This window comes from Nostoc sp. (assembly GCF_036917935.1).
In the GTDB taxonomy this organism is placed as follows: domain Bacteria; phylum Cyanobacteriota; class Cyanobacteriia; order Cyanobacteriales; family Nostocaceae; genus Nostoc.
In genome coordinates this window covers 115,343-173,013 of the sequence record NZ_JBALEL010000051.1, presented here as the reverse complement: position 1 = coordinate 173,013, position 57,671 = coordinate 115,343, and the positions used below count along the sequence as shown (strand labels likewise).

The 57,671-nt window shown below is 40.3% G+C and carries 43 protein-coding genes and 1 tRNA gene (2 of these 44 running past the window's edge); 38 read left to right on the top strand and 6 right to left on the bottom strand.

The window, feature by feature from the left end:
* The 26 genes from V7K62_RS21480 to V7K62_RS21355 form a co-directional block, all read left to right on the top strand.
* Window positions 1-548 carry the 3' portion of a hypothetical protein gene (locus V7K62_RS21480; protein WP_334867601.1) on the top strand. 148 nt of this gene lie to the left of the window's left edge, so 548 of the gene's 696 nt are visible here — the last part of the coding sequence; the start codon falls outside the window, past its left edge; its stop codon occupies window positions 546-548.
* Between the two features lie 180 nt (window positions 549-728).
* Window positions 729-1,310, top strand: coding sequence for an adenylyl-sulfate kinase (gene cysC, locus V7K62_RS21475; RefSeq protein ID WP_334867599.1), 582 nt, complete (start codon window positions 729-731; stop codon window positions 1,308-1,310).
* A gap of 18 nt (window positions 1,311-1,328) precedes the next feature.
* Window positions 1,329-3,491, top strand: coding sequence for a Rieske 2Fe-2S domain-containing protein (locus tag V7K62_RS21470; RefSeq protein ID WP_334867597.1), 2,163 nt, complete (start codon window positions 1,329-1,331; stop codon window positions 3,489-3,491).
* Window positions 3,492-3,757: 266 nt separating this feature from the next.
* A complete protein-coding gene (gene fni / locus V7K62_RS21465) occupies window positions 3,758-4,813 on the top strand; it encodes a type 2 isopentenyl-diphosphate Delta-isomerase (protein WP_334867595.1) in 1,056 nt (351 codons plus the stop codon).
* Window positions 4,814-5,737 carry a DMT family transporter gene (locus tag V7K62_RS21460; RefSeq protein ID WP_334867593.1) on the top strand — a complete coding sequence of 308 codons (924 nt, stop codon included), beginning with the start codon at window positions 4,814-4,816 and terminating at the stop codon, window positions 5,735-5,737.
* Window positions 5,738-5,788: 51 nt separating this feature from the next.
* The gene (locus tag V7K62_RS21455) at window positions 5,789-6,397 is read left to right on the top strand and encodes a LysR family transcriptional regulator (protein ID WP_334867591.1); all 609 of its coding nucleotides are present in this window, start codon (window positions 5,789-5,791) and stop codon (window positions 6,395-6,397) included.
* A complete protein-coding gene (locus tag V7K62_RS21450) occupies window positions 6,390-7,097 on the top strand; it encodes a cupin domain-containing protein (RefSeq protein WP_334867589.1) in 708 nt (235 codons plus the stop codon). The genes V7K62_RS21455 and V7K62_RS21450 overlap by 8 nt, the downstream gene beginning before the upstream one ends.
* 13 nt (window positions 7,098-7,110) lie before the next feature.
* Window positions 7,111-7,905, top strand: a complete 795-nt coding sequence (locus V7K62_RS21445; protein WP_334867587.1) for an SDR family oxidoreductase — start codon at window positions 7,111-7,113, stop codon at window positions 7,903-7,905.
* Between the two features lie 57 nt (window positions 7,906-7,962).
* Window positions 7,963-12,864: an amino acid adenylation domain-containing protein gene (locus V7K62_RS21440; RefSeq protein ID WP_334867585.1), complete on the top strand. Its 4,902-nt coding sequence runs from the start codon at window positions 7,963-7,965 to the stop codon at window positions 12,862-12,864.
* 96 nt (window positions 12,865-12,960) lie between these two features.
* The gene (locus tag V7K62_RS21435; protein WP_334867583.1) at window positions 12,961-13,737 is read left to right on the top strand and encodes an SDR family NAD(P)-dependent oxidoreductase; all 777 of its coding nucleotides are present in this window, start codon (window positions 12,961-12,963) and stop codon (window positions 13,735-13,737) included.
* Between the two features lie 32 nt (window positions 13,738-13,769).
* Window positions 13,770-15,557, top strand: coding sequence for an ABC transporter substrate-binding protein (locus V7K62_RS21430; RefSeq protein WP_334867581.1), 1,788 nt, complete (start codon window positions 13,770-13,772; stop codon window positions 15,555-15,557).
* Between the two features lie 159 nt (window positions 15,558-15,716).
* Window positions 15,717-16,679, top strand: coding sequence for an isopenicillin N synthase family dioxygenase (locus V7K62_RS21425; RefSeq protein WP_334867579.1), 963 nt, complete (start codon window positions 15,717-15,719; stop codon window positions 16,677-16,679).
* 39 nt (window positions 16,680-16,718) lie between these two features.
* Window positions 16,719-17,708: an isopenicillin N synthase family dioxygenase gene (locus V7K62_RS21420; protein ID WP_334867577.1), complete on the top strand. Its 990-nt coding sequence runs from the start codon at window positions 16,719-16,721 to the stop codon at window positions 17,706-17,708.
* 65 nt (window positions 17,709-17,773) lie between these two features.
* Window positions 17,774-18,889 (top strand): hypothetical protein, encoded by a 1,116-nt coding sequence (locus tag V7K62_RS21415; protein WP_334867575.1) that lies wholly within the window; start codon window positions 17,774-17,776, stop codon window positions 18,887-18,889.
* Window positions 18,890-18,978: 89 nt separating this feature from the next.
* On the top strand, window positions 18,979-20,586 hold the full coding sequence (locus tag V7K62_RS21410) for an MBOAT family O-acyltransferase (protein WP_334867573.1): 1,608 nt from the start codon (window positions 18,979-18,981) through the stop codon (window positions 20,584-20,586).
* A gap of 30 nt (window positions 20,587-20,616) precedes the next feature.
* Window positions 20,617-21,333: a class I SAM-dependent methyltransferase gene (locus V7K62_RS21405; protein WP_334867571.1), complete on the top strand. Its 717-nt coding sequence runs from the start codon at window positions 20,617-20,619 to the stop codon at window positions 21,331-21,333.
* A gap of 62 nt (window positions 21,334-21,395) precedes the next feature.
* Entirely contained in the window at window positions 21,396-23,234 is a 1,839-nt protein-coding gene (locus V7K62_RS21400; protein WP_334867569.1) for a carbamoyltransferase family protein, read from the top strand.
* 5 nt (window positions 23,235-23,239) lie between these two features.
* The gene (locus V7K62_RS21395; RefSeq protein ID WP_334867567.1) at window positions 23,240-23,647 is read left to right on the top strand and encodes an SxtJ family membrane protein; all 408 of its coding nucleotides are present in this window, start codon (window positions 23,240-23,242) and stop codon (window positions 23,645-23,647) included.
* On the top strand, window positions 23,647-23,811 hold the full coding sequence (locus tag V7K62_RS21390; RefSeq protein WP_096564133.1) for a DUF5989 family protein: 165 nt from the start codon (window positions 23,647-23,649) through the stop codon (window positions 23,809-23,811). Before V7K62_RS21395 ends, V7K62_RS21390 begins: the two co-directional genes overlap by 1 nt.
* A 10-nt stretch (window positions 23,812-23,821) precedes the next feature.
* Window positions 23,822-25,108 carry an SGNH/GDSL hydrolase family protein gene (locus V7K62_RS21385; protein ID WP_334867565.1) on the top strand — a complete coding sequence of 429 codons (1,287 nt, stop codon included), beginning with the start codon at window positions 23,822-23,824 and terminating at the stop codon, window positions 25,106-25,108.
* Window positions 25,109-25,117: 9 nt separating this feature from the next.
* Entirely contained in the window at window positions 25,118-26,206 is a 1,089-nt protein-coding gene (locus V7K62_RS21380) for an SGNH/GDSL hydrolase family protein (protein WP_334867563.1), read from the top strand.
* Window positions 26,207-26,223: 17 nt separating this feature from the next.
* A complete protein-coding gene (locus tag V7K62_RS21375; RefSeq protein WP_334867561.1) occupies window positions 26,224-27,189 on the top strand; it encodes a hypothetical protein in 966 nt (321 codons plus the stop codon).
* A 98-nt stretch (window positions 27,190-27,287) separates the two neighbouring features.
* Complete coding sequence (locus tag V7K62_RS21370) at window positions 27,288-28,196, top strand: hypothetical protein (RefSeq protein ID WP_334867560.1); 909 nt, start codon at window positions 27,288-27,290, stop codon at window positions 28,194-28,196.
* Between the two features lie 103 nt (window positions 28,197-28,299).
* Window positions 28,300-28,983, top strand: coding sequence for a radical SAM protein (locus V7K62_RS21365; protein ID WP_334867558.1), 684 nt, complete (start codon window positions 28,300-28,302; stop codon window positions 28,981-28,983).
* Window positions 28,984-29,064: 81 nt separating this feature from the next.
* Complete coding sequence (locus tag V7K62_RS21360) at window positions 29,065-30,072, top strand: isopenicillin N synthase family dioxygenase (RefSeq protein WP_334867556.1); 1,008 nt, start codon at window positions 29,065-29,067, stop codon at window positions 30,070-30,072.
* 70 nt (window positions 30,073-30,142) lie between these two features.
* Window positions 30,143-31,096, top strand: coding sequence for an isopenicillin N synthase family dioxygenase (locus V7K62_RS21355; RefSeq protein WP_334867554.1), 954 nt, complete (start codon window positions 30,143-30,145; stop codon window positions 31,094-31,096).
* A 64-nt stretch (window positions 31,097-31,160) separates the two neighbouring features.
* Here V7K62_RS21355 and V7K62_RS21350 read toward each other — a convergent pair whose 3' ends face one another.
* Entirely contained in the window at window positions 31,161-31,994 is an 834-nt protein-coding gene (locus V7K62_RS21350; protein ID WP_334867552.1) for an aldo/keto reductase, read from the bottom strand.
* A 432-nt stretch (window positions 31,995-32,426) separates the two neighbouring features.
* Here V7K62_RS21350 and V7K62_RS21345 point away from each other — a divergent pair, with 432 nt between their 5' ends.
* The 11 genes from V7K62_RS21345 to V7K62_RS21295 all read left to right on the top strand — a co-directional run bounded on the left by V7K62_RS21345 (window position 32,427) and on the right by V7K62_RS21295 (window position 46,532).
* Window positions 32,427-33,701, top strand: coding sequence for a glycosyltransferase family 4 protein (locus V7K62_RS21345; protein WP_334867550.1), 1,275 nt, complete (start codon window positions 32,427-32,429; stop codon window positions 33,699-33,701).
* Window positions 33,702-33,703: 2 nt separating this feature from the next.
* Window positions 33,704-35,095: an MFS transporter gene (locus V7K62_RS21340; protein ID WP_334867548.1), complete on the top strand. Its 1,392-nt coding sequence runs from the start codon at window positions 33,704-33,706 to the stop codon at window positions 35,093-35,095.
* Between the two features lie 360 nt (window positions 35,096-35,455).
* Window positions 35,456-37,474, top strand: coding sequence for an ABC transporter ATP-binding protein/permease (locus V7K62_RS21335; protein WP_334867546.1), 2,019 nt, complete (start codon window positions 35,456-35,458; stop codon window positions 37,472-37,474).
* A 91-nt stretch (window positions 37,475-37,565) separates the two neighbouring features.
* Complete coding sequence (locus V7K62_RS21330) at window positions 37,566-38,021, top strand: hypothetical protein (RefSeq protein WP_334867544.1); 456 nt, start codon at window positions 37,566-37,568, stop codon at window positions 38,019-38,021.
* A 245-nt stretch (window positions 38,022-38,266) separates the two neighbouring features.
* Complete coding sequence (locus V7K62_RS21325; protein WP_334867542.1) at window positions 38,267-38,626, top strand: M48 metallopeptidase family protein; 360 nt, start codon at window positions 38,267-38,269, stop codon at window positions 38,624-38,626.
* Between the two features lie 618 nt (window positions 38,627-39,244).
* Window positions 39,245-39,886 carry a hypothetical protein gene (locus V7K62_RS21320; RefSeq protein ID WP_334867540.1) on the top strand — a complete coding sequence of 214 codons (642 nt, stop codon included), beginning with the start codon at window positions 39,245-39,247 and terminating at the stop codon, window positions 39,884-39,886.
* A 10-nt stretch (window positions 39,887-39,896) separates the two neighbouring features.
* The gene (locus tag V7K62_RS21315) at window positions 39,897-40,703 is read left to right on the top strand and encodes a pentapeptide repeat-containing protein (RefSeq protein WP_334867538.1); all 807 of its coding nucleotides are present in this window, start codon (window positions 39,897-39,899) and stop codon (window positions 40,701-40,703) included.
* A 1,113-nt stretch (window positions 40,704-41,816) separates the two neighbouring features.
* Window positions 41,817-43,160: a DVUA0089 family protein gene (locus V7K62_RS21310; RefSeq protein WP_334867536.1), complete on the top strand. Its 1,344-nt coding sequence runs from the start codon at window positions 41,817-41,819 to the stop codon at window positions 43,158-43,160.
* 103 nt (window positions 43,161-43,263) lie between these two features.
* The gene (locus V7K62_RS21305; protein ID WP_334867535.1) at window positions 43,264-44,709 is read left to right on the top strand and encodes a PQQ-dependent sugar dehydrogenase; all 1,446 of its coding nucleotides are present in this window, start codon (window positions 43,264-43,266) and stop codon (window positions 44,707-44,709) included.
* 347 nt (window positions 44,710-45,056) lie between these two features.
* A tRNA-Ser gene (locus V7K62_RS21300) sits at window positions 45,057-45,141 on the top strand.
* Window positions 45,142-45,350: 209 nt separating this feature from the next.
* Window positions 45,351-46,532: a CapA family protein gene (locus V7K62_RS21295; protein ID WP_334867533.1), complete on the top strand. Its 1,182-nt coding sequence runs from the start codon at window positions 45,351-45,353 to the stop codon at window positions 46,530-46,532.
* Window positions 46,533-46,824: 292 nt separating this feature from the next.
* Here the strand turns inward: V7K62_RS21295 and V7K62_RS21290 are convergent, their stop codons facing one another.
* Both V7K62_RS21290 and rpiA read right to left on the bottom strand, forming a co-directional pair.
* Window positions 46,825-48,447, bottom strand: a complete 1,623-nt coding sequence (locus V7K62_RS21290; protein WP_334867531.1) for a serine/threonine protein kinase — start codon at window positions 48,445-48,447, stop codon at window positions 46,825-46,827.
* 321 nt (window positions 48,448-48,768) lie between these two features.
* Entirely contained in the window at window positions 48,769-49,479 is a 711-nt protein-coding gene (gene rpiA, locus V7K62_RS21285) for a ribose-5-phosphate isomerase RpiA (protein WP_334867529.1), read from the bottom strand.
* 339 nt (window positions 49,480-49,818) lie between these two features.
* Here rpiA and V7K62_RS21280 point away from each other — a divergent pair, with 339 nt between their 5' ends.
* Complete coding sequence (locus V7K62_RS21280; RefSeq protein ID WP_334867527.1) at window positions 49,819-50,493, top strand: S-layer homology domain-containing protein; 675 nt, start codon at window positions 49,819-49,821, stop codon at window positions 50,491-50,493.
* Window positions 50,494-50,523: 30 nt separating this feature from the next.
* Here V7K62_RS21280 and V7K62_RS21275 read toward each other — a convergent pair whose 3' ends face one another.
* From V7K62_RS21275 to V7K62_RS21265, 3 genes are all read right to left on the bottom strand, one after another.
* On the bottom strand, window positions 50,524-51,741 hold the full coding sequence (locus tag V7K62_RS21275) for a hypothetical protein (RefSeq protein WP_334867525.1): 1,218 nt from the start codon (window positions 51,739-51,741) through the stop codon (window positions 50,524-50,526).
* Between the two features lie 473 nt (window positions 51,742-52,214).
* Window positions 52,215-54,524: a hypothetical protein gene (locus V7K62_RS21270; protein ID WP_334867523.1), complete on the bottom strand. Its 2,310-nt coding sequence runs from the start codon at window positions 54,522-54,524 to the stop codon at window positions 52,215-52,217.
* 1 nt (window position 54,525) lies between these two features.
* A protein-coding gene (locus V7K62_RS21265; protein ID WP_334867521.1) for a hypothetical protein crosses the window boundary here: on the bottom strand, window positions 54,526-57,671 show its 3' portion. The gene runs 802 nt beyond the window's last position; the window shows 3,146 of its 3,948 coding nt (coding positions 803-3,948); its start codon lies beyond the right edge, outside the window; it ends in the stop codon at window positions 54,526-54,528.

The following is a 57,671-nucleotide window of genomic DNA, read 5'->3' as shown; positions in this document are numbered from 1 at the left end:
CTCCTTGGCAATCCAAACAAGAAATTATCTTGGCTGTTTTAGAAGAGTACGATATCAAGCATTCTAAAGTTGAATTTTATATGGAGAAACTGGGAGAGTACTTTGAATTAGAAACCCAGATTTTAGCCAGTTCTCATGTTACTCACGAAATGATTAAAAAAGCGGCTGAATTACGCTCTTCTGACTATCGAGTATTGCATTGTACTTTGCTCAAAATGTTAGGTCTAAATTACCAACAAGAAGAGTTAAATGAAGAATTGAAATTGATGTGGCCTCTCGAAGTTGTCAATGACATTGAAGACGATTTGATGTTTTACTCAGACGATGTAGCCGCTAAACATTATAATACATACAGAATGTTTGTAAAAGTTTACGGAGAGAAAGCTCCTTATTATATAAAAAAAGAGTTAGAATTTTATGAAAGTCTGTTTTATAAACAGTTAAGAAGATTTTCAGAAATTAAACGAGAATCTTTCAGCAAACCTTGGAATGCTTATCGTCTAGACCATCCAGTACCAGTCATTCCCGAACCGATTTTAGAAGATTAATATTTTAAGTATTGCTAATAACCAATTGTTAGTTATTAATTGACATCTGCCATTGGTTATTAGCAGCTTATTAACTAAGCGAAACTAAATACATAAAAGGAATCAAGTTATGTATTCAAATAGCAATTCGCAAATCCTGGCAACCTACAGTACATTGTTTAGTAAAAGCGTAAGGGTAGGATGGTGGATAAACAGCGTGGTGTAACAATATGGTTAACTGGTTTGAGTGGTGCTGGCAAAACCACCATCTGCCAATTTTTGGAAACAGAACTGCGATCGCAAGGTTATAAAATTGAGGTACTAGACGGTGATGTAGTTCGCCAAAACTTAAGTCAGGGGTTAACTTTCAGCAAAAAGGATCGAGACGAAAATATTCGGCGAATTGGTTTTGTAGCTCACCTGCTAACTAGAAATAATGTTATTGTACTGGTTTCAGTCATATCGCCATATCGGGCAATCCGACAAGAAGTTAAAGAGCGCATTGGAGATTTTATTGAAGTATACGTCAATGCACCATTAGAAGTTTGTGAACAGCGAGATGTCAAAGGTTTATATAAAAAAGCTAGAGCTGGTGAAATCAAGAATTTCACTGGAATTGATGATTTATATGAAGTACCTCTGAAACCTGATGTTGAATGCAAAACTAATGAAGAAACTATTGCCCAAAGCGCAAATAAAATTTTAAATAAGCTAAAAAAGTTAGGATACACCAATTATCTATCGATGCCACAATTTCAAAATAATTACTCGCAGATATCATGAAAAGTAGGAAAAATTGAAATGACTTTAATAAAAGAAAAGGAACTATGTAAACTTTTTGTTGAAGTAGGACGACAGCAATACTTCCTTGCTGCTACAGGTACTAACTTTGCTAAAAAGGATGAAGTAGCATGGAATAATTTTGTCAGTATTTTATTGTCAGCAAAGGGCGACCATGCTGTTGAAACAGCTTATAAATATCTTGTAAATGCAGTTTTGGAATATAATAAACGTAATAATACAGAAGTCAATATCAAAACTGTTTATAATTATTTTGCCGCTAAAATTATTCGTTCAATCTTTGTTGAACCATCGGAACTAGAGAAGAACTGGTATTTCATTTGTCGCGCGGCAGAAATTCCCCAGGCTGGAGATTTTGTTACTGTTCAAATTTTTCAGGAACCTTTGGTAGCTGTGCGCCAAGCAGACGGAACGGTTCGCGTTTTTCTCAATGTCTGCACTCATCGCCAAGCACCAGTGTTTCAAGGTCACGGTTGTGTAGGCGTAGATAAACCGACTCTTTGCCCTTATCATGGATGGGCTTATAGCATAGGTGGTGATTGCAAGAATGCACCAGGGGCAAATAGAGGCGAGTTTGGTGCTGATTTTAACCTGGAAAATTACAGTTTGCAGCAGTTTGAGGTCAAGATTGATGAGAATCAAGGGGTTTTTGCCAAGCTCTCAGAAAATAATCAACATCAGCTAGAATCACAACTTGAAAACCAGCAAAATATCGGGGTAGAAATTACCAATCTACTTAATTCTGTGAGTCCAGGCTATGCAGAGGGGGAAACCGCCACACTTCCAGAACAAATCCGCCTTTGGTTGAGAATTGGTTATTTAGAAGAAAATATAAAACAACTCATTGTAGAGATTACCTCAGAAGGAAGAAGCGATAGTTGCCAATTAATATTGCAATCATTGATTGCGGAACTCAAACACGTTATCCTGACTGTTGATAGTGATGGGTCAACCCCACAACTGGATGAAGTGCTGCAACGAGTCTACAGCAGTGACGAGCAAGGGCAGTTGATTGAAAAGTCTATTGAGTATCCTAAAATTGATACTGATGGCATAGAATATTCCGAATCATCTGAAAGAAGACAAGCACTGCCAATCTGGATTTATGGCGATGCAGCATTGTTTGCTCTCGAAGTTGAGCATTTAATTAAACCAACCTGGCAATTTGTTTGCCATATCAATGAAGTTCCGCAACCGGGTAACTTCACTTGGCTGGATATTGTCGGTGAACGAGCCTACGTCATTCGCACTGCTAGCGGTGAATTGTTCGCTGGCAAACTTCAGGATGTTACACAACGAGGGAATTATCCGAAATTTGGTTTACCAAACTACGGTTTAGAACCGATTGATATTGACAGTTTTTATGGATTTATTTTCATTCGCTTTACTTGGGAAGGTTCAAGATTAGCTGATACTTGGTATTTACCTGGATTATTGGAACCATACCAACTTGAAGATATGCAACCCATTGGTGGAGTCGGTCGGTATGACATTAGTGTGGAGGTAGATTACAAACTGCTGTGGGAAAATTTCTTAGAAGATTACCACTTTCCCATGATGCACAAAGGTTTAACCCGTCGGTTTGGAGTTTCGAGTGATTGTGAAGGCATCAACGGCATGATTATTCCCATGCGCGATCCGGCTTCACCCAGCTTAACCCCAATCGAGCGACAATATTATGATTGCGCCAAAGCGATCGCTCGACATTCTTGGGAGCGTGAACAAGAATTACAAGATTTTGCTGCTGAAAACGATTCTTTGCCCGAAACGCTGTGTTACTCAGCTTTCTGCTCAATGTCAGCGCAAGAAGAAATCCCAATGCCTTTTTCTTTGAGCGTATTTCCCGAACACGTCCAAACTTTTTCGTTAGTTCCCGCAGGGCCAAGAGAGTGCCGTTTTCATGTTCGCAGTTACGGACATACCCTCAACCCAGATGACACCAACAGTAAAACCATTGAAGAAGCGCGAAGAGTGAATATCCAACTTCTTTTGGAATCGTTACACGAAGATATTCGCGTTAACTACATCTGTCAAGATAGCGTTTCATCGCGGCTGTTCGACAAAATCGGAGTCTTTAGTATTGCCGAGTTTGATGTTGCTAAATTTCAGGAGGCTATTTACACAAAACTACCAATAACCCGTCGTCAACGAAAACCATTATGACCAAAAACTAAAAGGATACAAGCCCGAATGGCACTAAGATAAGCCCAAAGCCTTGTGTTGCCTCGTTCCCAGCCTCCAGGCTGGAATGTATTCCAAGAGGCTCTGCCTCTCGTCAAGAAAGAGGAGGCGGCAGCCCTCCCAGGATGGGTTCCCAGCCTTCAGGCTAGGAACCAGTCAGGGCAAGGGTTATATCTTAACTTAGTGCCATTCGATATAAGCCCCATTATTTATGGGAATCATTAATTTTGAATTCGGAGCAAAGCGACGTGACTACCACTGTCCCATCAGTCAATACTGTAACTGAAATTGAGACTCGTAAAGCTGACCATCTACGTGTTTGTTTAGAAGAAGATGTCCAGTTTCAGGACGTAACTACTGGATTTGAGCGCTATCGCTTTACTCATGATTGTCTACCTGAAATCAACCGCAGTGATATCAATCTGCAAACAACCTTTTTAGGCAAAAATCTCGGCGCTCCCCTGCTGATTTCTTCTATGACAGGGGGAACTAAATTAGCGCAGCTAGTCAATACTCGTTTAGCAACTGTTGCTCAACGCTACCGATTAGCAATGGGAGTAGGTTCGCAACGCATTATCATTGAACAACCTCGTTTAGCTCCTACCTTTGCTGTCCGCTCTTTTGCTCCTGACATTCTGTTGTTAGCGAACTTAGGAGCTGTGCAACTAAATTATGGATGTGGGCTTGATGATTGCTTGCGTCTTGTAAATTCCCTGGAAGCGGATGCACTAATTTTGCATCTTAACCCCCTGCAAGAATGCGTGCAATCAAAAGGAGATACAAATTTTCGGGGGCTGTTAAGTAAAATTGCCCAACTTTGTCAGCAACTACCCGTTCCGGTTGTTGTCAAAGAAGTAGGAAATGGAATTTCTGGAGCGATCGCCCAAAAGTTAATCGATGCGGGAGTTGCAGCCATTGATGTCGCTGGAGCAGGTGGAACTTCCTGGGCAAAAGTAGAAAGCCAACGCGCCGCACACAACAAGCAGCGCCGTTTGGGACAAACTTTTGCTGATTGGGGTTTACCAACCGCAGAGTGTCTTAACTCCATTCGAGTCATCGCGCCGACAATTCCCTTGATTGCTTCTGGTGGGTTACTTAACGGATTGGATGTCGCCAAAGCGATCGCTTTAGGAGCCGATATAGGAGGTTTAGCCCGACCTTTTTTAGAAGCAGCCGTCAAATCAGAAGCTGCCGTTGATGAGTTAGTCGAAGTTCTGATTGCTGAACTCGAAACAGCTTTATTTTGTACTGGAAATGCCACCTTAGCAGAACTAAGAAGTTCTGGGGCATTGCAACGGATCTAAATGAGTAGCAAACATAACATGAAACTAGATGACTGCAATCAACCCACGCCAAACGCCCTCCACATTCGGGGCATAATTGCGATCGCGATCGTCAGTCTAATATGGGCGACAACCTTCCCACTGACTAAAGATGCAGTCACTAGCTTTTCGCCATCTGTACTTACCGCCAGCCGTTTCACCGTTGCAGCCGCGATATTTACCCCATATTTGCGCTCATTAAACGCTCAGATATTACGCGATGGCACAGTTTTAGGACTTCTCCTCTTTGCTTGTTTTGCCTTCCAAGCGATCGGGCTAGAAACTGCCAATGCCAACCGGGGAGGCTTCATTTTCAGCCTTAATGCGATCATCATACCTCTCTTGGCAGCGTTATTCGGTCAGCCCTTGTTTCTTAAAACTATACTCGCTGCTGGAGTTGCTCTTACAGGCATCGGTATTATGTGCTGGGAAAATGGCTCTTTAGGCATAGGTGATTTGTTGTTGTTTGCTGAAACCTTCATTTACGGAGTTTATATGTTGGTACTTCAGGAAACTGCACAACGCCACTCAACCCTATCCCTGACTGCCATCCAACTATGGATTGTAGCAGTATTAAGTGCAGTCTGGGCAGCGCCAGAGATGGTTGGGCAATTTGAGACTTTAAGGAATAACTATGTTATTATCCTCTACCTCGGTCTGGTAGGGACTGCTGGTACTATCTGGTTAGAAACAATAGGCCAGCAATGGATTTCAGCAACTGAAGCTGCGCTATTGTGTACCATCGATCCGGTACTCACATCCGTTTTTTCTTTTTGGCTACTCGGTGAAAAGTTTGGAGTCCGCGGTTTTATTGGCACAGTTCTGGTACTAATTGCATTGATTTTGAGTCAAATTAAGTCTGAGTATATAGATAAAAAATTAATATTTGGCACAGAAGATATTTAAAAATTAGTAATTTTAACTTTCTTTTTTATCCTATCCGACTTTGTTAAAACTATGCTAAAGTTTTCGATTGAATTTAGACCTCCTATTCCTGCTGCAAAAAATTTGATTATAGGCACATTAGGGCCTAGTGGTACTAGTAGTGACTATGCTTCTAGCTATATAGTCAAACAATTAGAGTCAGAAGAAGTGACTGGAAAAATTCAGTTATTTGATGGCTTTCCAGATGTCAAAGAAGCTTTGCTGCAAGACAAGATTGATCTAGCTCTAGTTCCTCATGCTTACCAAATGATTAATGAGTTTTATATGGAGCCAAGTTTTGATTTAGGTTTCATTTTTATCTATCCAACTCCAGTTTATGGATTGGCTAAGAAAAAAAATACAGAGGTAGTTTTTAAAGGAGCGAGACTTGTTACTCATCCCGCACCCTTACCTTTGTTGTCGAGACTCTTACCAGACTCCCAAGACCTATCAGAAATTCAGGTTGATTTGTCTCCTTCTACTAGCGATGCAGCAATTCAAGTTCAACAGGGTTTAGCTACTCTGGCTATTACTAATAAAAATGCTGTTGACGCTTATGATTTGGAGTTTATTTCTACTTATGGGAAAATTCCTATGAGCTGGTCAATTTTTTATAAAAAATTAGCAGAAAGTCATGTCTAGATTTTTTCCAAATCCCAAAACTACAAAAATTAATTCAGATGTAGAATTAATAGCTTATGAATGTCAAGATACGCTCGTTCAATTAGTATATCTTGCTCCTGGAGCTACTTTTGCACTACACGAACATCTAGAAAGTCAGATGGGGATGATAATTTCTGGTCGTTTAGAAATGAACGTCAACGGAACCAAAGAAATTATTGAACCAATGCAACAAGCTTACATTGCCAATGCTTATGTTCCTCACGGTTCTGTAAATATTTTTCCAGAAACAGCAATAGTATTCGATGTAAAACGAATCATAACTTCCTTACCATCAGAAAAAACTGACGAAGTGTTTCTCAAGGTATCGCCTAAAAAAGATGAAATTACTGGTTTCTCATGCCAATCTATTGTTGCTTCTTGGTTTGAGATTGTGATTATCGAAATTCCGCCAAGAGGAATTATCCCAATGCAACAATCTGCTAGCGAACAAATGGGAATAATCCTGAATGGTCAGTTGATGATGTCTGTGGAAGATGAACAGCAGGAACTAGAATATGGTAGTATTTATTATGCTCCATCTGATGTCTTTTATGGAGGATATAATTCCTCTGATGAAGCAGTTTCTTTGGTTGAAATTTTGATTCCACCTCGCTCTCATTTATCTTACCAAAAAGCTTCTTTTAATGAAATAACTGCGCGATCGCTCACTGCTTCCTAAAGGAATATTCATCATGGATTTAGGATTAACACAGAAAGTAGCTTTAGTGACAGGAGCAAGTGCTGGCATTGGTTATAGCGTTGCCCAAAAGCTGGCAGCAGAAGGTTGTCAGTTAATAATTTGTGGGAGAAATTCTGAGCGTTTAGAACAAGCTTATCAAAGTTTGGTTAGTTCCCAAGCAAAAGTTATCCCCATTCTTGCTGATGTTCAAAACCCAAGTGATTCTCAAAAATTAGTACAAGAAGCTCTCACCCAATTTGGCAAAATTGATATCTTGGTCAATAATTCTCAGGGGGCTACATTTTCTAATGAAGCAGTAGAAAATCTATCTGATGAAGATTGGTTAACTGTCTTTGAAGGCAAGTTAATGGGCTATATTCGCATGACGAATCTGGTACTACCGACAATGAAAAATCAGCAATGGGGGCGCATTATCAATATTGTTGGGACATCAGGAAAAGAACCTTCTAGTCGTCTTGTTAAATCGGGAGTAGGCAATGCTGCATTAATCAACTTTACTAAAACTGTTGCCACAGAAGTTGCTAAGTGGAATGTTTTAGTTAACTGCGTCAATCCTGGTCTGATTGATACTCCAAGGCATAGAGAATATTTAGAAGTATTCGCCCAAAAGGAAGACCGAAATATTGAGGCGATTATAGAAGGAATAGATAACACCATTCCTATCGGTCGTCGCGGTCTTTCTAGTGAAGTTGCCAATTTAGTAGCTTTTTTAAGTTCAGAATGCGCTAGTTATATAACAGGTGTAACTATTCCAGTAGATGGCGGTTTGTCTACGGCAGCTTTTTAAGTAATTTAGCGAAATTGCATTTTTCTGTCTGTGGTTAATTTTAAAAAAAATATAACAATGATAGCTATACAAAATCAAAATAAAGCTAAAGATATTGAAGCCATCTACCCCCTTTCGCCAATGCAGCAGGGGATGTTATTTCATACCCTCTATCAGCCAGAATCAAGAATATACTTTGAGCAGTTTCGCTTTACTCTTTATGGCGATTTAAACAAGAGTGCGTTTGAACAAGCTTGGCAACAAGTGGTACAGAGACACTCAGCTTTACGGACACTTTTTGTTTGGAAGAACCGCAAACAGCCAGTTCAAGTAGTACGTAAACAAGTTAATTTACCTTGGATTAACAAAGACTTGCGTTTGCTCTCAACTGAGGAACAGCAAACACAAATTATTTCTTTCTTAGACACAGATAAAGAGCAAAGTTTTGAACTTGACAAAGCTCCCTTGATGCGGTTTATTTTATTTCGGTTAGCAGACGAGACTTATCATTTTATTTGGAGCTTTCATCATATATTGCTTGATGGGTGGAGCTGGCCGATTCTCTTTAAAGAAATCTTTGCTTTTTACGATTCTATAAATAACAATCAACAATTATATTTAACTCCAACTCGCTCTTACCGAGACTACATTAATTGGTTGCAGCAGCAAGACTTATCTAGTGCTGAGGAATTTTGGCGGCGAACTCTTGAGGGTTTTACTGCTTCTACGCCTTTGGTTGTGGAACAAGCAGTAGGGCAGATTGCTCACCAGCAAACCAGTTATATTCGACACCAACATCTATCAGCCGAAGCAACTGCTACCTTAAAATCTTTTGCTCAACAACATCACCTCACCGTTTCTACCTTAGTTCAGGCAGCTTGGGCGTTGTTACTTAGTCGCTACAGTGGTGAGTCTGATGTGGTGTTTGGGGCTACAGTGTCCGGTCGTCCTCATAACTTATCTGGTGTAGAGTCGATAGTGGGGTTGTTTATTAATACCCTCCCTGTACGGATAAAAATCCCTGAAACAGTTGATTTATTGCCTTGGCTAGTGCAATTGCAACAAGAGCATATACAACGAGAGCAGTATTCATACACCTCACTGGTAGATATTCAAGGTGTGAGTGAGATTCCGAGGAATCAACCTTTGTTTGAAAGCATTGTGGTGTTTGAAAATTACCCTGTCAACGCAACACTGCAAGCGCTTCCAGGAAATTTGAGAATAGGCGATCGCCAAGCCCTGGGAGAAACGAATTATCCTTTAACGCTGGTGGCTATTCCCGGTGATGAACTGGTAATCAAAATCAACTACGATCGCGATGCCTTTGATGCAGATACCATTGACCGAATGATTGGTCATTTGCTCATGCTGTTACAGGGTATTACTACTAATTCTCATCGCAGTGTAGGCGAACTTCCGCTACTTACACAAGCAGAACAAGATTTACAGTTAGTCGAATGGAATGCTACTCAAGCCGCTAATCCCATCCATGATTGCATCCATCAATTATTTCAGCAACACGTTGAAAAAACACCCGAATCTGTGGCGGTGGTGTATGAGAATCAACAATTGACCTACCGACAGTTAAATCAACGTGCCAATAAATTAGCTCATCATCTGCAAAGCTTGGGTATCAAACCAGATGCACCTGTGGGGATTTGTCTGGAACGTTCTTTAGAAGCAGCAGTTGCTATATTAGCAACCCTGAAAGCTGGCGGTGCTTGCGTTCCCCTTGACCCCACCTATCCCCCGGAGCGTTTAGCATTTATGCTAGCGGATACTGGTGCAAGCATTGTCTTAACTCAAGCTAGTTTAAAGCTATTACTGGAGAAGGATTTCCACCACCATCTAATTTTGGTGGATGAGAGATGGGATGCGATCGCCAAAGAATCTGATATCAATCTTCAGACAGATACAGAAGCAGATAATTTAGCGTATGTAATTTATACTTCTGGGTCTACAGGAACTCCTAAAGGTACGCTTGTCCCTCATAGATCGCTCACCAATTTAATCGAACATCATCAAGCGAAGATGACAACAGGCGTGGGTGTTCTTCAGTTTGCTTCCCTCAGCTTTGATGTCAGCTATCACGAAATTTTTGCTGCATGGGGTTTGGGTGGCACCTTGTATATGATTCCCGAAGGCGATCGCAAAGATTTAGATAAATTAATTCAGTTACTTGCATTTGAACCAATTGCTAAAGTATTTCTTCCTGTTACCATCTGGCAACAATTAGCAGAAATATACGGAGACGAAGAACATCTATTTCAGAACATTAGAGAAGCGATCGCCTGTGGCGAACAACTCCAGATTACTCAACCAATGATTAAGCTGTTTCAACGTTTGGAGAATTGTAGACTCTATAATTTCTATGGGCCCACAGAAGCCGATTTAGTTACAGCTTATACCTTTAGTAACCAGCCAGAAGAATGGCCAATTTATCCACCAATTGGGAAGTCTGCCGTCAACGTCCAAGTTTATCTATTAGACCGCAATCTCCAGCCCGTGCCAATTGGTGTTCCTGGGGAACTCTACGTTAGTGGTGATGGTTTGGCTCGTGGCTACCTCAACCGCCCAGATTTGACAAACCAAAAATTTGTCCCAAATCCGTTTTACAATTCAAAATTCAAAATTCAAAATTCAAAATTATATAAGACTGGAGATTTGGCACGTTACCTCAGCGATGGCAACATTGAATTTTTAGGACGCATCGACGATTTAGTAAAAGTTCGGGGCTTTCGGGTTGAACTTGGTGAAGTTGAAGCAGTCTTGAGCAAACATCCCCTAATTAACCAAGCAGTGGCTAAGGTGTTTGGGCAAAGTGCTAGGGAAAAATATTTAGTCGCTTACTTTGTACCAATTCAAGGACAGACTCTCACCCTCGAACAGTTGCGTAATTTTATTCAAGACCAGTTGCCAGACTACATGATTCCATCGGCTTTTGTACAGATGGAATCGTTTCCCCTGACTTTCAACGGTAAAGTCAACCGTCGCATTTTACCAGAACCGACGACCAGCAGACCAGAATTAGCTCAAACTTTTGTTGCACCGCGCACACCAACCGAAGAAATTTTGGCAGGTATCTGGAGGGATGTTTTAGGGTTAGAACAAGTTGGAATTTACGACAACTTCTTTAATTTGGGAGGACATTCTTTACTTGCTACTCAGGTTATCTCTTTGATACGCAAAGCATTTAAGGTAGAATTGCCTCTGCGAAGTTTATTTGAATCTCCAGCGATCGCAACATTAGCTAGAACAGTTGAGACAGCAACTAAGCAAGAACTTGCGCCAGATATTATACCATTTAAAGTCGGGCGATCGTGTGACGGAGTACTGCCAATCTCCTTAACTCAGCTAGAGTTTTGGTTTTTCGAGCAATTCTATCCCGGCAATCCTGTTTACAACCTGCCGCTAGTTTATCGCGTGACAGGTTCGCTGGATGTGAAAGCGTTAGAGCAGAGTTTAAGAGAAATTGTACGACGACATGAAACCTTCCGAAGTACCTTTAAGGTGGAAAACGGACAAGTAGTTTATACAATTTCCCCTGAACCTGTATTTGACTTCGCAGTAGTAGACTCACAAAACATCCCTGAAACAGAAGCGAAACGACAAGCTGAGAAGGAGATTAAACAGCCTTTTGATTTGGCGCGGGGGCCGTTATTACGGAGTAAACTTTGGCGTTTGAGTGAAACTGAGCATTTGCTTGTAGTCACAACGCACCATATTGTCGCCGATGGTTGGTCTTTTAGCGTGTTGACTCAAGAAATGGCAACCCTTTACGAAGCTTTTTCTCAGAGTAAGCGATTCTCCCTGAACGAGTTACCCATCCAATATGCAGACTTTGCTCATTGGCAACGGCAATTGTTACAAGGGCAAGTTTTAGAATCACAGATGCAATTCTGGAAACAACATCTAGGTGTTACCCCTCCAGTATTGCAGCTACCTACAGACTATCCACGTCCACCAGTGCGAACCTTCACAGGTGCGCGTCAAACTTTGGTAATTTCTAAAGACTTAACCAAAGCACTCAAAGCATTGAGTCAGCAGGAAGGCGCAACCCTATTTATGACCTTGTTAGCAGCACTCAAGATATTACTTTTCGGCTACACAGGGCAACCAGACATCATTGTTAGCAGCACTGTTGCTAATCGTACCCGTCCCGAAACAGAAGGACTCATTGGTTTCTTTGTCCACTTACTGCCATTCTGCACCAACCTAGAAGGCAATCCCACCTTCCGGGAACTATTGCGGCGGGTGCGAGAAGTGGCTTTAGGAGTGTATGCACATCAGGAAATGCCTTTCATCAAACTACTAGAAGAACTGCAACCAGTTCGAGACTCTAGTTACACACTGTTAGCTCAGGTGATGTTTGTTTTCCAAAACACTCCAGAAGATGATTTAAAACTAGCAAATTTGACTTTAAAGGAGGAATTTATTGCCACAGATACCAAAGACACAGCCGAATTTGATTTAAATTTGACGCTCCAAGAAACAACAGAGGGAATTGAAGGCGCTTTAGTCTACAGAACCGATTTGTTTACACCTGCTAGCATCGCCAGAATGGTAACAGTCTTTCAAAATTTACTTGAATATCTAGTTACTAATCCTGAGCAACGTCTTAGTGAACTTCCCTTTTTAAATGAAGGGGAAAATTTACCAATTCCAAATAACAAATTACCAATAGCGAATAACTTTCAGAATGAATTTACTGAACCCAGTAACTCTATTGAAGAAACCATATTAGCTATTTGGCAAGAAGTTTTAGGGTTAGAACATATCAGTACACAAGATAACTTCTTTGACCTTGGAGGACATTCTGCACTAGTTCTACAACTTACATACAAATTACAGAAAGCTTGGCAAATAGAGCTACCCTTAGTTTCCCTATTTGAAAAATCTACCATTGTCCAGCAGGCAGAAACTATCCAAAATTTAATAAAACGAACCGCCCAGACACAGAGAAAAGGAGTAACTACATAACCCAACAGAATATCGATAATTAATCCTCTCTCAATCTCTTTCCTCAGTGTCCTCTGTGGTTCGTTTTATTCCATTTCAACACTCCAACAAAAAACCGTGAAACCCTCCCTTTTTGACCTAACAGGAAAAGTCGCCATTATCACTGGATCTGCACGAGGTATCGGCAAATCCATAGCTCAAGGATTAGCAGCTGTAGGCACAAAGGTTGTAGTTGCTGATATTAAAGGAACCGAAGCAGAAAAAACCGCACAAATAATTCAGGAGGCTGGAGGCGAAGCGATCGCAATTCCTACCGATGTCAGAAATCGCCAAGATTGTTTACACCTAATTGAGCAAACCGTAGCCTACTATCACAGGCTTGACATTATGGTGTGTAATGCCGGCATTGACATCATCAAATCGGCGGCTGAATTAGAAGAATTAGAGTGGGATAACATCATTAACGTCAATCTCAAAGGATATTTTCACTGCGCTCAACTGGCGGCTCGACAAATGATCGAACAAGGGACAGGCGGCTCAATTATTATGAATTCTTCTATCGGCGGTGTAGTGGGAATCAGTGGTTCGGCGGCTTATACAGCATCGAAAGGAGGGGTAAATTTACTGGTGCGATCGCTAGCACTGGAATGGGCAAATCACCAGATTCGCGTCAATGCTTTTGCTCCTGGCTATATCGATAACATTATGGAAGGTACTGAAACATTTCGGCGATCGCCACAGGAAGATCAGCAACATCTGAGTGCTGTGATTCCCATGCAGCGACGCGGAAAACCAGAGGAACTCATCGGCCCAGTGATATTTCTCGCGTCTGAGGCAGCTTCTTATGTGACGGGGGCAATTTTGATGGTAGATGGGGGATACAGCGCCATGTAGGGTAGGTAAAAGAAGTTTCTGAGAGTACAACTATGCGAAAATTGATCGCACTTACTACTATTTGCCGTCGGCGATTGCCAGCTATCATCGGATTTATCCTGGCGATTGTCCTAGTTAGTTGCGTCCAAACTAACTTGCTTCGCAAAACAGTAACCGGATCTCAAATCATCGTTAGTAGTTCTGCCGAACCCAACACCTTTAATCCTCAGTTGATGGAACAGGGAGTAGGAATTTTGACTTTCCTCTACGAAGGACTAATTCGTGAAAATGATCGAGGAGAAATTAAACCAGCGTTAGCGCGATCGTGGGAGATTTCTGAAGACCAAAAGCGAATTATTTTTAAATTAAGGAAAGGACTGAAATGGTCAGATGGTAAACCACTAACTGCTGATGATGTGGTGTTTACTTATAAAGATATTTATACGAATCCTGCCATTCCTTCCTATGCCAAAGATTTTTTACAAATAGGTAAAACACGCAGTTTTCCTACAGTGGAAAAATTGGATAATTTGAGTGTTGAATTTACTCTTCCAGAACCTTTTGCGCCCTTTATTCGCACAACAAAACTAGAAATTTTACCTGCTCACATTCTGCGATCCAGCATCACCACAAAAGACTCCGCAGGTAGACCGCTATTTCTCTCAATTTGGGGTACAGATACTCCACCGAACCAAATTATTAGCAACGGTGCTTACAAATTAGAATCTTACATTCCAAGTGAGCGGATAACCTTTCGCAAAAATCCCTATTACTGGCGTAAAGATACTCAAAGTCATCTTCAACCCTATATCGATCGTATTGTTATAAATACGGTGAGTAATAGTGATACAGCGTTAATTCAATTTCGTTCTGGAGGACTTGATTTTATTGACGTAAATCCTAACTATTTTTCATTATTGAAACGAGAAGAAAAAAGGGGGAAATTCACAATTTATAACGGTGGTTCTCAAACAGGAACCACAGCGATGATGTTTAATTTAAATACAGGGCTTAGAAATGGTCAGCCTTTAGTTAATCCGATTAAATCTCGCTGGTTCAATACAGTAGCATTCCGCCAAGCCGTTGCTTATAGCATCAATCGGCCGCGGATGGTCAACAACCTATTTGCAGGGGTAGGAGCGTTGCAAAATTCGTCCATCGCAGTGCAAAGTCCTTACTATCTCTCTCAGCAAGCAGGTTTACCAGTCTACAACTATAACCAAGAGAAGGCAAAAACATTACTTCTCAAGGCAGGATTTCGATACAACAATCAAGGTGAGTTATTCGATAGCGATGGGAATCGAGTCCGGTTTACGCTCACCGCTAATGTTGGTAATAAGGTGTTGCAGAACATGGCTCCTTTAATTCAAGACGATTTGAGCCAGATAGGAATTCAGGTAGATTTGAATTTGATTGCAGTGGGATTGGTTGTAGACAAGTTAACAAATCGTCTAGATTGGGATTGCCAGATTATGGATGGTTTTCCGATGACAATAGAACCCAACGAAGCAGTAAATATTTGGTCTACTAAAGGAAACTGGCATTTTTTTAATCGCCAACCCCAAGCCGGACAAATACCAATTACTGGACAGCAGGTAGCAGATTGGGAACAAAAGATAGCCGATCTCTACATTCAAGGTGCAGCAGCAAATGAAGTACGCCGACAACAAATTTATGCAGAAACTCAAAGGCTGAGTCAGGAATATTTACCGTTTATTTATCTAGTGAACTCCTTATCGATGGTATCTGTACGAAATCGCATTCACGGCATAAAACACTCTGCTTTACAAGGAACATTTTGGAATGTTTATGAACTGAAAAGTAATCCTATCAATAATTAACAACTTTGGAAAAAATTCTTCAAACCTCTGCGCTACTTTGCGTTTACTTTGCGACCCTCTGCGTTTCAAAACATTACGATTTTACGCAAAGCTGTACTTAGAAAAACAAATTAAATCTAACTTTCAAAATTACAAATTACAAAGAGGAATTTTTAAACGATGAACCCAATCAAAGAACGTGAACCCCAAGTAATTGTTTCCACACAGATTCCTGTGATTGATTTCCATCCATTTATGGTTGGTGATATTGTTGCCAAACAAGCAGTTGCCGATCGCATTTCGTGCGCTATTCAAGAAATTGGATGTTTTTACCTGGAAAATTGTGTACCTCAGACCTTAGTTGATCAAGTATTTGCTCAAGCGCAGAGTTTTTTCGCATTACCACAAGAGGAGAAAAATCAAGTAAAACTTGCTCCAGGAACGAGTCGAGGCTATGTTGCTCGTGGTAAAAAGCGGGTATTACTAGAAGCATTCAATTTTGGTTTAGACGTTACAATCAATGAAGCGGGTGTAACTCCCCAAGGATTTGGTGAACCTAATCGATGGCCTGAAAACCAAAAAGAGTTTCGCCAACTGCTACTAGAATTTTTTACAACTTGTCGTGATGCGTCTTTTAATATTTTACAAGCAATGGCGATCGCTTTAAAACTACCAGAGTCTTACTTTACCGATTTCCATATTGAGCGCAACTTCAACACCTCCATAAATCACTATCCATCTCTACAACAAACTCCCTCCCCCGGAGAGATGCGGTTTGCTGAACATACAGATTACGGCAGCATTACCTTAATATTTCAAGATGAGATAGCAGGGCTAGAAGTTTGCAACGATGCGGGAGAGTGGATTGCAGCCCCCTTCCTCCCTGGCAAAGTGCTGGTCATCCTTGCAGATTTAATGCAACGCTGGACAAACGATAAGTTTCCCGCTACCAAACATCGAGTTCCCCTCCCCTCCAAATTTCCTAGTAATCCCAGGTACTCGATTATCTATTTTGAGTCTCCTGATTACGATGCCGAAATTAGTTGCTTAGAGTCAAACGCAACACCCAACTATCCACCAATTCGCACCCATGAATATATCAATCAAATTGCGACAGGAAGCTATGCATCTGAGAAAAAATAGATTTTTCTATTTTTACTTATAACCCTACTCATTTTAACGATGAATTCAACTAAAGAACTTTCAAAAGAATCTATTATTTCAACACCGATTCCAGTCATTGACTTCGAGATATTCTTAGGAGGTGACACAATTTCTAAAGAATTAATTGCTCATCAAATCGCTAGTGCTTTACAGGAAATAGGATGTTTATACCTAAAAAATCACGATGTTTCAACAACTTTAATAGCTCAAGCATTTGCTCAAGCTAAGAGTTTTTTTGCACTACCGTTAGAAGATAAACAACAGATAGCTTTAACAGAAAAGTGTCACCGGGGATATATCCCTTTGGGGATGTCAAGCATACTCAGCGAACAATTTTACTTTGGTAGAGAAATGAATCCAGAGGAATTGAATAAACTAGATCATCCTTTTCACCAAGCGAACCAATGGCTACAAAATCAGCCAGAGTTTCGAGAAACGATGTTGCAATTTTTCGCAGCTTGTCACACAAGTATGCTGAAAGTTCTTGAAGCTTTAGCCATTGCTTTGAAACTGCCAGAATCCTATTTTGTCGAGTTACATTCTGAACAAAATCATGCTATGGGATTACATCACTATCCTGGTGCATCTGAACCTCCCAAAACCCAAAATATTCGCCTGGGAGAACATACAGATGGAAATACTATCACATACGTATTTCAGCATGAGGTAGAAGGGTTAGAAATTTGTACTAAAACTGGAGAGCGAGTTCCAGTTCCCCTGATTCCTGATACAGTTGTTGTCATGGCAGGAGAAATTTTGCAACGATGGACTAACGATAAAGTTTATGCCACAAAACACCAAGTTGCAATACCATCTGCATCCCAAGACATCCAACCAAGATACTCCTTTGCTTTTTTTGCCTCTCCTAATAATGATGCCGAAATTGCCTGTTCTGAAAGTTGTTTACAGGCAAATGAAACTGCAAAATACCCACCTATTTTAACGAGCGAGTTTTACACTCAAAGAAATAACAACAATACGTCAATTTTAATTAAATCGGAAAATTAAAATTTTTCCTTTCTGCGTCTCTGTGTGAATTAAAAATAACTTATTTACCCTTAATACAACCGAAAATGAATGTACATATTTGGCAAAAAACCATACCAAAACCAGTATTTATGTTTGTTTATAGCATAATTTTTATACTGGCTTTGATTTCGACTGCTGGATTAATTAATACAGTTTTACCCTCTGAGAATACTCCTCAAAATCTTGGTGATATCAGTATTAAATTACAATATTTTGCTAAACACAAAGATGATTATAATGTTATTTTTATGGGGCCTAGTACCACTTATCAAGGAGTTGTTCCTAAAGTATTTAATGAAGTAATGGCAGCACACGGTAAGAGAGTCAAGTCTTTCAACTTTGGAATCATGGCGGCAAATGTAGCTGAAATTGATTTCTATTTGCAAAAAATTTTAGATTTAAAACCAGCAAATTTAAAATGGATATTTTTAGACTGTTTAGTTAACAGTTTCATTGAAAATTCGCCAACTGCATCTAAAAATGTTTACTGGCATACTCCTCTTAAAACTATAGAAAACTTTCATTTAATTGCTGAAAGCAACTATACTTTAAAAAGTAGAATTATTGGTTTTTATGCTAATTTTGTCAGCTTTCTTTATCGATGGCTAGGAATTGGTTATTTCTCTAATTTTTGGCAGCAACAAGGGAATAAATTACAACCCAATGGATTACCAACAGTAGTTTCTAATGATAGATTATTAGAAGAAGCTGGATATTACTCAATGGATTGGATGAAAGATCATGAAAAACAGAAACAGGTTTTTCAATTTAATTACTTGGAAAGTTATAAGAAGAGATTAAAAGAGGCAAAGTCAGGAGTCTTTGAGCAAAAGGATACATCTGGACAACGATTTAATTCTTATGGAATTAAAATGATTAAGCAGATTGTTGCTAGAATCGATAGCTCAGAAAAGGTTAGCAAAAATAAAATTTTCCCTATCTTCTTCATTCCTCCAGTTTTAGAGGATGATGTCGATCATTTTCCTATTATAAAGGCTTACGAATTGGGATATATTCCAACCCTATTTGCTTTTAACGATCCTAATGCTTTTGCTGCTTTATATGGGATTGATAGCCGAGCTGATGGTAGGCATTTAAATCACCAAGGCGCACAGGAATTTACACGCCTTTTAGCAGCAGAGTTTTCTCAGCATCTCTAAGTCATCTCAAAAAAAATATATAATCATTCGCCTATGTCTATAAGTCCAAATTGATTTGGTTAGCAGTTAATTTACCCATTAGATTAAATATGGTTTTTACAGAATTTCGTTTTCTCTTTTTCTTTATTCTTATTTTCTGCGTCTACTGGGCTTTAAATAATCACAATCATCGTAAAACCTGGTTATTAGTCTGTAGTTATATTTTTTATGGTGCTTGGGATTGGCGCTTTCTTTCTTTGCTTTTGCTCTCGACAGTCGTTGATTACTTTGTTGGTTTGATGCTATCTAGACCACAGGTTGATTATTCACCGGCAGTTGCTCATGGGGGAAACCCCCATCGCCCTTGGCGTCTCCCCTTGGGAGAAGACCGCGCTGCCTCAACAGTAGGACAAGAAATTCAAACAAGCGAAGCAGTACAGAAAGAAGAAACTAACAACGGATGGATAAACTTATTTTCTTGGGATGCGCTGTTAAGTAAACCACTCAATCAGCAGCAGCGCCAAGCATGGTTGGTACTCAGTTTAGTTGTAAATCTAGGATTATTAGGATTTTTTAAGTACTATAACTTCTTCGCTGACTCTGCCTCAAACTTATTAGTTTTTCTGGGTCTACCTGTTAGCATTAAAACCCTTGAAATCATTCTTCCCGCAGGCATTAGCTTTTACACTTTTCAAACTCTAAGCTATTCAATTGATGCGTATCTGGGTAAAGTCAAACCTATTAGAAGTTTTTGGGATTTTTCTCTATTTGTAGCTTTTTTCCCTCAATTGGTTGCGGGGCCCATTGTCCGCGCATCTACTTTTTTACCTCAACTGCTAACCCCGAAAAGTTTAAACGAAGTTGATTTTCGGGGATGTTTAACGCTTTTTTTGGTGGGATATTTTAAGAAAGCTTGTATTTCGGATAATCTCTCTCCTTTGGTAGACCAGTATTTTACTAATCCAGAGATTTATACCGCCTTAAGTTGTTGGATTGCTGTGATTTCTTTCGTTATACAAGTATACTGCGACTTTTCTGGCTATTCAGATATGGCGATCGCTTGTGCAGGTTTACTGGGATATAAGCTACCTCTCAACTTTAATTTTCCCTACTTTTCTAGCAATATCACTCAGTTGTGGCAACGTTGGCACATTACCCTCTTCACCTGGCTGCGAGACTATATTTACATCCCTTTGATGAGAAGGCGACCAAAAGCTCAACGCACAGAACTGTTTGGTTACAGAAATATTCTCATTCTCATGCTTGCCTCTGGATTCTGGCATGGTGCTGCTTGGCATTTTGTCGCTTGGGGAGGATTACATGGAATCGCTTTAATTGTTCATAAACAATGGTCATCTTGGATTGCTCCCTACAAGCAATTTCAGACCCTTAGAAATATCGTAGGCATCCCTCTTACTTTTTACTGGTTTTGTGCGTCTGCAACCTTCTTTCGGGTTAGCGATCTCAGCAGTATTATACAAGTGGAGAAATCCTTTTTATTCCTCAATTCTCCTGGCTCTGAAAACCTAAACCTCCAAATTGGATGGATTTTTATACCTTTAATTATCATGCACTGGGCAGGTTATAAAGGTTGGTTCGCAGACTGGTGGCAGAAAATTCCTAAATGGAGTTTTGCCGTTTTTTATGGGGTGTTAGTTTCAACAATACTTCGGTTTGCAGCAATCAGTCCTCAACCCTTTATCTACTTTCAGTTTTAGTTAACTTTAGCAGCTTTCTTCTTAAAAACTATGAGCAAGAATACCATTTTACATCCCATAAAATCTTTCTTTGACTATCTTTCATTTAATTTGCAATATGAATTGATGCTTTTATCGTTTCGGGGTAAAAACAGAAAAGAAGTTTTTAATGATATATATTATCGGAATAGGTGGGGCGATCGCGACTCTATTTCTGGCAGAGGATCTAATCTTCAACAAACTTCGGTCATTATTAAAGAAATACCAGTTTTGTTGGAAAAGCTTAATGTCAAAAGAATGCTCGATGCTCCTTGTGGAGATTTTTATTGGCTAAAAGAAGCAGAATTAAATTTAGATAGATACATTGGATGTGATATTGTTGCCGAATTAGTTACCAAAAATCAACGTCTTTATGGCAATGAGTCCAGAGAATTTATCAATCTTGACTTAGCAGCAGATGCACTCCCTCAAGTTGATTTGATTTTTTGTAGAGATTGTCTAGTACATCTTTCATTTAAAGATGCTCTTGCTGTAATTAAAAACTTTAAAAAAAGCCATTCTAAATATCTTTTAACTACAACTTATCCGGGGATACTTGAAAATAAAGATATTGTTACAGGTGATTGGCGAGCAATCGATTTAAAATTACCTCCGTATAACTTTCCCGATATGCTCGAAATTATTGATGAAAAAACGACTGAAAGAAAAGACTATCCACAAAAAAGTTTGGGTCTATGGAAATTGAACGATATAGGAGATAGGGAGTAGGGAAGAAAGTGTAAAGATGTACTAATTTTTGAAAAAAATAAATAGGAGTTTTATATAAAAAAATGCGTATTCTGGGAATTTCAGCTTATTACCACGATAGTGCCGCCGCCTTAGTTGTGGATGGTGATATTGTTGCCGCAGCTCAAGAGGAGCGTTTTTCTCGCAAAAAACATGATGCGAGATTTCCCAAAGGTGCGATCGCCTATTGTCTCAAACAAGCAGGGATTGGATTATCAGAAGTAGACCAAATCGTTTTCTACGATAAGCCATTGGTCAAATTTGAGCGGCTACTGGAAACTTATCTCGCTTATGCGCCCAAGGGATTAGGTTCCTTTATTGCAGCAATGCCAGTTTGGTTAAAAGAAAAACTTTACCTTAAAACGCTGTTAAAAAAGGAACTGGCAACCCTCGGAGATTGCAAAAAAGTACAATTGCCCCAACTTTTATTTACTGAACATCACCAAGCGCACGCCGCTTCTGCTTTTTTCCCCAGCCCCTTTGAACGGGCGGCGGTGCTGTGCCTCGATGGAGTCGGAGAATGGGCAACTACCTCGGTTTGGTTAGGAGAAGACCATCAACTCACTCCCCAATGGGAAATTGATTTTCCCCATTCTTTAGGGTTGCTTTATTCTGCCTTCACCTACTACACGGGTTTCAAGGTCAACTCTGGGGAATACAAACTCATGGGTTTAGCGCCCTATGGTGAACCCAAATATGTAGACCATATCCTCAACCATCTTTTGGATCTCAAAGAAGATGGGACATTTCGGTTGAATATGGACTACTTCAACTACACCACGGGGTTGACCATGACTACCCCAAAATTTCATCAATTGTTTGGTGGTTCACCACGCCAAAGCGAGGGAAAACTCACCCAGCGAGAAATGGATATAGCTTGTTCTATCCAATACGTTACCGAGGAAGTCGTTTTGCGTTTGGCAAGAACAGTTAAAAAGGAATTGGACACAGACTATCTCTGTTTAGCCGGTGGAGTCGCCCTGAATTGCGTCGCCAATGGACGCATTTTGCGAGAAACAGATTTTCGAGATATTTGGATTCAACCCGCCGCCGGAGACGCAGGGGGAGCAGTTGGGGCAGCATTAGCTATTTGGCATCAATATCATGAAAAGCCGCGCATTCCTCACGATGGGGATGCCATGCGGGGCGGCTATCTAGGCCCTTGCTTTGGGAAAACAGAGATTCAAGACTATCTCCAGTCTGTGAATGCGCCCTACCAATACCTAGAAGATGACAAACTCATGCCTGAACTTGCTGAAATTTTAGAGCAAGGGAATGTTGTGGGTTGGTTCTCTGGCAGGATGGAGTTTGGCCCGCGAGCTTTGGGAGGTCGTTCGATCGTTGGCGATCCTCGTAATCCCAAGATGCAATCGGTGATGAACCTGAAAATTAAATACCGCGAATCCTTCCGTCCCTTTGCCCCTTCTGTCTTAGCAGAACAGGTTTCTAACTACTTTGACCTTGACCGTCCCAGCCCTTATATGCTTTTGGTTGCACCAATCAAAGCCGAGTTGCGGATTCCCATGACAACAGAACAGGAGGAGTTGTTTGGTATTGATAAGTTAAACGTGAAGCGATCGCAAATTCCCGCCATCACTCATGTAGATTATTCGGCGCGGATTCAAACTGTTCATCAACAAACCAATCCTCGGTACTATGAACTGCTGCGACATTTTCAGGCCAAAACCGGCTGTGCAGTTTTGGTAAACACATCATTTAATGTGCGGGGTGAACCAATTGTGTGTACCCCAGAAGATGCCTATCGCTGTTTTATGAGAACGGAGATGGATTACTTGGTATTGGAGAATTTTCTCCTCGCTAAATCTGACCAACCCCAGGTACAGAAAGATGAATCTTGGAAAACAGAATTTGAATTAGATTAACGCCGATGAACGAAATACAACAACTCGATCGGAAAGGACTACGGGATTTTGGACTGCTTGGTGGTGCGATCGCTGCTGGCTTATTCGGTAGTCTATTACCCTTGATACACCATGAGTCTTTACCCATTTTACCTTGGGTAATTGCTAGCATTCTTTGGGTTTGGGCGCTGATTGCCCCCGCCACACTCAATGGTGTCTACCAAATTTGGATGAGGATTGGCCTAGTTTTAGGTTGGATTAATACACGTATAATTCTCAGTGTTATTTTCTATATCTTAATCACGCCAATTGGTCTAATAATGCGGGGCATGTTCCATCATGATGCTATGGCCAGAAAGCTAGATGCTGAGGTAAAAACTTATCGCATTATCAATCAAGTAAAACCTATAAACAAAATGGAGAAACCGTTCTAATGTTTGAAACAACACAAGACTTGCTGAAAGATTTATGGGGATTACTGAAAGAACGCCGCAAATTCTTTCTACTACCACTTATCGTCACACTATTGCTCTTAGGTATCTTGATTGTGTTCGCACAGTCATCTGTGCTTGCGCCCTTTATTTACACACTATTTTGAGGAATGTCAGGTGTTAACATCGTCATTATCATTCAAGCGGTGGGTAGCGGTGACACTGACCTTAGCCTTATTGCTAGGTGGTATTGTCTTGGGGCTGGCGATCGTGGAAATTGGCTTACGCATTGCTGGCGTTGAATACAAGACATTCTATACCTTTGATCGACAGAGAGGTTGGGCAGGACGACCTTATGCGGCTGGGTGGGTGCATGACGAAGGGGAAGCATACATCCAATACAACAGTGAGGGCTTTCACGATCGAGAACATTCCCAAGTTAAACCACAGAATACCATCCGTATAGCCTTGCTAGGAGATTCCTTTACAGAAGCACGCCAAGTACCACAAGCACAAGGAATCGCAGCAGTCATCGAACGTGAACTGAAAAATTGTCCCACCCTAGCAAGTCGTGACGTAGAAGTGATGAACTTTGGAGTAAATGGTTATGGAACCGATCAAGAACTGATCGCTTTGCAAGAAAAAGTCTGGAAATATTCACCTGATTTCGTACTCCTGAATTTTTATCCTGGCAACGATGTGATCAACAACTCCCGCAGTCTCACCGAAAAAATGGTGAGTCAGACTGCTATGGATAATAGCGCCCTCATGAAACCCTATTTTGTTGAGCGAGATGGTGATTGGGTAGTTGATGATTCGTTTGTGAATATGGATATTTATCGCTCACAAAAATCATCGTGGCATCAGGTTTATCTGCAAGTTCAAGACCGTTTACGGATTTTACAGCTTTTAAAACAAGCCAAATATGCTTTACCACTTCCTCATCAAGATAATAAAAAACAAGACCTCCACTTGGGAACCAAATCTGCAACACTGTCTCCCTATACTGACCCTGAATGGCAGAATTTATTAAAGCAAACAGAACAGCTTGTCTATAACACCACAACTGATCCTGAATGGCAACAAGCATGGCAACAAACAGAAGAACTAATTCGCTTAATGCATAATGAAACAATTGCCAAAAAAGCAAGTTTTACTGTGGTGATGCTAACAACTCCGCTTCAAGTTAATCCTGATGCTATCGTGCGTCATCATCAGGAAATATCAGGAGTTACAGATTGGTTTTATCCAGAAAAGCGGATCGCAGCATTAGGAGAACGGGAAGGTTTTACCACCATCAATTTAGGACAATCCTTTCAGGCTTATGCCGAGCAGAATAATGTTTGCTTACATGGGTTTGATAATACTTTTCGCTGCGCCGGACATTGGAATGCTTTGGGACATCAGTTAGCAGGGGAAATTGTTGCTAAAACACTCTGTCAACAATTCGTAATTCGTAATTAATAAGACTTTATGCAAAAAATAAAGCCTTGGCTACAAAATTTATTGCTCATGCTGGCTGGAGTTATAGTTGGGCTGTTAATCGTCGAAACTTTTGCCATTACTACCGGAGTTGCTGCCCCGCAGAAGTCCAAGGCGCAAATTTTTTATCAGTTTATTCAACCTGATGCCCAATTAGGCTACAAGCCAAAATCAAACCTTAAGGATTTTAAAACTGTTTGGCAAGAAGCAAAAGTTACAGAAGTTGCTAATACAGATAGTTATGGATTTCGCAATATAGGAAGAGATTACACAAAATCTAACTTGTATTTTGTTGGAGATTCCTTTACATGGGGCCAATGGGTCACTGAGGAAAAAATATTTCCCAGACTTGTGGAATCAGAATTGCAGCAACCAGTCATTAATTTAGGTGTTCCGGGCTATTCTTTTGCCCAATATGAAACATTATTTAATGAATGGATCGCCAAATATAAACCTCACAATGTAATCTTATCCATAGTTGCTAATGATTTAACTAATTATTCTTCAGATATTGGTCAAAAGATATATAATACACTGAAAGAAAGAAGTTTTTTGCCTTGGTATGAAAAAACCTTTCTGTACCAGCTTATCTGGAAAAATAACAAAAAAAACTTGCCAGTAAGAACTGGAACTTCTATCTCTAAAGAAGCCAAAAATGGTTTAACTTTATTTAATTTATCGCTGGCAGCACCTGAATCAGGAGTAGGTGTAGATAGCGATTATTTGATATCTGATGGGGTTGTGAAAGTAGAAGCAGCATTATCACGAATCATTCGTTTGACTAAAGATAATCAAGTTAAGCTGTTTGTTTTTCTTGTACCTTCAAAAGAATCAACTTATATCAAAGATTACGTCCAGTTATTTCCTGAGAATGTAGATTTGCTCAAAAATGAAGAGATTGGCTATCAGCGTTTATGTGACGTTGCCAAATCACAAGATGTAACTTGTGTCAATCTAACTGATGATTTTAGAAAAAATAGCACGCCAGAAAAGCTTTACTTTGATATCGATGGTCATTGGAATCCTGCGGGACATCAATTAGCTGCCAAGGTAATTTTAGATACTTTAAATAATTCGTAATTCGTAATCAAATGACAATGAGCCAAACAACCGCCGAGGAAATATCTAACCAGATGCCACCGTTGGAAATGGAACTTCAAGACGCTTCTGTACGTATGCCCTATCCTCCACCAACCCCATACCCGATGATGGGGGCTGCTTCGTTAGGAGATATGCCATCTTTTGCGATGGATGGCGAAAATCTTGGCGGGTATTCTCAGTACGGTATAGCTGCCATTTCTGGAGGAGAAAATCGCCTGGATGTCTTTAGCATTGGCAAAGATAGCGCTATATACCACAAAAAGTGGAATGGCTCAGTCTGGAGTGATTGGGAAAGGCTAGGGGGCTACTGTGTTTCTGCACCAGCTGCGGTTGCAAGAGGAGAGAATCGGATTGATACCTTTGTGATTGGAGGCGATCGCTCCGTATATCATAAGGGCTGGGATGGCTCAACCTGGAGTGATTGGCTAAATCTTGGCGGCTACTCTCAGTATGGTGTCGCGGCTGCTTCTGGAACTGAAAATCGCCTGGATCTTTTTATCGTCAACTGGGATGGAGCCATATACCAAAAGTGTTGGGATGGCTCAATCTGGGGTGATTGGGAAAGGCTGGGGGGCTACTGTATTTCTACACCAGCTGCGGTTTCTTGGGGATTAAACCGCATTGACACCTTTGCCTTGGGTAGCGATCGCGCCATCTATCAAAAGTATTGGGATGGTTCAAGCTGGAGTGGTTGGGAAAAACTCGGTGGCTATTCCCAGTATGGTGTTGCGGCTGCTTCTGGAATTGAAAATCGCCTAGATATTTACATCATTGCTCGTAATGGTGCAGTGTACCAGAAATACTGGGATGGCTCAAACTGGGTCGGTTGGAATAATCTGGGTGGCTACTCTATTGCTGCGCCAGCTGCGGTTGCTTCGGCTCCAAACCGTGTTGATACTTTTGTGTTGGGTAGCGATCGCGCAGCGTACCACAAGTGGTATAGCGTAGGTGGAAAATTCTAATTCAAAAACGTTTTAGTTAACGAACGGCCAAGAACGCATACTCCTACGGAGAAGCAAGCTACGCGCAGCGTCTCGTAGAGAAGGAAGAAAAGAGTCCAATGACAACAAGCAATTTAAATAAAGCAGAAATTTCTCACGATCAACCTACTGGGGGTATGCCATTTCCGGCGATGAGTCCCGCCTCAACAACAGATATGCCAATATTTTCCACTGATGGGGAATATTTAGACGGATACTGTCAGTATGGTGTAACAGCCACTTCTTGGTCAGAAAATCGCTTAGATATCTTGCTCACCGCGAGTATTGGCCCTCTATGGCATAAGTACTGGGATGGCTCAACTTGGAGCGATTGGCAAAGACTTGGAGGATACTGCATTTCCTCGCCAGCTGCGGTTTCTTGGGGAAAGAACCGCATTGACACCTTCGTTTTGGGTAGCGATCGCGCTACATATCGCACATGGTGGGATGGTTCAAAGTGGAGTACTTGGGAAAACCTTGGCGGGTACTCCCACTATGGTGTTGCCGCCGCTTCCGTTGGTGAGAATCGGCTGGATATTTTTGCCGTCGGTATTGATGGCGCGATGTACCACAAGCGTTGGAATGGTTCAGCCTGGGATGAGTGGAACAATCTCGGAGGTTACTGTCTTGCTGCACCGGCTGCGGTTTCTCGCGGCACAGACTGCATTGATACTTTTGTTTTAGGGGGGGATGGTGCGATTTATCATAAGGCGTGGGATGGCTCAACTTGGAGTGGTTGGAAAAACCTGGGAGGGTATTGCCAGTATGGTGTTGCCGCCACTTCTGTTGCTGAAAATCGGCTAGATATTTTTACTGTTGGCTGTGATGGTGCGATGTACCGTAAGGCATGGGATGGTTCAGTCTGGAGCGATTGGCAGCATCTCGGCGGTTACTCTACTTCCGCACCGGCTGCGGTTTCTCGGAGTCAAAACTGTATTGACACCTTTGTTGTGGGTGGCGATCGCGCTGTATACCACAAATGTTACTAGCCTTCTCAATAGGCAGCATGAATCATACTCAAAAACTCATTTACTCCGCGCCCAAATCAACGATTACCTTGAGTAATTGTTGATATTTTAAGAGTTAAAAACAATGTATATTTATCAAGTCGAAATTTCCAATTTTTGTAATCTTACTTGCTCTTACTGTCCTCATCCATCTCAAAGTAGAGCAAAAGGAAATATGTCATTTTCTACATTTGTAGATGTCGTTGAATTAGCAATTGAATGTGGACAAAAAAATTTATATCTCAATAATTTTGGAGAACCCCTACTTCACCCTGAACTATTAGAGTTTATCTCCTATGCTAAAGCTAAGGGAATTGAGTGCAATTTTATCACAAACGGGATACTTTTTGATGAGGCAATAGCATGGCGATTGTCTGAATTAGGTATGCGTGACATTTATCTATCGGAACATCTTGTTGGGCAGAAAGAGCGTATTCAAGAAATGCTGAAGGAAAATTCTATTCCTTTGTCTATCGTCTATACCTATAATCCTCATCAGCAAGAAAAGCATGACTGGGCGGGACAAGTCGCTACTAAAACTAGATCAACTCGAACTTTGACTAGTTCTATACAAGAGTATAAGCCGTGTATTTTTGAAACAAAAAAGCGAATTGTAGTTTTGTGGGATGGAAGTCTCAATACTTGTTGTATAGATGTTAATGGAACAGGTATTGTTGGTTATGTTAAAGATTACCTTGGCAGAACGAATGAGTATGAGTTTAACTCAATTCCGCTATGTAACACTTGTGATTTAATGCGTGAAGAATAATTCTTAATTTTCCTAAAAAAGCTTTTCTACTCGGAGACAAATGATATCAATTTTCCAGAAAAAATCACCAAATTTTTAACTATGACTTCAATTAATGAATTGACAAAGCAAACAACTGTTACATCGCAGATACCAATTATTGATTTTCACCCCTTTCTTGTGGGTGACAGCAATAGCAATGAAGCAGTTGCCAAGCAAATTGCTTGTGCTATTCAAGAAATGGGCTGTTTCTATTTAAAAAATGGTGTCTCTCAAATTTTAATCGATCAAGCCTTTGCTCAAGCCGAGAGATTTTTTACACTGCCATTAGCACAAAAAGAGAAAGTAGCCTCAGCAGTAACTGGGCGTAGTCGGGGTTACATACCCTTTGAGAAAATGTTCATTGGCAATCAACCAGGACAATTACATGAGTCCTTTAGTTTTGCTAATGAATTTGACCCAAACAAATCCGGGGCTGACGATTATACAGAGTCCTTGGATGTCCCTAATCAATGGCCAGAAAATCCGCCGGAATTTCGTCAAGTTTTGCAGCAATTCTTTCAAGCTAGCCAGGAATGTGCTTTGAATGTGTTGGAAGCATTTGCGATCGCATTGCAACTACCAAATTCCTACTTTACCGATTTACATTCTCAGCAAAACCACGCCGGAGTTTTCAATTACTATCCCAATATCTCCCAGGCTCCCAAAACAGGACAAACTCGCTTTTTTGAACACACTGATTTAGGCAGCATCACCTTGCTATTTCAGGATCAAGGCGGAGGACTAGAAGTATACACACCTCAAGGAGAGTGGATCACCACCTCTTCAGTTCCTAATACAGTTTTGGTAATGGCCGCAGATATGATGTCACGATGGACAAACGATAAATTTTGCGCCACACCTCACCGAGTTTCCGTACCGACTAATTTTCAGAAAGTAAAAGAAAGGTACTCATTTAGCTTTTTTGTGATTCCTAATTACGAAGTGGAAGTCACTTGTTTAGAAAGCTGCTTAAAGGCAGATGAATCTCCCAAATATCCCCCAACTTTTGTAGGCGATCATCTCTTGAATAGAACCAAAGATCGAGCCACAAAATACGGACGTAGTTGAGTATAACTCTGCATACCTTTGCGCTTCCCTCTGCGCCCCTTTGCGTTTATAATCCACCGACTTTTAACTTATGAACTCAATTCAAGAACTCGAACAACAAACTACCACTTCCACCCAAATTCCCATCCTTGATTTCCATCAGTTTACTGCTGACCAACTCTTACAAGCTATTCAAGAAGTTGGCTGTTTTTACCTAAAAAATTGTGTACCTCAAAATGCAATTGACCAAGCCTTTACTAATGCTAATGGCTTCTTTGCGCTACCAGAGGCAGAAAAAAGACAACTAGCTTGGAAAGACGGCGCAGCTCTTGGATACTTTTACACTAAATATAACGGTGACTTTCGAGAGGCTTTCGTCTTTGGCGAGGCAGTTTTAACAGAACAGATCGATACGGATTCCCCTGTGGCGCATCAGGTTCATCATCACCTGCGACAGCATCCCGCTTTTCGTGATGCTGTTCAGCAATTATTCACAGCTTGTCATGATGCTGGTAATCGTATTCTCAAAGCGATCGCCATTGCCCTAAACTTACCAGAATCATACTTTAGCGATCGCCATCCTCAACAAGCCGACTATGGACTCTTACATCGCTACTATGAAGTATCAGAACCACCATCACCCGGACAAGCCCGCTTCGAGGAACATACAGATTGGGGCAGTCTATCCTTACTTTTTCAGGATGAAAATGGTGGGCTAGAGGTTTGCACTAATGCCGGAGAATGGATTGCTGCGCCTCCACTCCCTAACACAGCGATAGTTTTTATCGCAGATGTCATGCAGCGATGGACAAACGATAAATTCCCTGCTACCAAACATCGGGTACTAATGCCAGCCGATGCCTGTAGTCTTCCAGAAAGATACTCTTTAGCTTTCTTTCTCTCTCCTGGTGATGATACAGAGATTACCTGTATCGAAAATTGCTTAGATACAGACGAATCTCCTAAATACCCGCCAATCCTGACAAAGGAATATTACAAACAGAAAACTGAAGATTTGGCAAAAAGATTTAACAATTCTAAATGAAAAGGAACAGGCAAAAGTAAATCACCTGTTCTCCCCAGAAACTTCTTAATTACGAATTATTCCGTTACCAATTCTCAAGCAGGGCAATAGGTGCAGATGGTGGGGGAAAAGCAACGTCCAAAGCACTCAGTTCTTCTTTTGTTAACTGCAAATCAAGGGCAGCGCGATTCTGTTCAACGTGGGCGATACTGCTGGCTTTGGGAAAGACTATCACCTCTTGATGCAACAACCAAGCGATCGCCACTTCTGCAACTGTTACCCCACGCTGTTGGGCAATTGATTGCAATTTGGGATGTTTGAGTAGTTCGCCTTGTAGCAAAGGTGAATGCGCCATTATCGGGATTCCTCTTTGCTGACACCAGGATAATAGCTTCCATTCACTATTGCGATGCTGCAAATTATAGGGGATTTGATTTGTCGCAATGGCTTCACCTCCAGGTAAAGCACTGGCTTCTTCCATGTCCTCAACATCAAAATTACCAACGCCATAATCTCGAATCTTGCCAGATTGTTTTAGCTTCTCAAATGCTGCCAACGTTTCTGATAACGTTACAGGCCCCCGCCAATGCAGCAAATAAAGGTCGATAAAATCTGTCCGGAACCGTCGTAAACTATTCTCACAAGCTGCGATCGCCCCTTGCCCAGTTGCATTGCGAGGCGCAACCTTACTAACGAGAAAGACTGATGAACGACAATTAGCGATCGCTTCGCCAATTAACGTTTCCGCCCTACCCTCACCGTAAATCTCTGCCGTATCAATCAATGTCATCCCTAAATCGATTCCGTGACGCAAAGCAGCAATCTCATTGTCACGCTGGGCGATCGCTTCACCCAATCCCGCAGTTCCCATTCCCAATACTGGCATCAATCGACCGGATGGTAAACAAATAGTTTTCATCAGCAATTTCTTAACTTAAAACTTCCAAACTAGCTCCACTTATTTTCAAATATTTTTGCACAATAAAACACAATTATTTAACTTGTAAGTAAGTCGGCGTGAAAATTTCAATGTATGTCATTGCGAATGTAACGAAGTGGAATGAAGCAATCGCAAAGGTCTTGTGGTTTTTATATTCTGTTACATGATTAGGTTTATTTGTACCGAATTACTTATATTAACTAGACAACAAACCTTGCTCTCTTTTTTGCGCCTTTTCTGATAAAAATCTTAATTTCAAACACCCAACTTATAGCGTTTCCTAAATGAGGTACGTCATACCCCCCTCTCGAAGAGCGGGGAGGGGGTTGGGGGTGGGGTTCTTGTATCTCACTCAACTGAGAACCGCTATATTATATCTAGCTTTTACCTAAAAGAAACATCTAATTAATTATGAAAATTGCCTTCTTCGATTATCCTGTCACCCTAGCCGAACCCCCTAAAACTGGAGGAATCCGCTTAGTATCTTATGCGTTGGCGCGACGTTTAGCTCGTGCTGGTCATGAAGTTTTATTCTATGGCTCAAAAGGTCACTATCAAGAATTTGAATATCACGAAGATGGAATTACCTATCGCCGCATTCCCGAATCATGGCTCGATAAAATATTAGAACCATTAAACTTTCTTGATAGCTGGAACATATCCCACCCTCAACGACCTTTTTATGCCTCTAAATTATTTTATTGTGAATTTTACCGACAAGTTGCCAAGGATATTCAAGCACAGCAATGTGATGTAATTCACATGAACATTGTTTTTCAATTCGTTCCCCTTATGCGTGCCTATAACCCCCAAGCGAAAATTGTCTTACATATACATAGTGATTTCCTCCCATTGTTCGATCCAGCAATGGTTGAACAGCACCTTAAATCAGTCGATTTAGTAATTGGATGCAGCGATTATCTAAAAAATCAGGTTCGTAAATACTTGCCTCATGTTAACAGCCAAACTTTATATAATGGTGCAGATACTCGTCACTTCGCTGTCCCTAATCATCACAATCAAGAAGCTAATAAAAAAGATATTAAACAAATTCTTTTTGTGGGTAGAATTTCACCAGAAAAGGGTATACACGTTTTAATTGATGCCTTTAATAAAGTAGTGTCTCGTTATCCCCAAGTACAGCTAAAACTTGTCGGTTCAGGAACCGCATTAGTCCCGTGGTACACACTTGATAGAGAAGACCAGCAAATTCAGAATATTCTTTCTTATTACCAAGGTAGCTATCGGGAGCAATTGCAAAAGCGAATTGCTTCTAACGCAGTCAGTTCGGTTTTTTTTCTGGGCAAAGTTCCCCATTTTGAGCTATTTGAGTATTATCAGCAAGCAGATATATTTATTTTTCCATCTGTTTGGAATGAGGCATTTGGAATGCCGATTATCGAAGCAATGTCAATGGGATTGCCTGTTATTGCTACCCGTGGGGGTGCTTTCCCCGAACTGATAGAGGATGGGAAAACAGGGTTATTGGTCGAACGCGGAAATGCGGATGCTTTAGCCGACGCAATGCTGCGGCTGCTTTTAGATGACAATCTCAGAATTGCAATGGGAGAACTTGGAAACCGTCAAGCAGTTGAAAAGTTTGATTGGGATCATCAGGCGCAAAAGCTATTGCACCAATATCAAGTAATGATGAAAAGTTTGAATATGCATACACTTAGGAGTTGATCGTGTTAGCAAGTATAGAAAAAACCCCACTGACTATTTTCCGTGAGATGAAACTGTTTATCATTGTTTGGCTGGGACAGCTGATTGCATCTATTGGTAGCAGCATCACCGCATTTGCTTTGGATGTTTGGGTTTACGAACAGACAGGTTCTGTCACCCAATTTGCTCTTATTACGCTTTCCAATACTTTACCTCTGATCTTACTTGCACCTGTAGCTGGGTTATTAGTGGATCGGTGGGATCGGAGATGGACAATGATTCTCAGCGATTTATTTGCAACTTTAGCAACAGTGGCGATCGGTGCTTTATTTATCATCGGTCGATTGGAAGTATGGCATATTTACTTAGCCAATACTTTCGGTGCTATCTTCATGGCTTTTCAGATACCCGCTTTCATCGCTTCCATAAGCTTACTAGTACCAAAACAACACCTTGGTCGTGCGAATGGAATGCTGAGTTTCATGAACGGTACGGCGCGGCTTGTCGCACCACCTTTAGGAGGTATCTTGTTAGGGATGATTTCTCTGCAAGGAATTATCGTGCTGCATTTAACTACCGTATTTTTGAGTATTATTCTTTTATTGCTGCTTCAGTTTCCTAAATCCAGCACTCCTGTTGTTGCAATTGAGGAAAGTTCTTTTCTTAAAGAAACAACTTATGGATTAACCTATTTATTGGCTCGACCAGGACTACTAGGAGTGTTAATCATTTCAGCTTATAGCCTTTTTCTTGTAGGATGTGTTCAGGTTATCACTATACCTCTGGTGTTATCTTTTGCTCCCGTAACAGTTTTAGGCACTATTCTTTCGCTCTTTGGCGTTGCTATTTTAGCAGGGGGTTTACTGATTGGTATCTGGGGAGGTCTAGAGCGTAACATGAATACGATATATAGCTGTATGCTGCTCACGGGTGTGTTTCTTCTCGTTGCCGGTTTGCAAGCTTCTATTTTTGTTTTCATTGTCGGCATCTTCTTATTCTTTTTGATCCGACCAATAATTGCTAGTTCAACACAAGCTATTTTTCAGTCGAAAGTAGAACCATTAGTGCAGGGTAGAGTCTTTTCTATTAAAGGAGCGATCGAAGCTGTAGGTTTACCTCTAGGCTATATTACGATAGGGCCTTTGGCAGAAAAGGTGTTTGAACCCTTAATGGCTACTGATGGTTTGTTGGCAGGTAGTATCGGACAAATTATTGGTGTCGGTACAGGTCGTGGTATGGGGCTTCTGTGCATCATCATGGGAGTTTTGACTATCTCAGCAACTTGTATTGCCTACTTCTACCCTCGCCTACGACTTGTGGAAGATGAACTACCTGATGTGATTGATGAAGTTGCGTTGGCTAGGCCCGCCGCAGGCATCGCAGCTATATCGACCTCAGCTTTGCCGAAGGTGTGAGAGGATGTTTGAAAAGTCCTCTCGTTGGTAGCAAAACATTTCAGATCCCCCTAAATCCCCCTTAAAAAGGGGGACTTTGATTCCGGTTCCCCCCTTTTTAAGGGGGGTTAGGGGGGATCTCTAAGTGCCTAAAATCACAGCCAAATACTTTTCAAACAACCTCTGAAAGGATGTCTTACTCAAACGCTTATTCTTTAGTTCCAGTTGTCGCCACCTTTGTCTAACTCAAAGCAAACTAGGCAAGGATGATTTCTAAAAAAGCAATAGCTAAAAAGCTTATCCAATAATATTTTCAGGCTATATTTGCCTTGACTTCAGTGATACAGTAATAGAAAATTTTCGACGCACTTATTATAAAATATGCAAGCCCAAGTTCTTCGCAATCAAGCCTTAAAAGATACTACTTCGCCATTTTCGGCTTTTAATCAATTTTGGGAGAATGTTAGAGCGATCGCCGGGCCTTATTGGTATCCAACAGAGCCAGGAGACAGAGCATTTTCAGACGTGATTCGCGCATGGGGAATGCTCATTCTCTTGATCTTATTAATAATCGCACTCGTGGCCGTAGCTGCCTTCAATACCTTCATTAGTAACTATTTAGTCAATGTGATCATTGAAGAGAAAGATATTACTAAGTTTACTGAAATATTGTCAATTTACGGCGTTAGCCTGATCTGCGTAACCTTCTTGGTAGGATTTTCTAAATTTGTCAGAAAAAAAGTTGCTCTTGATTGGTACAAATGGCTAAATAATCGCACACTATCAACATATTTGAGTAATCGTGCTTATTATAGAATTAACTTTCAATCTGATATTGATAACCCAGATCAACGTATATCTCAAGAAATTGAACCCATTACCAGTAATGCTCTAACTTTTTCAGCTACTTTCTTAGAAAAAGTGCTTGAAATGACGGCTTTTTTAGTAATTGTTTGGTCAATTTCCCGACAGATCGCTATAGTTATGCTTGTTTATACGGTCATAGGAAATTTGATTGCTATTTACTTAACTCAAGAATTGAATAAGATTAATCAAGAGGAACTTGAACTTAAAGCTGAATATAATTATTCCCTAACTCATGTTCGTAATCACGCTGAATCGATAGCTTTTTTTCAAGGAGAAAACCAAGAATCAAATATAATTCAGCGCCGATTTAGTAATCTCCTGAAAAATATTGAACGCAAGATTAATTGGGAGAGAGGTAAGGAAATTTTTAACAGAGGATATCAGGCTATTATCCAAATATTTCCGTTTCTAGTACTTGGGCCATTATATATTAATGGTGAAATTGATTTCGGACAAGTTGGCCAAGCCAGTTTAGCTACTGGTTTGTTTGCTAACGCTATGGCAGAATTAATCAATGAATTTGGAACTTCTGGGCGATTTTCGAGTTACGTTGAGCGTTTAGCTGAGTTTTCAGATGCGTTAGAAGCTGTCACCAAAGAGCCAGAGAATGTTAGTACGATTAAAACTATAGAAGAGAATCGTCTTGCTTTTGAGAATGTGACTTTACAAACACCCAACTATGAACAGGTAATCGTTGAAGATTTATCGTTGTCTGTTCAATCGGGAGAAGGTTTATTGATTGTTGGGCCTAGTGGTCGAGGTAAAAGTTCTCTACTGAGAGCGATCGCTGGTTTGTGGAATGCAGGGACTGGCCGTCTGGTACGGCCTCCTTTAGAAGAAGTCTTATTTTTGCCCCAACGCCCATATATAATTTTGGGAACTTTGCGCGAACAGTTACTCTACCCTAATACAAATCGTCAAATGACCGACGCAGAACTCAAAGAAGTTTTGCAACAAGTCAACCTGCAAAACTTACTTAGTCGAGTCGATGGCTTTGATACAGAAGTTCCCTGGGAGAATATATTATCGATAGGAGAACAACAACGCCTAGCTTTTGCGCGACTGTTAGTTACTCATCCTAGCTTTACTATATTAGATGAAGCAACGAGTGCTTTAGATTTGGAAAATGAAGGAAGGTTATATCAACAGTTACAAGAGACGAAAACAACATTTATCAGTGTTGGGCATCGAGAAAGCCTGTTTAATTATCATCAATGGGTTTTGGAACTTTCACAAGATTCTAGTTGGCGACTTGTGACCGTGCAGGATTATCGGACTCAAAAAGCAATTGTTACTATTCCTTCCACAAATCCTCAAATAAAAATAGATGATTCGTCTCAATATAAATCTCTAATTCAATCAGAAACAAGCATAGTCGAAGGGTTGTCTCATAAACAAATGAACGAATTAACCGACTATTCCGTTACTACTATTAGAAGTAAGGCAAGCAAAGGGGAAACTATCACTAATAGAGACGGCATTACCTATCGCTATGATAAAAATACTAAGGTATTGAAATGGGTAAGAGTTTAGAGCTGATTCGTAAAGAAAATCTAAAGAAAGGGCGGCGGAACATTTCGCAGATAAGGAATTACGAGAGGAATTCTTTAATTTTGCCCGGAAATTGCAGACTATTTACGAAATTCTCTCACCCGATCCTGACTTGGGTGGCGAATTCATGAAAAATTATCAAGCCATTGTCAGACTTTATGCCACAATCCGCGCAGCTTATAATACCAATCCTTACATAGACTTGGAACTGGTCGCCAAAACCAAAGAACTGGTACGCCGTAAGGTCACAATTGGCGAATTAGAAATGCCAGGAACTATTTACGAACTTAACGCCGAACAGTTAGAAAAATTCCGCCAAAGTGACACAACCGATTACGTTAAGGTTCTCAACTTGAGTAAGGCAATTTCTCAAGACGTGCTAGATGGAAGTCCGCGATCGCCTTTCCTCCTGAACATTGGCGATCGCGCCGAAAAAGTCCGTCAAGCCTTTGAAAACCGCCAAATAGAAGCGCATGAGGCTTTAGTTCAAATAGTCAACGAACGTGTGGAAGCAGGGGAAGAACGCTAAAAACTCGATGTTCATGAAAATACCTTTGCCATCTACACTGTCATTAAGCACGCGATTGATAACCTCAATGTCGAGCAAGCCAAAACTGTAAACGCAGTTTATGCCAACTTCTCAGATTACTGGTGGGATGCACGTCAGGAAATCGACCTCAGAACCGAACTTTACGCCACCCTTTATCCCCTGACAAACTCTGTTGAGCAAACTATCGAAGTCACTAACAACCTCCTAAAACTGGAACGAGTCGAATGATCAACCCGACTCCCTTACAAGAAAGCACCCAAGATTCAGCAAGCTGGAAAGACGCACAAGCACTTAAAAATGCTGTGGGAGAATGGAGTAAAAAAATAAACGTCCAAGTTCAGCAAATCCAACTACGTCCGATGAAACGCAAATGGGCATCCATTTCTATCACTACAGGACGTTTAACACTCAACACAGAGTTATTAAATTTGCCAAAAGAACTAGGGGAGTTTGTTATTGTTCACGAATTAGTACATTTGCTCGTTCCAAATCATGGCAAGCTGTTTAAGTGCTTTGTATCTGCTTATTTGCCTGATTGTGAGGATAGGGAGAGGAAGTTACAGGGGTTTGTGAGAAGAGTTTAGGAAAAACAACTTGAGCTAGAAAGAGCCATATTCATTGATATCTAATCTTTGCAGTTCCGGTTGGCAGATGTTGCGGAAATATTTGGGGTAAAACTGGGGTAATGTAAAAGGGTCAAGGTGTTTACAAAGCAGCTGTGTTAAACAAAAATTATGTCGTCCGATCAAAGTAGATTTTATCCCACAACAACAATAATCATCTAAATAAGCATTGGCTTCTATAATTGCGATTTTACACACAGGTGTAGATAGATTAAACGGATTTTGCGCTACTCAATACCCTAATATTGTCAAGTTAGGCGCTTATAGCCATTTTCAATCCGGTGAGGTACAAGTATGCAAATAGACCTAACCCCCTAACCCCCTTTCCGAAGCGGGAAGGGGGAAAAATTCAAAGCCTCTCTCCTTTTAGGAGAGAGGAATGGAGACAGGTCAAAATTGTACCTTACTGGATCGAGAACCGCTATCTATATATAGCGTTTCCTAATCATACAAGGTACATCTTAGCCCCCTCCTTGCTTGCGGGGAGGGGGTTGGGGGTGGGGTTCTTGTACATCACTTGGGCCGAGAACCGCTATATATATCTTGCAATAGATAACTTCACGACTGGAGAGCAAAATCTTGGGCATAGAATTACGCAGTTTCGTATTTCTCGACAACCTGCAACCTCAACATGCAGCATATATGGGAACAGTAGCCCAAGGCTTCTTACCATTACCAGGAGATACATCACTGTGGATTGAAATCTCTCCTGGTATCGAAATTAATAAGATTACGGATATAGCGCTGAAATCTGCCTCTGTCCGTCCAGGAGTACAAGTAGTTGAACGACTATACGGACTATTGGAAGTTCATTCTAGCTCCCAAGGCGAAACGCGAGCTGCTGGTCAAGCTATTTTGGCCGCACTGGGAGTCAAAAGAGAGGAATGTCTGAAACCGCGTGTTATTTCTAGTCAGATTATCCGCAACATCGATGCTTATCAAACACAACTCATTAATCGCACGCGCCGGGGACAGCTACTACTAGCAGGACAAACGCTATATGTATTAGAAGTGGAACCTGCTGCTTATGCCGCACTCGCTGCCAATGAAGCAGAGAAAGCAGCGAGGATTAACATTCTTGAAGTTCAAGCTGTAGGTAGCTTTGGACGGCTTTACTTAGGTGGACAAGAACAGGATATTCTCGCAGGGGCTCAGGGAGCATTAACGGCGATTGAAAATGTCGCTGGTCGGGTAAATTCTTTGGGTGGGCGTCAGGAGTAAAAGAGAGAAAATGGCAAATCGAGAGCATCTAACTTTACTCAAAGCAGGTGCAGTTACATGGATTGAGTGGAGAAAGAAAAATCCTCAGATTGAACCAGACCTCAGCGGCGCGAATCTGCAAGGCGATAACCTCAGAGGCGCAAACCTCCAGGGGGTAAACTTGAGAAGAGTCGATTTGGGCAATGCTTTACTCGTGCGAGCAAATCTCAGTGGTGCTGACCTCAGTAGTGCCAACCTCTACAAAGCCTTCCTAAATGAAGCTAACCTGAGTGCGGCTAACTTCAGTGTTGCTAACTTGAGTGGTGCTATACTTACGCACGCCGATTTGAGTCATGCTAATTTGATTGGAGCTGATTTGAGTGAGGTGGATCTTAGAGGCGCTGCGATCGCTCATGCTAATCTCATTGGTACTGACTTAAGAGGCGCTAACTTGAAAGATGCCGATTTAGGTGCAGCAAAGTTGATGCGGGCTAACCTCTCATTTGCCAACCTCATTGAAGCTAACTTGATTGCGGCTAACCTCAGCGAAGCGAGTTTGTACGAGGCGGAAGTCTTAGGGGCTTACCTTTACAAAGCTGACCTCTATAAAGCTAATCTGACCAAGGCTCACCTAAGTGGTGCATACCTGTTGCGGGCTAACCTCAGTGAAGCTGACTTGAGTCAAGCTGACTTGAGTTGGACTAACCTTAGAGGCGCGAATTTGGCAGGGGCGAATCTCAGAGGAACTAACCTTAGAGGAGCCGACATTAGAGAAGCTAACCTCAGCGGCGTAAATCTTCAAGAAACAATTATGCCTAACGCTTCAAGACACCATTAGTTTACAAGAAAAAGTAATTGACGTTTAGATTTATTTTTTGGAGTTTACACTAGTTCGCGGTGCGAAACTGCTGAGTTATATCAAGTCCGGTTAATTAGTTATAATTCCCGAATCTATGCAGAAAGCCCAAAAACCTCTCACCTCTGCACCTCTGCGGTCTTAATGATAAGTCTTTAACCGCACACGATATTATATCAAATCCGGTAAATTAGTTAATACCGCAGACCTGCAAAGAGGGGAGACAAAGCGTAGCTTTTGCGAGGTGGGGTTCTCCGGGTTTCCTACCCCGTGGTCTATTTACCTAAAAATAGCTGTAATTAGGTTAATTAAGCTTGAATTTAGCACCATCCTTTTTGAAGCATCTCTTCCCACAATCAGCTTCACTCTTTAAAGGAAGTATATAAAATTTATGTAAAGCTTAACTGTTATTAAGCTCAAAAATATTTTGGATCATCTATCAATTTAACTTATGTATTTTACAATGCATTTCTGTAATAGAAAAGTATTTTTTTTGCAAGCAAAAATTGATATCGAAACCTAACTTAACGAAAATACCGTATTCAGCTAAAAAATCTTGTCACCTTTACTAAAAAAAACAGTATTTTTTCCAAAATACTTAATTAAAATTCATAAGTTTTTCTAATCGTATTAAAAATAAAAAACATTATATTTTTAAGATTTTGTAAATAATTTGACGTAACCTTTGACTCATGATAATAAATATTTATAGTTTAGTTTAAAATCAAAAAATCTAGTGGAAAATAAATAATTAAAATCAATTAATTTTGACTCAATTACTTACCATTTACATAATCAACGAACCAAATCAATAACTAATATTTTCTAAGTAGTATTTTTATTAATTAGGTTAGTCAAGACATCTGTATTAAAAATTACAGTTTTAATTAAGTAGGTGGGAAAATTTACAAGTATGTGATTGCTTTGTTAAACGGAGTGTAACAAAGCAATCACAAGGACTTTGACGGTTTTACATTTTGTTACATAGTTAGATTAATTCCTGCCTACCTACTTAATCAACATTGAACTGATGAAAAATTCTTTGACTGAGGACGAACTTAGGCATTAGTTAGAAATTCAGGAAAAATCATAAATATGGCAGTTATTTACGGCACTACATCTCCTGACATCAGAAATGGGACTTCGGGAGATGACACGATATATGGTTGGGCTAATGGTGGTAACGTCAATAGTCTTTCCGGTAACGACACCCTGAATGGTGCAGCTGGTAATGATAATCTATTTGGTGGAACAGGAAACGACAGTTTAATCGGTGGCCTTGGTAATGACACACTTGATGGCGGCTTGGGTACTGACAGCTTAAATGGAGGAGTAGGCAACGACACTTACGTTATTGACAGTGCTGTTGATGCCATTACAGAAGCTGTAAATTCAGGCACAGATACCGTCCGCTCTTCTGTCACCTACACACTAGGCGTCAATCTGGAGAACCTGACGCTGAAGGAAACTAGCGCCATCAACGGGACAGGTAACAGTCTTAACAACTTTCTCTTTGGTAATACTTTTAATAACACTCTGAATGGAAAAGCAGGCAATGACACACTAGACGGTAATGTGGGCAATGATATCCTCAATGGTGAAGATGACAATGATAGTCTACAGGGTGGCCCCGGTAATGACATACTCAATGGTGGGTCTGGAAACGATATCCTTATTGGTGTTTGGCCCGGTAGTCCACTCTCACCGGGATTAGGAGAGACTGATACCTTAACTGGCTCAGTTGGGCTAGATAGATTTGTCCTTGGAGACGCTAGAAATGTCTACTACGACGATAAAAACACTGCGAATGCTGGTTTGAGGGACTTGGCTACGATTACTGACTTCAACCGTAATGAAGACCGAATAGAACTCAAAGGCTCCCCAAAGGACTACCGCCTACAAACTGTTGGAGTCAATACACAAATATTCTTAGACAAACCTGGAGCAGAGCCAGATGAAATTATAGGTATTGTGCAGGGCATAGTAAACCTCAAACTTGATAGTGACGACTTCTTTTTCTATGAGCGAGAAAATACTCAACAAGCTACAAATAATACACTAGCTAGGGCTGAAGGATTGGGTTCTTTATCATCCGGCTCAAACGTTAATCTCTCAGGTGAGTTAGTAACAGTTCAACCGGGAGACAATCCCGATTTCGACTTTTTTACATTTTCTCTAGCAAATCCAAAAACTGTCACCATCAGTGCGGTGACAACCGATGATACGGTTATCGGACTGTTTAACAATGCTGGGATTTTACTACAAAGTGACGACGATAGTGGCCCCGACTTTGGGTCATTAATCACCGCTTCACTAGGTGCAGGTACATACTCGATTTCAGTGAGTAAATATGCTTTCTTTCCTCAAGATGGCGGAACTTTTTCTGGCTCTAGTGACAGCAACTCTACTCCTTATACGCTAGAAGTCAGTTTGGCATAATAAATAGTACCCATTGATCATTTCACCCCGTAATCTCTAAAAAGTTTCCCCTCATCAAGAAAATTTAGCAACAAAATTAACTGACCATTTTATGAAGAAAATTATGAATTACACTAAATTATTCAACCAAGTTAAAAGCAGATTTATCGGTAAGTTTGCTGCTCAAACGCTGTTATTTATAATAACACTGTTATTTACAATAGTTTTATTAAACCATAGCACTACTGGAGTAAATGTTGCGCCTCAAGCCCTGCGTCCTGATATTAAGGTTCGCAATATTATTAATACGTTATCAGTCTCTCCTTCTGTTCGGATTGTAAAAGATCCACGAAACAATACCCTCTATTACCTCAAACGAAATGGTGAGATTTATCGAGTTAATTTAGGCTCCTCTACTAGTACACTTGTGTACAACTCTAGTAATCATAATTTAGCTGAAACTCAAGGTATGGCCATTGGCCCTAACGGCACAATTTATTTAGTTGGCAATGCCAACCTTGTGAATGAGCAGACTAAAGCAATTATTGTTAAAGGCGTAATTAATTCGGGTACAGGACAGCGTATCTGGTCTATCTTAGCTAAGAGTGCAAACTATCCCAAAAGCAAAACAGCTTATGACCATCGCTTCAACGGCGTGGTTGTTAGCTTAGATGGTAACTTTATCTATGTGAATAGCGGTTCTCGTACCGATCATGGTGAGGTTCAGTCTGTTGATGGTCTATATCCCAATACTCGCGAAGTCGGATTAACTGCCTGTATACTCCGCCTTCCTAGTAATGGCAATAATCTCTTTCTGGCAAACAATCGAGCAACCTTAAAGACATCTGGCTATATTTTTGCAGAAGGAACACGCAATACTTTCGATATGGCCTTTGCGCCCAATGGGGATTTATTTGGCACAGAAAATGGCCCCGATCGCGACATGTCAGAAGAATTAAATTGGCTACGTCTAGGTGGTAATTACGGCTTCCCCTGGCGTATTGGTGGGACAGACAATCCACAACAATTTCCCAATTATAATCCTGCCAATGACCGATTGTTAGACCCTAGATTTAACGCCATCCAAAAAGGCTACTATCGTAACGATCCAACCTTTCCTATTCGGCCTGCTGGAAACTTAATTGAACCAATTCCTAATTTAGGGCCGGACGCAGACAGTTACCGCGATCCTCTAGATGGTAAAGTCAAAGACGCCAGTGTTCTTGGGCAAAGTTTTAGCACTTTTACAACACACCGTTCTCCTTTAGGCTTAGTTTTTGATACACAAGGAGTAATGAGTCCAGAATTCAAGAGAGATGGATTTATGTTGAGTTGGACAGTAGGCGATCCTACTGGCGAAACAGTACCAGGCCCTTTTAAAGATCCTAGCCAAGACCTACTGCATTTAAAGTTAATTAAAGTAGGAAATACCAACTATAAACTTAATGCTACGCGCCTTGTCAGAGGTTTTAGTAATCCCATTGATGCTGAGATTATCGGCTATAAGATTTATGTTCTGGAATATGGTGGAAATCAAGGAATTTGGGAAGTCTCTATACCTACCAAGTAAAGCAAATTGGGTATTTCTGTATTACTTAGTCGAAATTACGCACCCAAACTATCCCGATTTAAACAAGCTCGTACTCCTGTGTAATCGCCTCCTTGGGACTCTAGTCTCGGTACAAGAAACGTTTCTTCACAGCTTTATATAAATCTCTGCGTGTCATTGACTCGTCAGCTAATTTCACCAACCGCCATGATGGAAAATCTCTTGGGCTTGAGTATTGGCGTTCTTGGAGCATTGCGTTACGCAAAAAAAGCGATAATGCTATAGTAGTATCGGGAATCCGGCAAGATTTCCCTAAATTTGCAGCGTTTGAATGTAGAATAGATACTCAAATGTCTGAATAAATAGCTGGAGAGGTGTCCGAGCGGTTCATGGTGACGCACTCGAAATGCGTTTTGGGGAAACTCAACGGGGGTTCGAATCCCCCCCTCTCCGTTCAAAAAATTACTGAAGAATTACTACACTGTGGCAGAAATTTGCCTACCTTTAACAAGGATATTGAGCAACTTGTCTGTTTATTTGCAAGTGAGATAGGATTATGGCTCAATATTTACTTAGTCAAATATTTGCCGAAAAACACTAAAATATACACCGTTAGCACCGATTTTTGGGATAAACTAATGCCATCGTGTGAGGAGTGAACGATGGTAGATCGCAGCTTGGGGCGAGTACTCTCATTTAGTTTTATCAGCGTTTGTTTATATCTGGGTATTAGTATAGGAGTCATTATCCGGCTTGGGCAATCACAGCGATTAAACGCTGCTACTATGCCTACTAAGCCTGTGCGATTTCCATTAGCTATTCCTGAACTTACGCCATCAACAACACAACAACAAACCTTTCCCAATACTATTACCATCAAAGCTGTTGGAGATATTATTCCCGGCACTAATTTCCCTAACTATAGATTACCTCGCTTTCGAGATCAATTATTACCAAAGTCAGTGAGAACTCACTTACAAGGATCTGATATCTTGTTTGGTAATTTTGAAAGTAGCCTAACTAATTATCCCTATACTGCTAAAGATATTAGTCGAGGACAAGTCTTTGCCTTTCGCTCTCCACCTGCATACGCCCAGCTTTTTGCTGAAGCTGGTTTTAATGTGTTCAATATGGCAAATAACCATGCTATGGACTTCGGGCCGGTAGGGTTCAAAGATACAATGAAAAATCTTCAGGCTGTGGGCATTGCAACATTAGGTCATAAAAAGCAAATTCTTTATTTGGAAGCTAACAATATCCCCGTGGCAATGATCGGATTTTCTCCTTATGAAATGTATAATTCTATCCATAATTTAGGAGCAGCTAAAGCACTCGTGGCAGAAGCCAAAAATAAAGCCAACATTGTAGTAGTATCGATGCACGCTGGAGCGGAAGGAACGGGGGCACTACACGTTAAAAATCAAACAGAGTTTTTTTATGGAGAAAACCGAGGTAATGCGATCGCGTTTGCTCGAAACATGATTGATGCAGGAGCAGACTTAGTATTAGGACATGGGCCTCACGTTCCGAGAGCGATGGAAATTTATCAGGGAAAAATCATTGCCTATTCTTTAGGAAACTTTTTGGGATATCGGACTTTATCTACAAATGCCCAAACAGGTGACTCAATGATTTTAGAAGTCAAACTCAACTCAGCAGGAGATTTGGTATCAAGTAAAATTATTCCGGTTCGGATGGATCGGCAGGGAATCCCTCATATCGATCAGAGTTTTCAGACTATAAGACTTATGCGTTATTTGAATAATCAAGCTTTTCCCAAGAATCCGGTGAAGATTAATCAGAAGGGGGAAGTTGTTGTACAGAATAGGCTTGATCCTTCCTAAAATAATTCGTAATTCGTAAGTAGGTAGGCACGAATTAATCTAACTATGTAACAAAATGTAAAACCGTCAAAGTCCTTGTGATTGCAACTCTTGGAGACCGGAGGCGAACGTTACACTCCGTTTCACTCGCAATGACATACTTGTAAATTTTCCCACCTACTTACTTAATACTCGCCATTCGCGTAGCGTCTCGTAAAGAAGGCGAGAAGCAAGCTACGTAATTTGTAATTTGTTAATCGGAGTCAGGGTGGTGGTGGACTCACCACGCTGCTTTACCAAAATCCAAAATTGACTAGTTATTGTCATCTTGCGGCTTTTCCTCCAGCTTCTGAATATTCTGGGGTTGACTATTAGTCGATGAATTTTGCTTTTCCAGTGTTGGTACTACTACAGCAGAAGGATCTGATTGTTTGGATTCCGTTGGTGGTGCTGCTGGTATAAGTACAGGTTTTGATGGACTTACAGGTTGAGGGGAGGCAGGATTTTGACTAGAAGCGGGTAAGTTATTTTGTGGGAATGGCAATGGTGCGGGGGAAGCATTTCGAGATGAGCGGATTGCCCGTAGTTTCTCCACTAAGGAGGGTGTGGGGGAAACGCTAGGTGAAGGTGTGGATTGCTCGGAATCGCCGCGTTGTGATTCTCCTGTAGGTTTGGGGCTGGTAGATTCTTCTTGGGAAGAACGACGATTGCGGCGACGCTGCTTGGAATTAGAGACGGGTGCTGATTCGGTTCTTGAGGTAGTGTTAGTCTCTTCAGATCCGGGTGAAGATGTACTATCGAAGTTAGGTACTTTCGTGCCTGTTTCTTGAGTTGGCTGTTCAAAAAGCGGCTTTGCGGTTGGCTGCTGCTGAGATTTGGGTAATATGCTCGTGATCCCAAAACCTGCTGTAGCAGCAACTAGGGCTACACCTATACCAATAAGTACCTGAGATGACCCCAGCTTTTTAGCCAGTACAGTTTCTTTAGCAATGCCTGGCTGCGCCAACACAGATGGTCTATGAATAGAATTTTGGGCAGTTTTCCCAATTACAGTTGCTGCTTGCTGGGCAGATAAATTGACAGTTGGCACTGCGTAAGTGGGTAAGACTTGCGGTGTTCCATTCATCCCATTTCCAGGTAGCAATTGCAGCCACTCAGCAACTGTCGCTGGCCGAAAACGAGACTCTACCGCCATACCGCGCATTACCGCCTGGTTGACAGCAGCACTCAAGTGTGGTTGCAGTTCGCGGGGGGAAGGCATTTGTTCGCGATCGCGCAATAATGCTGGCATGGGAACTTGGGCTGTCAACAGTGCATACAAGGTTGCTGCTAAACCATAAACATCCGTGGCGGGTGTGCGCGGCGCTTGCGTCATATACTGCTCAATGGGAGAATAGCCTTCAGAAACCAGACCTGTGTGAGTCTGCCTGACACCGCCATTAAATTCCCTGGCAATGCCAAAATCAATTAGTATTACTTCCTGCGTTCCCAGGCGAAGAATGATATTATCTGGTTTGACATCGCGGTGTAACAAACCGTTGTTGTGTACTACCTGCAACGCGGCCCCAATTTGCCGGATGTAATGAATTGCTGTGGCTTCAGGCAAAGTTATCCCTGGTAATACAAATGCGTCTCCCAAGGTTTCGCCAGCAATGTATTCCATCACCATATAAGGCAGTCCAGCTTCCACAAAAAAGTCACTAACTCGGACTATATTTGGGTGAATACACGTAGCCAGTCGTCTGGCTTCATCTTGGAATTGACCCTCGAATTTGGCAAAATCAGGATGTTGTCGCAGCCGTTCATTGATGGTTTTCATCACCACCTCCTGACCCAAGTATTGATGCGTAGCTTTAAAGGTAATGCCAAAGCCACCCCGCCCTATTTCTTGAATTAGGGTATATTTTCCATCCTGCAAAATTGTGCCTGCTAACATAAAGAGTCCTGAGTCCTGAGTGAGCAGATAAGTAGCGAGTCCTGAGTTTTGAGGGATTTCCCAAAAATTTTCCCATATTTTTATCGGGCAGGGTTCTTGCCTGTCTATCTTACGGGATGATTTAGTTATTGGAATTCCTGAAGTGAGAAAGACCTCCCCACGATCGCAACAGTTTTATCTTTCTCAGATGATAGCGCGGGAGTGCGGCAAGCCTAAAGCGGAAGATGGGCTAAAGCTATTTTTTAGGTTTTATAAAAAGTAACATTGCTTAATTTTGGATTTTAGAGACATCTAAAATCCAAAATCTAAAATCCAAAATTCTTACAGTTGTCGCACTAATGGCTGACCATCTTTGACTTCACCAATCAAAACTAAATCGACACAGTTAACGAAGATACCATTTTCCAGAACGCCGGGAATGTTATTTAATGTCTTTTCTAATCCGGCTGGATCTTCGATAGAGTCAAATCTAACATCTAAGACAAAGTTCCCTTGGTCAGTGATTACTGGCCCAGCTTTTTTTACACCCATGCGGAGTTCTGGTTTGCCACCGAGTTTTTTGATGGCATTGGTTACAGGAGTAATTGCCATTGGAATCACTTCCACAGGCACAGCGAAACTAGAACCTAAGCGGTCTACTAACTTGCCACTGTCTACTACGACGATGAACTGTTCTGCCAGGTAGTCTACGACTTTTTCGCGGGTATGTGCTGCACCACCGCCTTTAATCAAATTCTTCTGCGGATCGACTTCATCTGCGCCATCAATGGCAATATCGATGTGGTCGATAGCATCCAAGGTGGCGAGAGGGATACCATACTGCTTCGCCAGCACTTCTGACTGAAACGAGGTAGGTATACCAATGATATCTTTGAGTTCACCAGACTTGAGGCGATCGCCTAAATACTGAATCGTATATGCTGTAGTTGACCCCGTACCCAACCCCACAATGGAACCCGACTTTACCAGGGCTGCGGCGGCTTTGCCAACTTCTTGCTTCATCAACTTTACGGGATCTGCTGCTGCTGTCATTGCCAAAACTCCTGAAAAACTGACTATAGTCCATAGTAGTGGGCAGATAACGCCAAAAGATAAAAGGTAAAAAACAAGTTTTTGCTGATTTCTACTTCCTTGATTAGGAACTTACAAAAAATAAAACATCCTAGTGTCCGGAACAGAGGAGATGACTAACGTAAAGATTCTGAACACAGTCCTAATTTTTAAAGCTACACGCTACGTAGCGGGAGCAACATTGCCCAGCCTAAATTCGTCACTAACTGAGTTAGAAGTTATTAGGAACCCCAAATTTGGCGTTAACCTCAGTAACGTAGTTTTTTTAATTCACGTTAGCAGCTAAAAGTGGTTATGGTGATGCGTCAGCTTTCAATTACTTTATCTTTAGTGGCACTACTACAAAGCTTGCCAGCAATTGCTCAAGCACCAGAAACTACTTCTGGAATACCAGATGATTCCATTCAACAGGTAACTGCTGTCAAATGGATGACAAACTTTCCTGATGGTAAGTTTTATCCAGAAAGGTTACTGAGTCGGGCAGAATTAGCGTCGATTATGGTAAAGGCATTTCGCCTAGATAAAAGAGAAGCTGTTACCAAAGAAAATTTAACTGTTCCAGATGTTCCTCGTTCTTATTGGGCATTTAATGATATACAGACAGTCTTAAAAACTGACATCATGAAAGGCTATCGGGGTAATGAATTCTTCCCTAACCAAAAAGTGACAAGGGCAGAAGCTCTGGCTATTTTTGCCCAGGCTTATGGTGTATTTCAGTTTCCTGATGCCGCTGTGAATGAGATTCTGGCTTCACATCCAGATCAAAAGTCTATCCCAGCTTGGGCTAGAAAAGCGATCGCAACAGTAGCTACTGAGGGATTTCTGAACACAGATGCTCAAGGCAATATTTCCCCATTAAAACCCGTTACCCGTGGGGATATGGCTTATGTATTGAGTAAATATTTGCAACGACAACAGCGACAACCCGAAACACCAGAAGTTCCGGTTATTCCAAATAGCCCACAATCACCTTAGCTAGACTTTATCTAGCCAACGCGCTTAAAATCACCTTTGACCTCGATCTATATACTTGTCTCGAAGTTGACGAAGATATAAGGAATTAGACTGTGTTGGTTGCTGCAACACATTATTCCCATAATTAGATTGTGGTGGTTGCGTCGGTTGTTGCAACCCATAATTCCCATAATTAGATTGTGGTGGTTGCGTCGGTTGCTGCAACCCATAATTCCCATAAATAGATTGTGGTGGTTGCGTCGGTTGCTGCAACCCATAATTCCCATATCCCGCAGGGTTTATGGGTGTGACAACACTTTGACTCGGACTCTGGCTAGAGTAAGGTGCAATATTACTTGGTGCGACAGAGGTAGCAGGGGGCGTCACTGGTGCGACATTAGGCACTACTTGACCGTTATTTAAATTATTGTAGGGATTTTGCGGTAAGTTCGTACCCGTTGACGTGTAGCCTGTCCCAGAAGTTAACCCAGTACTTGGTAGATAATTCTGACTGGGTAAGCTGTTAATGGGTGGCATTAGCGTTGTTGCTGGGTCAGAGACTTGGCCTAAGACATTTGGCTGAGTTGCAGTGATACCATTAAAGCTAGACAATTTCTGATTTGTCGATTGGTTGAGCGCTGCTTGCAGAGGGCTGATAGAGAGAGAATTTTGATTCTTGTTGGTTTGATTAGTGAATCCAATACCCAAGCTAGAGGATGTTTGTTCGCCCCCTGTTGGTTCAGACGCCGCATCTAAGGTCTTAAGACCTAGAAACTGGTTGCTACTATCAACCGTTCCACCACGCAATAAATTTTCTGTTTGTACGACAAAGGGATTTTTAGCAGCTGGGGAGGTGTCGCCGTTAACGCCTAAACCAGGATTTAATTTGGTATCAGTAGCAGACTTTTGTTTGTTAATTACATCCTCTAATAAGCCTTTGCTCTTTTTTGTCTGAGTCTTTTCTTTAGGCGCATTTGCCGTTAGTGAGAGAGTTGCTTCCTCAAAGTCATTAAATAAAACTGGCAGGTTATCAATATCTGCCGCAATAGCTTTGTTTTCTTCTGACAGGGAGGAATCAGCAGATTTTTGTAAAACGACTGGTTTTTTTTGCTCATAAACGAAAATATCTGGGTTTGACCAGTATTTCCAGATTACTAACCCTACTACAGATAAAAAAATTGCAGTTCCCCAAAAACCAGGCCGCCCTAGATTCCATAACCTGGCTTTGAGATAGCGTAAGTAGGCGGGAGGATAATGACGATGTGGCATGGGATTGGTAATTGAGATTTACTATAAATTGGTAAAATTTGACGGAAGAAGCATTGCTGTTTGATGCTTTGATTGCCTGGGAAGGAAACGTCTCAACTAAAGTTTGATTGTGATTTCATCGTAACTTCTCAAAAAATTATTAGTCACAAGTAAGTCAAAAATTTACTAATCACTATTTTAAACTAAACCGTTTAGTCTAATATGAGGATTCTTAGCTGCGATCGCTCCAACACCCATTTTCGCTATCTTGATTTTCTACAGGACTAAGACTAACAACTCATCGATGGTGCTTACCGAAGAATGGATAGCTACTGCGATATCTACAATATTAGACATCTCCATAAATTAGGTTTTCACCTAGACAGGATAAGGGTTTGAGATTCTTTTTCGGAGATGTCTATTAACCTTGGGCAGCAGAGGTGGCATCTCTGCGGTAGAAATATTTGAAATGATATTCAACATAAGACTATTTCTCAATTTTCAATTAATACCTTCGCAACTTTTTGTAGCAAGGATGATTGACTATTATCACTGATCTTTAAAATATTTTGAGTTAGTGTACTAAAATGTAAAGCTGTGATGGGATGCTCGATAAGTTCAGATGTCTGAATTTCAGTTTCGGAATATGTCTTCCCAATCAAATGATAGACTCTAAACCCTCTTTTAATAGAGCTATCAATACTTTTGGCGGGCGGAACATAATATTGAATAAATGTTGCGTTATCCAAATCAAAACATATCATATTTTGTATTCTGTTAATGGGTTTAATCTCACCGTTATAATACGACACCAAAGGGAATAATCTACTACTATTTTCATCTTTAATTTCTCGATTAATTTTTAGTTTTCCATTTTCCATATCTTCAACAATACCATTTCGTCCAATTAAAGTTGGTGTATACAAATCATTTGTATAACAATTAATGTATAACTGCTCGGATTCATCTACAAAATATTGTTGATCGTTAATTAATTTTTCTGATTTGTTTTTTTGTCTTCTTAAAAATCGGAATTTATCTTCGATCTGTTTCATCTCGCGTATTACATTTTTGATATATATGCAACCCTCTTTATATAAGAATTCTACTGCTACCGCTTTAGCTTCCTTTTTTCGCGGGCTACGCACATATATAGTAAAGAATTGTTTTTCAGTAAATGATTGAGGAGTAATAGACAAGCCAAAGTTGGGATTTACAAGACTTTCCCTGATCCAGTTCTTAATTCCCAGTTCAATCAAGACTTTCTGAAATTTAGGTGAAATCTTTATCTTGTATCTCTCGCGGAAATCTTCCCATTGTTTACTATCTTCTTGTCCTCTTAGATAGCAGGAAATAGAACCTTCGACATCCAAGAATTTCCCATCTGTAAAACCCTGCGTATCCAGGCGCAGAATATCTAGATCAATTTTTGTATAATTGAGAACCGACCAAGAAGAAGATTTTACATTTCCAACAGCCCTAAAATCTGATATATTTATCCCCTGCGTGCTAAAAAACTCTCCTGTCTCCAAATAGTTAAATCTTTTCTTTAACTGTGAATAGAAATCAACTTTCTCTCTATTATCTATTTTTGTTGATGGATACCAGAGTTTATCATTTCTCTGGTAAGCCATTGAACCCGCTTCTTCCTCCAAATCTTTATTGAGAACTAAATAGTTTTTTCCCTTATCCAGTTCAATCTCTAACCAGGGAACAACTTCAGTAATTCTCCAGCAAGCATCGTCCTCACCCTCAACTTCTACTTTTTCATAGGTACTAACAGTTTTCCCAGAATTATAAAATGTGAGAGGAGATACGCCTTGATGTTTCAGAAAATTTTTCAGAAATTGTTGGTCATCTTCAATCAGATCAACTCCAGTATTGTTAATAATCTCTAATGATTCTACAGATTCTATATTTTTGATAAAAGGGTTTTCTAAGTAGTGGTCAGCCTGAAGATGAAGGGGTTTAAAGTCAATACCACACTCACTTAAAAAATCCTCAAGTTTTGTCATAAGGTTTTGGTAATGATAAACCTGAGTCTTTTTTAAATTGTCATAATCTTTGCTATCTTTAGGAAATTGCATAAAATAAATAGGATTTTTACGGCGAGCATCGAGGTCACGTTCAAAGTAGTAGTTCTTCTTGTTATAAACTAACAACTCCTCTAGCTCGTCACTATCTATGGTACTGTACTGGTCTTCTGGTAAGAATATTCGGCTTTTTCTAGATAAGGTTAATGTTAGTACATCATGATGATTGTATTTGATTAACAAATTCTGTCCCCACACCACAAGAGCGTTTTTCGATTTGGTTAGATTTTTGGAATGAACTAAGAGTAATTCTTCAAAACCATTCATTGTCTCAACAGATAAACCTTGAGAAAGAATATAAAACTTAAAAACCAAATTTAAAATTATTTCTCGATTATTGGGAAATAATTGTTTCCATCCAGAATGGCTTTTATTAGGGGATAAAAAGAACACATACTTTTTCTTATCAGCGTATGAAATGAAGTACTGAATCTCTGAATCTTCCCGTGTTTCGCCATATTCAGAAAGCCGTTCTTGGATCTGATTTTTAATTAATCTATGCTGTTTCTTATAGAAAGTAGCTCGTGAATCCTCATCTTCGGAATACTTATCTTCAGTAGGCTGATATTCAAGAACAAAATGGTCAATTCCTTTGCCACTTTTAAAAAGATATTGGACAAGCTTTTCAGCAACATCTTCTAGTTTATCTAATATCTCTAGCTGATTTGTTCGTGATTTATCTGATAATGCTTTAGTCATTTTATCTTTCATTTTATTTCTCCTTGGAGAACAAAAAGTCTTTGAGTATATTGGATTCAACGGGGAAACTTTGGCTATCAAAGTAAATCAAATTTCCAGAAAATAATGTTGGTGAGTATTGGTGACTTTTTTCTTGGGTTGCGTGCAAATTTAGAAGTAACCCTCTCACGGCGCTAAATTTTGGATAATCTGAAAGAATGGCATTTAGCTTATTTTGGCTTTTTTCCAGTGTTTTGTTTGAAAGGCGATTTCCCGAAGCTATACTCCATGCCTTAACATCAATACAAAATAGCGTATTGTCCTTGATATAGTACAAATCAAACCGCTCATACAGCTTGTTATATTTTTTGAAATCTAGCAATTGCTCAAAACCATAAATGATTTTTATGGCTTTCCACTCCTTGCCTTTGAAAACTACATCTTTAATCCAGCATTCTGTAAAATTTTCAGTTAGTGATGGGTACAACACATCGTAAAAAAAATGTGGACGCGGAATATAAGTATTAAAAATTTCTGGTTGTGGAATCAACTTGTTGTATAATTTGTAGATTAAATCAGTCGAAGGATCTAGCGATCCAATTTCATTGCCTTCCAAGTCATAGCCTTGGGCATTTGTTTTTAGATATTCAGGATATAACCGCTTCTGGTAAGGATAGATTTTTTCACCATTGATGCTATCGCTGATAATCTGGAACTTTTTGCCATCTTCCTCCTCTGAAGCTGAATATGGGGTAAACTCAGGTTGTTCCGGGTTGTGATAAAATAATGACTCAATAAAATCATCAGGAAATAGTTTTAACTCTCGTAACTTTTTCAGATACCTGTCTGGCTCTTTAAAAACAACTGGATCGCGTAAAGTATCCCACATTTTTGTGATGGCAAAGGCGTTTTTATCTTGGTGAAAATTATGAATCTCATCTAACATTTTTTCTCTAAAAGTTTGGAAATGCAGAGAAGCATTAGTCTCATGATAGACATGCTCATCATAATCATTAATCGCTCGTTTCTTCTCTTCCTCTTGAACACTTAAGTAAACTTTGTGGTTGTTAACGGAAAATTTACGAATTTCATTGGACTCTTCCTGCTCCAGGTATCTGTAAAAATTCACTAAATTTTTTCCGGTTTCTTGATTAACGAAAATTTTTACCACTTGGTTTGGAAAATCACGTCTCTCAGACCTACCGATAGCCTGTAAAATTTGTTTGCCTAATAAAATTTGGTGTTGCTGCTCTCGAAATGCTCCAGCTTCCGGTTGGCTCAGGTATTTGTTGAAATCTTTGATTTCAATATTAGATTCACCCAAATTTACAATACTTTTCATCAATGCAAAATGGTAAAGTGTAGTAGATTTTTCATAATCTATTGACTTCTTCTGTGACGGTTTCATTACTGTATAATAACTGTCCATTAACAAAACCAAAGAGTCGAAATCTTTTTCATCACCGTTATGGTTCCTTATGATAGGATTTAATCCTTTGGAAGCTGACTGATAAGCCGATATAAAGAAAATCTTCTGCCCTTCTTCTTCAACAAGCTCATCCAAATATGTTTTCTGAGTTGTTTTATCGGAGTAAAGACTATTGAAGGATGCTTCATATAAAATGAGTTTAATACAAATATTACTCTGATATTTTTGATGCTTCACCTGGACATAATATATGTTTGGGTGTTCTGATGATGCCTTAAATAGAAAGTTAGCAGAATGAACTGTCTTCCAATAATTTATCAAGCTTTTAATCCAGCGTAGAGTTTGAGTAAAAGCAATTGTTTCTTGAATTGAGTCATCTTCAAAAAGGTAAAAGAAGAAACGAATAAAATTGTTTAGTTCTTGTATCTTGTAATTACTAAACCAAGTACCATTATTCTTAGAAGAATCGATAAAGTCTTTTAAAATCTTTTTTTCAAATCGTTCTGTAACTTCTTTAGTTTCGTTGTTTGGGAAAGATGATAAATCTTCGTTGAAAAAATTTACTGTAATCTGTCGCTTTGCCTCACGCTGATCTCTGATTTCTTCACAAAGCAAGATTTCTTCTTCAACCATTGTCTTGAAGGAACTTTGACCAGATTCATTACGCAAATTGTCTTCTAAATAACGCATATCATAACTTGTGCTTAAATCCCCCAGAATTCCCCCAGTTGCTGAAATAATAAAAATCACATTGCTGTTATTATTTAACATGGAATTTATCTTGTGTTCAGGCGAAGTCAATATAGCAGTACTACCAATAGAAACTTCTCTAAGTTGGTCAGCAATCAGATTATTTTTGGGATTTTGATAACGAGAAATTTCTTTAATATTTATAATAGACTTATAACTTTCATAGACATAGGCACGGTTTAAGTATTTGAGCAGTTGATTTTGCGATATGCTTTCTTCACTCGCTTTTTGGACTCTGGCTATCTGTTTTGACCAAATATCTAAAGAACGGGATTGAGAATCTTCAGCATCCAAGACATTAGCCAGAAAATCTTTGATGGGTTTGATTTGCGATCGAACAGCCAGAATGGCATAAATTAGTTCTGCTACAGAGGTATTATCTGAAACTTTTTCCTCAGTGATACGAACGTGCCCACCGGAAGGTCTGGTTAAAAATAATTTTTTTAGAGGTTCGATGTTGTAGATGTATAGGTTGTTATATGAAAAAATATTCATCAACTCATCACTGATTTTGTTGTAAAGCTTCTGAGGAATCAACAAACTTCTATTATTCTCGAATTTTGAAAAAACTCTGGATAACATTTCAAAATACAATACAATGGGATTCTCTTCATCATAATCATCAAAAATCCCAATAATTTCTTTCAGTGAGTTTTCAAGTCCTTTTTTAATCGTTATTACCTGTTCCAAAAAATTGATAGAGTTACCTTCATCAAAAATAAGCTTTTGATATATGTCTGCATACTTTTGCAGTTTTACTTCAAGAGGTTTGCCTTTTTCAAAGTGTTCTTTAAATTCGTGTAAAGCTCCCTTATTTTTCTCAATAAAATTTAGGAATTCTCTGTTTTCATTGTTTTGGGTTGAAAAGATAATAGAAAATTCCCTATTGATAGATGAGAGTGCATTATTGATTGCCAGCATTTGAGGGGAGATGATATCAATCTTCTTGTCTAGCATAATTTGATAGCCATCTTCCTGCTCATCAAAGGCAAGGATAAACT

Bases quoted from the DNA above. Each gene is read 5' to 3' on its own strand.
- cysC (WP_334867599.1), top strand. From the start codon at position 729: ATGGTGGATAAACAGCGTGGTGTAACAATATGGTTAACTGGTTTGAGT.
- V7K62_RS21470 (WP_334867597.1), top strand. From the start codon at position 1,329: ATGACTTTAATAAAAGAAAAGGAACTATGTAAACTTTTTGTTGAAGTA.
- V7K62_RS21460 (WP_334867593.1), top strand. From the start codon at position 4,814: ATGAGTAGCAAACATAACATGAAACTAGATGACTGCAATCAACCCACG.
- V7K62_RS21455 (WP_334867591.1), top strand. From the start codon at position 5,789: ATGCTAAAGTTTTCGATTGAATTTAGACCTCCTATTCCTGCTGCAAAA.
- V7K62_RS21450 (WP_334867589.1), top strand. From the start codon at position 6,390: ATGTCTAGATTTTTTCCAAATCCCAAAACTACAAAAATTAATTCAGAT.
- V7K62_RS21445 (WP_334867587.1), top strand. From the start codon at position 7,111: ATGGATTTAGGATTAACACAGAAAGTAGCTTTAGTGACAGGAGCAAGT.
- V7K62_RS21440 (WP_334867585.1), top strand. From the start codon at position 7,963: ATGATAGCTATACAAAATCAAAATAAAGCTAAAGATATTGAAGCCATC.
- V7K62_RS21430 (WP_334867581.1), top strand. From the start codon at position 13,770: ATGCGAAAATTGATCGCACTTACTACTATTTGCCGTCGGCGATTGCCA.
- V7K62_RS21425 (WP_334867579.1), top strand. From the start codon at position 15,717: ATGAACCCAATCAAAGAACGTGAACCCCAAGTAATTGTTTCCACACAG.
- V7K62_RS21420 (WP_334867577.1), top strand. From the start codon at position 16,719: ATGAATTCAACTAAAGAACTTTCAAAAGAATCTATTATTTCAACACCG.
- V7K62_RS21415 (WP_334867575.1), top strand. From the start codon at position 17,774: ATGAATGTACATATTTGGCAAAAAACCATACCAAAACCAGTATTTATG.
- V7K62_RS21410 (WP_334867573.1), top strand. From the start codon at position 18,979: ATGGTTTTTACAGAATTTCGTTTTCTCTTTTTCTTTATTCTTATTTTC.
- V7K62_RS21405 (WP_334867571.1), top strand. From the start codon at position 20,617: ATGAGCAAGAATACCATTTTACATCCCATAAAATCTTTCTTTGACTAT.
- V7K62_RS21400 (WP_334867569.1), top strand. From the start codon at position 21,396: ATGCGTATTCTGGGAATTTCAGCTTATTACCACGATAGTGCCGCCGCC.
- V7K62_RS21395 (WP_334867567.1), top strand. From the start codon at position 23,240: ATGAACGAAATACAACAACTCGATCGGAAAGGACTACGGGATTTTGGA.
- V7K62_RS21390 (WP_096564133.1), top strand. From the start codon at position 23,647: ATGTTTGAAACAACACAAGACTTGCTGAAAGATTTATGGGGATTACTG.
- V7K62_RS21380 (WP_334867563.1), top strand. From the start codon at position 25,118: ATGCAAAAAATAAAGCCTTGGCTACAAAATTTATTGCTCATGCTGGCT.
- V7K62_RS21375 (WP_334867561.1), top strand. From the start codon at position 26,224: ATGAGCCAAACAACCGCCGAGGAAATATCTAACCAGATGCCACCGTTG.
- V7K62_RS21370 (WP_334867560.1), top strand. From the start codon at position 27,288: ATGACAACAAGCAATTTAAATAAAGCAGAAATTTCTCACGATCAACCT.
- V7K62_RS21365 (WP_334867558.1), top strand. From the start codon at position 28,300: ATGTATATTTATCAAGTCGAAATTTCCAATTTTTGTAATCTTACTTGC.
- V7K62_RS21360 (WP_334867556.1), top strand. From the start codon at position 29,065: ATGACTTCAATTAATGAATTGACAAAGCAAACAACTGTTACATCGCAG.
- V7K62_RS21355 (WP_334867554.1), top strand. From the start codon at position 30,143: ATGAACTCAATTCAAGAACTCGAACAACAAACTACCACTTCCACCCAA.
- V7K62_RS21350 (WP_334867552.1), bottom strand. From the start codon at position 31,994: ATGAAAACTATTTGTTTACCATCCGGTCGATTGATGCCAGTATTGGGA.
- V7K62_RS21345 (WP_334867550.1), top strand. From the start codon at position 32,427: ATGAAAATTGCCTTCTTCGATTATCCTGTCACCCTAGCCGAACCCCCT.
- V7K62_RS21335 (WP_334867546.1), top strand. From the start codon at position 35,456: ATGCAAGCCCAAGTTCTTCGCAATCAAGCCTTAAAAGATACTACTTCG.
- V7K62_RS21325 (WP_334867542.1), top strand. From the start codon at position 38,267: ATGATCAACCCGACTCCCTTACAAGAAAGCACCCAAGATTCAGCAAGC.
- V7K62_RS21315 (WP_334867538.1), top strand. From the start codon at position 39,897: ATGGCAAATCGAGAGCATCTAACTTTACTCAAAGCAGGTGCAGTTACA.
- V7K62_RS21310 (WP_334867536.1), top strand. From the start codon at position 41,817: ATGGCAGTTATTTACGGCACTACATCTCCTGACATCAGAAATGGGACT.
- V7K62_RS21305 (WP_334867535.1), top strand. From the start codon at position 43,264: ATGAATTACACTAAATTATTCAACCAAGTTAAAAGCAGATTTATCGGT.
- V7K62_RS21295 (WP_334867533.1), top strand. From the start codon at position 45,351: ATGGTAGATCGCAGCTTGGGGCGAGTACTCTCATTTAGTTTTATCAGC.
- V7K62_RS21290 (WP_334867531.1), bottom strand. From the start codon at position 48,447: ATGTTAGCAGGCACAATTTTGCAGGATGGAAAATATACCCTAATTCAA.
- rpiA (WP_334867529.1), bottom strand. From the start codon at position 49,479: ATGACAGCAGCAGCAGATCCCGTAAAGTTGATGAAGCAAGAAGTTGGC.
- V7K62_RS21280 (WP_334867527.1), top strand. From the start codon at position 49,819: ATGCGTCAGCTTTCAATTACTTTATCTTTAGTGGCACTACTACAAAGC.
- V7K62_RS21275 (WP_334867525.1), bottom strand. From the start codon at position 51,741: ATGCCACATCGTCATTATCCTCCCGCCTACTTACGCTATCTCAAAGCC.
- V7K62_RS21270 (WP_334867523.1), bottom strand. From the start codon at position 54,524: ATGAAAGATAAAATGACTAAAGCATTATCAGATAAATCACGAACAAAT.